Genomic DNA, 57,671 nt, shown 5'->3' on the forward strand with positions numbered 1-57,671 from the left:
CGGCCATCAGGCGGGCGGCGGACGCGGGGGCCGTCTCGGGCGGGACGACGAGAAGGTCCCAGCGGCCGACGGTGTAGGAGAGCAGGATCAGCTTGTCGGGGTCCTGCTCCGTGAACCAGCCCACGTGGAGGATGCGCCCGTTCACGGCCACCGTGCGCGGAATCACGGGCCAGCGCACGGGGTTCACCGTGACACGGGTGACGCGGCCCCAGGGCTCCCCCAGGGCGACGACGAGCGCCGGGAGTTCGGCTTCGAGATCGCGGGAGCGGGGCCACCAGGCCCCGTCCAATTGACCGGTGAGGCCGGTCATCGGGGTGAGCGACAGGCGTACGGGGGACGCTGTGGCGAGGCCGCCGGGCGCGGTCCGGTCGATGGTGGTCATGATGCGGACCTGCCCCCGGGCTGCCGTCGGCGACCCGGTTTTTAGGCGCTCACCGGAGACGGCATCTGCACGAAAGCCGATGCGCGAAGTGCCTCCGGTACTTCCACTGTACGCCTGCCAGACCGGTAGGGGCCGGTGCGACCAGGTATTTTCCGGTGGCGGCGGCGCGGAGAGCGGGGGTGCGGGCGACGGGAGTACCGTGGAGCGACAGCAAGCTCGCGCGCGACACGGTCGGCTGGGTGCGGACGTGCCGCGCGGCCCGCACTCTGCCGACGGGCGGATCGACATGGCTGACTCCGACACTCCCCACCGGCCGCCACGGCTCCTGCCGGACGCGATCCACCAGGAGACGGTCGGACCCGGCACGGCGCTGTTGCGACTGGAGACCACCCGGTCCCGGGAGGGGCGCCTGGACGGCGCGTGGTGGCCGCGTACACGTGACATCGAGACCGAGCTGCCGACGCTGATCAGCGTGTTGACCAGGCACCTCGGGCCGATCACCCGGGTGGGCGTGGACGCGTCCGCCTGGAACGGCCTCCCGACCCGCCTGGTCGTCGACGGCCGGGTCGTACACCTCGACTCCGACCCGGTCGGGGACGACACCGTGCTCGTCACCCGCGGCGACAACGACCACTTCGCCCTGCTGGTGGTGCCCCCGGATACCACCGAGGACGCCGCCCGGCAGGCGATGGCCCGCGCCGTCAGCGCCGACAACATCACCGAGGCCGCCCAGATCCTCGTCGCCACCACACCCGAGCCGGAAGCGGACCGGGACGGTTGACCCGGCACACGGAACGGACCGGCCGCACAAGGCAGACGGCTGACCGGGGGCACAAGGCGGACAGCGGGTAGAAGCGACGGGCGCGGTCAGCCCATCACCGTCACCACATACCCCTCCTCCCGCAGCGCCGCCGCCACCTGCTCGCAGTGCTCCGGGCCCTTCGTCTCCAGCTGCAGCTCCACCTCCACCTCCGAGAGGCCGAGCCGCGGATCCGTCCGGACATGGCTGACGTCGAGCACATTCGCGTCCAGTACCGACAGCGCCCCGAGCAGCGCCGCCAGCGCCCCCGGCCGGTCGGTCAGCCGGAGCCGGAGCGACAGATAGCGGCCGCCCGCCGCCATCCCGTGCCGCAGGATCCGCTGGAGCAGCAGCGGGTCCACATTCCCGCCGGACAGCACCGCCACCACCGGTCCGGCCGCGAAGGCCGCCGGGTCCGACAGCAGCGCCGCCACCGGGCTCGCCCCGGCCGGCTCCACCACCAGCTTCGCCCGCTCCAGACAGAGCAGCAGCGCCGTGGACAGCTCGTCCTCGGAGACCGTACGGACCTCGTCCACCAGCTCCTCGACCAGCCCGAACGTCAGATCCCCGGGCCGCCCCACCTTGATCCCGTCGGCCATCGTCACCGGGGTACGGACCGCGACCGGCCGACCCGCCGCCAGCGACGGCGGAAACGCCGCCGCGCCCTCCGCCTGCACCCCGACGATCCGCACATCGGGCCGGACCGCCTTCACCGCGACCGCGATCCCCGCCGCCAGACCGCCGCCGCCGATCCCGACCAGGATCGTCCGCACCTCCGGACACTGCTCCAGGATCTCCAGACCCACCGTGCCCTGGCCCGCGATGACATCCGGATGGTCGAAGGGGTGGATGAAGACCGCCCCGGTGTCACGGGCGTACGCCTCCGCCGCCTCCAGCGTCTCCTCGATCACCTGACCGTGGAGTCGGACATCCGCTCCGTAGTCACGCGTGGCGGCGACCTTCGGCAGCGGCGCGCCCTGCGGCATGAAGACCGTCGAGCGGACCCCCAGCAGGGACGAGGCCAGCGCCACCCCCTGGGCGTGGTTCCCGGCCGACGCCGCCACGACACCCGCCGCGCGCTCCTCGGGCCGCAGCCCGGAGATCCGGACGTACGCCCCCCGGAGCTTGAAGGACCCCGTGCGCTGGAGGTTCTCGCACTTGAACTGGACCGGCGCCCCCACCAGCCGGGACAGATGGCGGCTGCCCTCCATCGCGGTCATCCGGGCCACACCGGAGAGCATCTTCCTGGCCCCCCGGACGTCGTCGAGGATGACCGGCGGAAAGGTGTGACGCGGACGGAAGCTCATGACTCCCAGTCTCGCAGCTCACGGGGGCGCGCTCCCGCGCCGCGGCGGCGGCGGACAACGGCGAGGACACCCCCGTCGCCGCCTCGGCGTGCCCCCGGCGGACATCCGTATACCGCTTCTCCGCCGGTTTTCTCAGGCCCCGTACGGAGTGCCCCGGGGCCGCGTACTCTGTCCCCCACCAATCGACCGCTCCCGCACGAGAGAGCCCTTTGCCATGCCCACTTCTCAGGACATGACGACCCGTCTAGATCCCGGCCTCCTCGATGCCCTCCAACACCAAGTCGCCCTGTTCGCAAGGCGGGCGGAGCAAACCCGGCTCGCGGGGATGGGGCAGGTCCGCAACTCGATGGACCGTGCCGCGTATCTGCTGCTCAACCGGCTGGACCGGGAAGGTCCGATGGGCGTCAAGGCGCTCGCGGCCGGGATGGGCATCGACTCGTCCACGGTCACCCGCCAGGTCGCTCCCCTCGTGGACACCGGTCTGGTCAAGCGGACCTCGCACCCCGAGGACGGCCGGGCCGTCGTACTGCAGCTCTCCCCGCGCGGGCAGGCCCGCCTGGAGGAGGTCCGCTCGTCGCGACGGGCGCTGATGGCCCAGGTGACGGACGGCTGGTCGGATTCCGAGAGGGAGTCCTTCACGTCCTTGCTGACCCGCTTCAACCGGGCGCTGTCGGCCCGCCAGACGGGAACGGAGGTGCCGCCCCCGGCCACCGGCTGACCCGCTGCCCCGAACTCCGCGGGCCCGTGGGTCCGTTCGGCCTCCCTCGGCCGTACACGTCCCCCGTCCGCAGCCGCGGTCCGCCGCGATCCGGTCGTTCTCACGGGCATCACCCCCACTATCCGCACCATCCGCACGACGCGTTCCGCGCGTCCCACGCGTACGGTCCGCGGCAGCCGCGCGGCCGAGCCCGCAGCACCGGCGATTCGACCCTGGTACGCCGACCACCTGGGTCCGCCGGACATCCGGCCCGGCCGCGCGTCCTCCTTCCCCGCCGCCGTTCACGGCCGCTCGGAGCCGTTCGGAACCGGCCTTGGCTCACGGTTCCTTTTCGGACCTTCTCGGCGCTTCCCGGTTCTCCCCCCGCGCCCCCCTCCCGGCATATGCGACGCCGCCGCCGGGCCGGTGTTGGGTCCTTCGTCGCCCCGGCCGGCCGTACGGATGCCGGACGATGCCCGACGACGTATTGACCCCGCCGGGTGACCTGTCCCTAGATGAGGACATGACCGAGCGGCGGCTCTCCGTGAGAAGCCACCGTGCCCGGGAGTTCGAGGGGTTCACCACGGGCGCGGGCGGCCGGCTGCTGCACGCCGCGACCCTGCTCACCGCCGAGCCCCCGGACCGCAATCCGGAGGCCCGCCGACTGCTGACGACCGCCCTGGCCAGGACGTACGCCGACTGGGACCGGGTCCGCGACGAGGATCCGTACGACCGGGTCCGGCGGGAACTCGTCGCCCGGTTCGCCCAGCGGTCCTGGCGGTTCCACCGGAGCAGGGGCGGACTCCTGGGCCCGCTCACCCCGCGCGAACGGCTGGTACTGGTACTCCGGCTCTGCGAAGGGGTGCCCGAGGAGCAGACCGGCGCCCTGCTCGGGCTCTCCGCCGAGCGGGTCGAATCGGTCTGCCGCCGCGCGGTCAGGGCCCTGCACCGGCCGGACGCGGCGGATCCGGCGGCGGAGGCGGGATGATCCGGCAGCCCCGCAGGCAGGAGGACGTCCGGCGGATGCTGGGCGGTGCCCCGGTCGCGCTGCCGCCGGAGCTGACGGGGCGCGCCGTCGAACTCGGCGAGCGGATCGCCCGGCGGCGGCGCACGGTCAGATTCGCGGGGTGGATGCTGCTCTTCGCGCTGGCCGCCGCGTTCTCCGTCTGGGCGGCGGCCGTCGAACCCTGGCAGGCGCCGCCCGAGGAGCCGACGACCCTCGTCGAGGGATACTGACGTCCGTCGGCGAATCGTCACGCGCCTCGGGAAGGGCATCGAGCACCGAGGGATTTGAACAGAAAATTCCCTTTTGCCCGGTCTGAAGTGCCTATCCTGGAACAAGCGGTAGACAGACGTACCGAGGAGGTCGTCATGGCCAGGAAAGTCGCCGATTGCCGCAAGTACCCCAGTGAGTCGGGCTGCACGCTGACCATCGCCGGCGAGGAGGACGAGGTCGTCCGGGCGGCGACGGAGCACGCGGTCTCCGTCCACGGCCACGAGGACTCCGCCGAACTGCGGGAGCAGGTCCGGGGTCTGCTGGAGGACGAGAAGGTCCCCGCCTGAGATTCCGGGATCATCGCCCGGGCCCGCCCGGTGGCGGCGTACTCGGCCACCGGGCCGTGCGGTCCGGTCGTACGAGTCGGCTGTACGAGTCGGTTGTACGGGCCGACGCCCGGGGGCGAGCCCTCCGGCGCGTCGGCTCATGACCGGCTCCGGCCGGAAGCGGCCGGGCTCCGGCTCGGGGCCGGACGGGGCCGACCCCGGTCCTCGGCCGGGCCCGGTCACCCGGCCCCACCTCGACAGAACTTCAGCCCAGGGCCTGCTGAAGGTCGGCGAGCAGATCGTCAACGGCCTCGATACCGACGGAGAGCCGGACCAGGTCCGCGGGCACCTCCAGCGCCGACCCGGCCACCGAGGCATGGGTCATCCGGCCGGGGTGCTCGATCAGTGACTCGACGCCGCCCAGGGACTCACCGAGGGTGAAGAGCCGGGCCCGGTCGCAGACCTCGACCGCCGCCGCCTCGCCGCCCGCCACGCGGAACGAGATCATCCCGCCGAACGCCTTCATCTGCTTGGCGGCGATCTCGTGCCCCGGGTGGTCCGGCAGGCCGGGGTAGAGCACCGACGTCACCTTGGGGTGGCGGAGCAGCATCTCGGCGATCCGGCCCGCGTTCTCACTGTGGCGGTCCATCCGGACCGGCAGCGTCTTGATGCCGCGCAGTACCAGCCAGGAGTCGAACGGACCGGCGACCGCGCCCATCGCGTTCTGGTGGTACGCCAGCTCGTCGCCGACGGTCTCGTCGGCGGCGACCAGAGCGCCGCCGACCACGTCCGAATGACCGCCCATGTACTTGGTGAGGGAGTGGACGACGACATCGGCGCCGAGCGCGATGGGCTGCTGGAGATAGGGGCTGGCGAAGGTGTTGTCCACCACGAGGCGGGCCCCTGCGGCGTGCGCGATCCCGGCGACCGCGGCGATGTCGGTGATCCCGAGCAGCGGGTTGGACGGGGTCTCCACCCAGATCAGCTTGGTCTTCGGGGTGATCGCGGCCCGGACGGCGGCCGGGTCGGAGGTGTCGGCCACGGACCACTCCACGCCCCAGCGGGCGACGACCTTGGCGAAGAGGCGGAAGGTGCCGCCGTACGCGTCGTTCGGGATCACCACATGGTCGCCGGGGACGAGCAGGGCGCGCAGCAGGCAGTCCTCGGCGGCCAGGCCGGAGGCGAAGGCCAGCCCGCGGCGGCCGCCCTCCAGCGCGGCCAGGTTCTCCTCCAGTGCCGTACGCGTGGGGTTGGCGCTGCGGCTGTACTCGTAACCGCCGCGGAGTCCGCCGACGCCGTCCTGCTTGTACGTCGACACCTGATAGATCGGCGGGACGACCGCGCCGGTCAGCGGGTCGGCCGTGTTCCCCGCGTGGATGGCGAGGGTTTCGAGGTGCTGGTAGCTGTGCTGGTCGCTCATGAGGCCCGAGAGTAGCCCCGCCGGGGCCGGGCGGCCCCCGCCTGTGGACAACCCCCGGAATGTGGACAACTCCGTCCCACGATGCGGAGAACCCGGCGGTGGGGAGGATTCGCTTCGCGCGGCGTCCGGGACAATGGGTGCATGGAGATTCTGTGGTTCCTGCTCGCGATCGGTCTGCTGGTCGCCGTCGTCGCGCCGTTCGTGCGCCGCCGGCGCGGCGGCGCGGGCCTTCAGCTCGTCGATCCCCGCTCCCCGGACGCCGCCAATCCGGAGGATTACGGCTTTCTGCGCCAGGAGGAGCAGGACATCCGGCTCCCGGGGCCGGACCAGGATCTCCTCGATGTGCTCGACGTGGTGCAGCAGACGCAGAGCTGGCGGGCGGCGGCCCAGCTGCTGTCCGGCACCCCGGCGGCGGGCGAGGTCCGCTGGCAGCGGGTGCAGGCGTTCGCGGGCGCGGCGGCGCTGGAGCTGCGGCAGAAGCCCGGCGTCGGCGGATCGTGGCTGCGGGCCTGGCGCTCCGAGGCGCCGAAGGACGTGGGTGCCGCGCAGGTGCACGCGGAGTTCCTGGTCCAGCAGGCGTGGCGGTCGTCGGCCGTCGGCGAGGACGACTTCCGGATGATCCTGGAGGAGGCGCGTACGGTCTGCGAGGAGGCCGCGTCGCTGGACCCGGACGACCCGGTGCCGTACATCACCGAGCTGGCGGTCGCCCGTGGCCTCGGCTACGGGCACGACCAGTTCGACCAGGTGTGGGCGAAGGTCATCGACCGGGCGCCGAACCATATGGGCGCGCATCTGGCGGCCCTGCACTATCTGTGCGAGAAGTGGCACGGCTCCCGTGTGGAGGCGGACCACTTCGCGACCACGGCGGCGGCGCGCGCCCCTCAGGGTTCCCTGCTGGCGGCGCTGCCGCTGTTCGCGGTCTACGAGCACATCCCCGATCTGGTGATCATGCAGAACTTCCACCAGTCCGCGGTGGTGTCCAAGGCCGTCGACGGCGCGCTGTACGCGGTGCATTCGGCCCGGCCCGACGACCCGATGCTGGCGCACGTCCGTCATCTGCTGGCCCTGTTCCTGATCCGCTCGGAGCGCTGGGCGGAGGCGATGGCCCAGCTGGTCCGGATCGACGGCCATGTCGGTGCCCTGCCGTGGACGATGAGCGAAGACCCCGCAGCCGAGTACACGCTCTACCGCAATCTGGCGGTCGCGGGCTTCGAGGCGAACGGCGGCACCCCGGCGATGCTGCACGGCTGACGGCGCCGGCCCGGCCCGGGCCGCGCCGCTCCGGCTCCAGCCCCGGGCTCCGGCCCCGGCTCCGGCTCCGGTTCCGGTCCGCCGTATCCGTGAGGTCCGTCCGTCCCCGGGGGTGGCGCGGTGCGGTCGGCCGGGCACACGATGTTTCCGGAATGTCCGCCGCGTCCGCGGTGTTCTTCCGGATACCGACCTCCCGAGGAGGAATCCGCATGTTCCTGTCCCGCCGCGTCCCCGTTCTGCCCACCCCGGAGGAGGCGCTGCCCGGCCGCCCCGCCCCGGAGTTCCCGGTCCCGGAGCGCCATACGGTCCTGGGCAATCCGCTGCTGGGCCCGTATCCGGAGGGTCTGGAGACCGCGGACTTCGGTCTGGGCTGTTTCTGGGGCGCCGAGCGGAAGTTCTGGCAGACCCCCGGGGTCTGGACGACCCTCGTCGGCTACCAGGGCGGCCATACGCCCAACCCCTCCTACGAGGAGACCTGCTCGGGCGGCACCGGCCACACCGAGGCGGTCCGGGTCGTCTTCGACCCCGCCGTCGTCTCCTACGACCAGCTCCTGAAGCTCTTCTGGGAGTCCCACGACCCGACCCAGGGCTTCCGCCAGGGCAATGACGTGGGTACGCAGTACCGCTCGGCGATCTACACCCACTCCCCCGCCCAGGCCGAGGCCGCCGAGGCGTCCCGGGCCGCGTACCAGCGGGTCCTCACCGCCTCCGGCTACGGGACGATCACCACGGAGATCCTTCCGGCGGACGGCCGCCCGCTGTATCCGGCCGAGGGATATCACCAGCAGTACCTGGACAAGAATCCGGCCGGTTACTGCGGGATCGGCGGCACCGGCGTCAGCTGTCCGGTGGGCGTCGCCCCGGCCGAGGGCTGAGCCACCGGGCAGGACCCGGACCGCCGAGGTGAGCCGCCGAGGTGAGCCGCCGCCCCGCGCGGCGGCTCCCGCCCCCGCCCCGGGCCGGGCCGGGCCGGGCCGGGCCGTTGACCTCAAGTCCGGTTGAGCCCGTAGCTTCGCCGCATTCGACACGAACCGTGATGAGAGGCGGCGGCGGATGAACACGCTCGGCTCGGGGCCCGTCGGGGTCACCCTGGACGTCCGGCCCGACGGAGGGCATCTCGACGACGCCGTCCTGCTGGAGAGCCTCGGCTTCTCGACGATCTGGATCACCGGCGGCCAGTTGAAGGACGGGCTGGATCCGCTGCGGGACGTCGTCCGGGCCACCGAGACGGTCTCCGTGGGCAGTGCGATCATCCCCGCCTGGGGGTACTCACCGGACGAGGTGATCGCGCTCTGCCAGGACATCGAGTCCACGCATCCGGGTCGGCTGATCACCGGTCTCGGCGGGGTGCAGGGGGCCCGTCCGCTGAAGACCATGAACGCGTATCTGGACCGGCTGGACGAAGCCCGGCCGCCCGTACCCGCGAGTGCGCGGATACTCTCGGCGCTGGGCCCGAAGATGCTGGAGCTGGCCCGTGACCGCGCCGCCGGAGCGCTGCCGTTGATGGTCACACCGGAGTACACGGGACAGGCCCGGAGGACCCTCGGGGACGCGGCGACGCTGGCCGTGATGGAGTTCGTCGTCCTCGAAGAGGATCCGCGGGCGGCCAGGGACGCGGCCCGGGAGCCCGTCGCCTTCCTGTCCGAGGTCGGCGGCTATCCGCAGAACCTGCGCCGGATGGGCTTCACCGACGAGGACATCGCCGGGCAGAGCGACCGGATGATCGACGCGCTGGTCGCCTGGGGTGACGCCGACGCCGTCGGCGCCCGGGTGGGGCGCCATCTGCACGCGGGCGCCGACCAGGTGGTGCTGGTCGTCCAGCCCACCACCCCGGACACGGTCCCCCGCCGGGAGTGGCGCGAGCTGGCCGAAGTTCTCCTCCACTGAACCCGCCCGCCCCCGGCTCTCCACGCCCCCTGGCTCCGCACGAACCTCCGACTGCTCACCAACTCCCTTACCCACGGCCGGACATATCGCGAGCACGGCAGGAAGATCGCCAAACTGTCCGAATCATAGGCAACCCTTTTCACTCCATTGAGTGACCGCAACACCCCTGGTGATACTGCCCGGACCCGTAAGGCAAGGGCATTTCGAACCATCTCAGGGGAGAGCATGCGCATGCGCTTCAGAAGATCGTTACTCATATCGGTCGCCGTCGTGACGGGCGCGGCGCTCACCGTCGGGGCGGGCGCACCGCCGGGCGGTGGGTCGCCGGGCGGCCGGGGCGGGGACGGGACCGGGAAAGCCCGGGGGCCGGGGGCGGTGGCGCAGATCGTCACCCTGGTCACCGGCGACCGGGTCCATGTCGGGGCCAAGGGCGAGGTCATCGCCGTACGCCGGGCCGAGGGGCGGGAGGGGATGCCCTTCCGGACCCATCGCGCCGGGGGGCGTACCTATGTCGTACCGCATGACGCCCAGCGGCTGATCGCGGCCGGGAAGGTCGACCGGCAGCTGTTCGACATCACCGGGCTGACCGGTGCGGACGCCCGGCGGGCCTACCGGGACGGGGTGAAGCTGATCGTCAGCTACGGCGGGGCGTCCGCCGGGGCGGCGAAGGCGGGGGTACGGGCGTCGGCCGGGGTCAAGGAGCGGCGCGGGCTGCCCGCGGTGAACGCGGAGGCCCTGACCGTCGAGCCGAGGAACGCCACCGCCGTGTGGGACGCGCTGACCAGCGGCCCCCGGAGCGACGCCAAGTCCACCACGGCCGGGGTGACGAAGATCTGGCTGGACGCCGTGGTCAAGGCGAGCCTCGACAAGACGACGACGCAGATCGGGGCCCCGGCCGCGTGGGCGGGGTCGTACGACGGCACCGGTGTGAAGATCGCGGTCCTGGATACCGGGATCGACGGCACGCATCCCGATCTCGCGGGCCGGGTCACGGCCGAGCAGAACTTCTCCGACTCCGCCGACGCGAAGGACCGCCAGGGTCACGGCACCCATGTCGCGTCGACGGCCGCCGGACGGGGCGTCAAGGACAGTCGTTTCAAGGGTGTGGCGCCCGGCGCGACCCTCCTCAACGGCAAGGTCCTGGACGACTTCGGCGGCGGCAGCTGGTCCGGGATCATGGCCGGGATCGACTGGGCCGTCGCCCAAGGCGCCGATGTGGTGAATATGAGCCTCGGCGGCTACGACAGCTACGGCGTCGACCCGGTCGAGGCCCTGGTCAACAAGTACACGGCCGAAAAGGGTGTGCTCTTCGCGATCGCCGCGGGCAATTCCGGCCCCTACGGCTCCAGCGTCGGCACCCCGGGGACCGCCGCGGGCGCGCTGACCGTGGGCGCCGTGGACGACAACGACGAGCTGGCGTTCTTCTCCAGCCGCGGCCCCCGGGCCGACGACGGCGGAATCAAGCCGGATGTCACCGCCCCCGGGGTGGATGTCACCGCCGCCGCGGCGGCCGGGACCGGCGGTCAGAGCCCGCCCGGATATACCGGTATGAGCGGTACGTCGATGGCGTCGCCGCATGTCGCGGGCGCGGCGGCGATCCTCAAGCAGAAGAACCCGACCTGGACCGGTGACCGGATCAAGGCCGCCCTCGCCGGGTCGGCGAAGCCGGGCCCGTACAGCGTCTGGGAGCAGGGCACCGGCCGGATCGCGGTGGACCGGGCGGTCGCACAGCGGGTGGTCGCCGAGCCGACTTCGCTGACCGTGGGCACCCACCAGTGGCCGCACGACGACGCGGCGCCCGCCACCGAGCGGCTGACGTACCGCAACGAGGGCCCGACGGACATCGACCTCGATCTGGCCGTCACCGGTGCGAAGGGCCCCGACGGGCAGGCGGCGCCCGCCGGTCTGTTCAAGCTGGGGACGCAGCGCATCACGGTCCCCGCGGGCGGTACCGCGACCGCCGACGTGACCTCGGACATCGCGGTTCCCGGCGCGGCCGACGGCCGCTATCAGGCGGTGGTCACGGCGACCGGCGACGGCGGCCGTACGGCGCTGCGCACGGCGGTCGCCACGGAGCGGGAGCCGGAGTCGTACTCCGTCACCGTCAAAATGATCGGCCGGGACGGCGCGCCCGACCCCAGCGCGACCGCGTTCCTCGGCCGGCTCTCGCAGAACGGCGAGGGCGGCTTCATCCCGGTCGACGTCAGCTCCGGTGAGCGGACCGTACGGCTGCCCAAGGGCGAGTACGTCCTCTCCGGCGACACGTACCGGGCGTCCGGCCCGCACGCCGGGTACGACATCCTGGTCCAGCCCGGGCTCGTGGTGGACCGCGATGTCACGGCCGTCCTGGACACCAGGACCACCAAGCCGGTCGCCCTGAGCGTGCCGGACGGCACGGTGGCCGGAATCAACAGCGGCCTGGTCTACGAGGTGAGGCGGGGTCAGGCCCGGCACACGGGCACGGCCATAGGGCCGAGCGGCTCCACCCGGACCGCGCACGCCGGTCCGGCGCTGCCCGCCGGTTCGATGACCAACTGGGCCTACGGCAACTGGCAGAAGCCCGGTACCGACTACAACACCGCGACCCGGCTGACGGACAGCACCCGCTTCCCCACCGGTGTCACCAAGCGGTACAAGAAGTCCGACTTCGCCAAGGCGGATGTCGGTCTGGGTGCCTCGGTCCCCGGCAAGTGGAGCGACTACAGCGCCTACGCCATGTTCCCCGGCGTCGGGGGCCTGGGCGGAATCACCGTCGACCCGGCACAGGGCCGCCGGACGAGCTGGCTGGCCGGCGATGAAGGCATCACCTGGGATCTGTCGTACTTGCAGCTGAAGTCCCAGGACCCGTTCCAGTTCCCGGACTCCGCGCATGCCTTCCCCCAGGCACGGACCCTGAAGGCGGGCAAGACGTACCGGTTCGACTTCAATACCGGGGCCCACGGTCCGGCCCTGGCCACCGCCGGTGGCTGGGGCGTGTTCCGGACCGGTGACACGCTCCAGGGCTATGTGCCGTTCTTCTCGGACGGCCGGGGCAATCTGGACATCCTCTCGGACTTCGCCACGGCCAGGACGACACTCCACCGGGGTTCGACCGAGATCGGCGCGATCGACGTCCCGCCGTCCTTCGGCGACCTGTTCACCCTGCCCGCCGACCCGGCGACGTACACCCTGGCGACCTCGGTGACCAGGTCGGCGGAGATCGCCAGGGTCGGTACGCGGGTGGACGCCTCCTGGACGTTCCGTTCGCAGCGGACCGACACGGGGACGGAACAGCCGTTCTCCGTGGTCCGGTTCACCCCGAACGTGGCGCTGGACTCCACGGCCCCGGCCGGGAAGACCCAGACCTTCCCGGTCACCGTGCAGGGCTCGGCCGCCGGGAAGAACCTGAAGTCGCTGGCCGTCCAGGTCTCCTACGACGGTGGGAAGAAGTGGCAGAAGGTCACCGTGAAGAAGGGGCAGATCACGGTGAAGAACCCGGCCAAGGGCAAGGGCATCGTCCTGCGGGCCCAGGTCGCCGACAAGTCGGGCAACAAGGCTTCGGTGACCATCCACAACGCCTATCTCGGCCGGTGACCACCGGACGCGGGTAGCGCACCAGGCCGCCCGCCGGGACCCCGATCCGTCCGGGGTCCCGGCGGGCTTCTTCGTTTTCCCGCCGCCCGACAGCCCGCCATCACTCGGTGATTACGTAATCCCTCGCTATTACGGCCGTCGTTCTGTTGGTCTCGCCCCTCGGCCCGGACATGCTTCCCGGGTCGGGGGAGGGACCTCCTCCCCCGGTATCCCGATGTCGTACCCCTGGGGAGAGCCATGCGAAGAATCCGTGGAACCCACACCGGGAAATACCGTGGGAAAGCGCTGGGCTCCGGTGTCGCGATCGCGTTGGGGCTGGCCCTGACAGCCGGTCTGACCAGCACGGCGACCGCCGAGACGGCGAAGCCGGGCGGCGCCGCCGGAACAGCCGGTGGATTACTCGACGGCGCGTCGAAGAGCACCGGACACACCCTGACCCTGATCACCGGCGACCGGGTCACCGTCGACACGAAGGGCCGGACGACGGCTGTCGTACCCGCCCGGGGCCGTGAGGGCATAGCCGTCCGCTCGTTCACCGAGCGCGGCCGTAACTACGCGATTCCGTACGACGCCGAGCGGCTGATCGCCGCCGGGAAGGTCGACCGGCGGCTCTTCGACCTGACCGCCCTCGCCCGCCCCGAGGCCCGCCGGATCCACCGGGACGGCCTCAGGGTCATCGTGGCGTACGAGGGTTCATCGGCCCGGTCCGCGAAGGCGGGCGTCCGGGCGGCGGACGGCGGCACCGTACGGCGGAGCCTGCCGACCCTGAACGCGGACGCCGTCACCATGGCACCCGGCGCCGGCGCGGCGCTCTGGAACGCGCTGACCGACAGCGGTACCGGTACCGCGCGCGGCGGGACCGCCGCGAAGGCCGCCGCCGGGGTGGAGAAGATCTGGCTGGACGCCGCCGTCGGACCCGTCCTGGACCGGACCACGACCCAGATCGGGGCCCCGGCCGCCTGGTCGCGCTCGTACGACGGCACCGGGGTGAGGATCGCCGTCCTGGACACCGGGATCGACGGCACCCACCCCGATCTCGCGGGCCGGGTCGTCGCCGAGCGGGACTTCTCCGGTTCCGCCGACGCGAAGGACCGCAACGGCCACGGCACCCATGTCGCGTCCACGGCCGCCGGGCGTGGAGTGAAGGACGCCCGGTTCAAGGGTGTGGCGCCGGGCGCGACCCTGATCAACGGCAAGGTCCTCGGCGACAGCGGCGGCGGCGCGTACTCGGATGTCGTCGCGGGCATCGAGTGGGCCGTCGCCCAGGGCGCCGATGTGGTGAATATGAGCCTCGGCGGGGAGGACACCCCCGGTATCGACCCGCTGGAGGAGGCGGTGAACCGGCTGTCGGCGCAGCGGGGCGTGCTGTTCGCCGTCGCGGCGGGCAACTGGGGCCCCGGGGCGGGCTGGGTCAGCACCCCCGGCAGCGCCGACGCCGCCCTCACCGTGGGCGCCGTGGACGACAACGACGTACTCGCCGAGTTCTCCTCCCGGGGACCGGCGGCCTGGGGCGGTCCGGTGAAGCCCGATGTCACCGCGCCGGGTGTCGCCGTCACCGCCGCCGCCGCGACCGGCACGGCCCCGCAGGACCCGCCGGGCTACGCCACGCACAGCGGTACGTCGATGGCGACACCCCATGTCGCGGGCGCGGCGGCCGTCCTGCGGCAGCAGAACCCCACCTGGACCGGCGACCGGATCAAGGCCCTGCTGACGGGTACGGCGAAGCCGGGCGCGTACACCCCGCACGAGCAGGGCGCGGGCCGGATCGCCCTCGACCGGGCGATCGGCCAGCCCGTCGTCGCCGAGCCCTCCTCGCTCTCCCTCGGCACCCAACTGTGGCCGCATCAGGACGACGCGCCGGTCAGCCGGACGATCACCTACCGCAACACCGGTACGGCTCCGGTCACCCTCGACCTCTCCGTCGACGCCCGGAACCCGGCGGGCGGCCCGGCACCCGCCGGGTTCCTCACCCTCGACACCGGCCGGGTGACCGTCCCCGCGGGCGGTACCGCGTCCGTCGGGGTCACCGCGGACACCCGGATCGAAGGCGGCGGCGACGGCCACTACACGGCCGCGGTCACCGCCACCGGGGGCGACGGCGCCGTTCGTGTGCCTGTCGTCCTCGAACGCGAGGTGGAGTCGTACGACCTCACACTGAACGCCGTCGGCCGGGACGGGGCGACCGCCACCGGCTTCACCTCCACCGTCTTCGCCTTCACCGGCCGGGACGCGGGGCAGTCCCGTGAACCCGACCTCGCCTCCGGAACGGCGAAGGTCCGGCTACCGAAGGGGCGCTACGCCCTCGCGGGCGCTTCGCACGCGGCACAGGGCCCGCACGCCGGTCACGACCAGATGATCCGGCCCGAGCTGGTGATGGACCGGGATGTCGTGGTCACCCTGGACGCCCGCGAGACCCGGCCGGTCCGGATCTCCGTACCCGACCCCGCGGCAACCCCGCACTGGCGCGATGTCATCTCGACCCTGGAACGCGACGGACAGCGGTTCTACCGTGGGCTCTTCGTCAACCGTGACCTGGACGTCAGGACCGCGCATCTGGGTCCGGACGTCAGCGGCGGCACCCTCCGGCAGTCCTTCAACGGCTCCTGGGTGAACGGCACGAACGAGTACCACACCGCGCATCTCGTATCCGGGTCCCGGTTCTCCACCGGAACGGCACGGACGTTCACGGCGGCCGAGTTCGCCACGGTCGAGGTGGGTCTGGGCCAGTCAGTCGGCAACCGGCTGGCCGCGCTGAACGTCGGCGGGCATCTGGCCGATGGCGGCCACTTCTCCAAATACTCCCGCGCGCGGACGGGACCCGAACAGCTGACCGTACGGCTCTCCACCGCGCACGGGATCGTCTGGCGGCTGGGGATGTCCCAGCACATCCCGAACGTCTTCGGCGGGATCGAGTCCGTCTACGACCGGGAGCCGCAGGCCTACACGGCGGGCGAGACGTACCGGATCGACTTCAACACCGCCGCCCACGGCCCGCTCACCGACGAGACCTCGGGCGTCTTCCGGGACGGCAACACGATCCGGGCCTCGATGCAGACACTCGCCGACGGCCACGGCCACTCCGGCGGCAATCTGATCAGCGGCGCCCGGACGACCCTGCACCGGGGTACGGCCCTCGTCGCCGACCTCCCCCGCAGCCTGTTCTGGCGGGAGTCGGTCACCGTCCCCGCCGCCGACGGCCTCTACACCCTGAAGACGTACGTCACCCGCTCCCCGGAGGTCTCCCGGATCGCGAGCAAGGTCGAGGGCGTCTGGACGTTCCGGTCCGCGCAGACGGCCCAGCGGACGAAACTGCCGCTGTCGGTGGTCAGGTTCGCGCCCGCGACGGCGCTCGACGGTACGGCGCCCGCGGGCCGGCTCCAGACCTTCCCGGTCACCGTGCAGGGCCCGGCCGCCGGGGCGAACCTGAAGGCGCTCGCCGTCTTCGCCTCGACCGCCGGGGCGGGCTGGCAGCGGATCCCGGTGATCGACGGCAAGGTGACGATCGAGAACCCGGAGGCGGGCAAGTCCCTCTCGCTCCGGGCCGTCGTCGCCGACCGGCAGGGCAACACGGGAACGGTCACGATCCACGACGCCTACTTCGGCAAGTAACCCCGGTGATAAGGGTGTTGGGGCGATATCACGCACGTCATAACCGGTAGTCCGGCCGTTCGCACGGCAGGCTCCGGGGAGGGGGCGCCGACGACCGGGTCGGCGCCCCCTCCGACCCGGGGAGCGCCGTGCCCGAAGAACCAGCACACACCGCGACGACAAGACGGACAGCACCGATACGACGAACGCGACGGACACGACGGAGGTACGGAACGGCGGTCGCCACGGCCCTCGTCGTGGCCCTCACGGCCGGACTGACCGGTCCCGCCGCGCCGACCGGCCCCGTAGAAAGGGCGGGAAAGGCCGGGGCCGGGGCCGGGGCCGTCGCGAAGACCGGGCCCGGCGGAAAGAGCGCCACCGAGCGGCACACCGTCAGCCTGATCACCGGCGACCGGATCACCGTCGACGCCCGGGGCAGGCTGACCGGCGTCCGCCCGGCGCCCGGCCGGGAGCGGATCCCCGTCCGCTCCTTCACCGACAAGGGCCGGACCTACGCCGTCCCGCACGACGCGGAGCGGCTGCTCGCGGCCGGAAAGCTCGACCCGCGGTTCTTCGACACGGCCGCCCTGATCCGCCCCTCGGCGCGGAAGGCGTACGCGAAGGGCGTCCGGGCCGTCGTCCGGTACACCGCCGCGCGCGGCGGGGTCCGCGCCGTGGCCGGAGTGGCCGTACGACGCGGTCTGCCGTCCCTGAACGCCGAGGCCGTCACCACCGCGCCGGGCTCGGGCGCGGCCCTCTGGCGGGCCCTGACCAGGACGAACGCACGCGGGGCCGTCACCACCGCCCCCGGTGTCGACCGGATCTGGCTCGATGCCGTCACCGAACCCACCCTCGACCGGACCACGGCGCAGATCGGGGCCCCGGCCGCCTGGGCGGGCTCGTACGACGGCACGGGGGTGAAGATCGCCGTCCTGGACTCCGGGATCGACGCGGACCACCCGGACTTCGCGGGCCGGATCACCGAAGCCGCCGATCTCAGCGGCGGAAACGATCCGATGGACCGCACCGGACACGGCACGCATGTCGCGTCCATCGCACTGGGGTCAGGTGCGAAATCGGGCGGGAAGTACCGGGGCGTCGCCCCCGGCGCGACCCTGCTCAGCGCCAAGTTCCCCGCGGACAACGGGTTCGAGTCGGATCTGATGGCGGGGATCGACTGGGCCGTCGCACGGGGCGCGGACATCGTCAACATCAGCTATGGCACCTTTGACTCGCCCGGGGTCGATCCCCTCGAAGCGCTGATCAACCGCTACTCGGCGGAGCGGGGAACCCTCTTCGTCGTCGCGGCGGGCAACTACGGCCCCGGCACCGGGACGCTCACCTCCCCGGGCAGCGCCGAGGCCGCCCTGACCGTCGGCTCCGTCGACAGGAGCGACACGCTCGCCGACTCTTCCGGCCGGGGCCCCCGGGTCGGCGACGGCGGTATCAAACCGGATGTCACGGCCCCCGGTGTGGGCGTACTGGCCGCCGCCGCCGCGAACTCGGGCCCGGAGGACGCCCCCGGCTACCGCGCCGATTCGGGTACGTCGATGGCCGCGCCGCACGTCGCGGGCGCGGCGGCCCTGCTCAAGCAGAAGCACCCCGACTGGACCGGTCAGCGGATCAAGGCGGCCCTGATGGCGTCCGCGGAGCCGGGCCCGTACACCGTCCACCAGCAGGGCGCGGGCCGGATCGCCGTCGACCGGGCGCTGGCGCTGCCGCCGGTCACCGCCGAACCAGCCGTCCTCGACCTGGGCACGCCGCACTGGCCGCACCACGACGACACCCCGGTCAGCCGGACCGTCACCTATCACAACCACGGCCCGACGGCCCTCGCGTTCGATCTGACGGTCGCCGGTACGGGCCCCGGCGGCGCGCCCCTGCCCGCCGGTTTCCTGACCACGGGCGCGAGCCGGATCACCGTCCCGGCGGGCGGGACGACGACCGTGGACGTGATCGCCGACACCCGGATCGACGGCGGCGGCGACGGCCGCTACTCGGCGGCGGTCCTGGCGAGCCCCGTCACCACCGGACCCGGCGCGGCGACCCCGGTCCGTACCCTCGTCACCGTGGACCGGGAAGTGGAGTCGTACGACGTCACCCTGCGGGCCATCGGCCGGGACGGCGCGCCCGCCACCACATTCACCGCCGGGGTCACCGCCCTCACCGGGCTGGGCACCGGACACCGGTTCACCCCCGATCTGGCCACCGGGAGCGGCACCGTACGGCTCCCGCGCGGCGAGTACGTACTCGACGCGTTCTCCGACAACTCCGCCACCGGCGCGCCGGGCGATCTGCTGCTCCGGCCCCGGCTCACCGTCGACCGGGACACCGCCGTCGACCTCGACGCCCGCGACGCCCGGCCGGTGGACATCACCGTGCCCGACTCCGGCGTCCAGGAGTCGGGTGCCCTCGGCGGCTACGCCGTGACCCGGGACGGCCGGACCGTCGAAGGGGAGGTGCTCATCCATGGCTCCGGCTGGCTGCGGACCGCGCATCTGGGGCCCGACGACCCGGACGGCGGGCTACGCCAGTACTGGCGCGGCATCTGGACCGGACCCGGCACCGACTACCACACCCTCGCCGACCTGCCGGGGCTGCGGAGGTTCGCCACCGGCTATACCCGGCACTACCGGCCGGGCGAGCTGGCCACCGTCCGGGTCGGCCTCGGCGCCGCCGGTACCGGGGGCGAGAGCGCGCTCTCCGGTATCGCCGTACGGGGCGACGGCCGGGAGTTCCACTGGTCGCAGAGCAGCCCCGCCGGGACGCGCCGGACCGTCCGGGTCTCCGCCGAACCCGGGATCCGCTGGCAGCTGGAGAGCGCTCCGTACCGGAGCCAGGGCGAGGTCATGTCGCACCGGCTCGCCGAGGCGAGGTCCTTCGCGCCGGGCCGGACGTACCGGATCGACTTCAATACCGGGGTCCACTCCCCCTCGGCGGGTACGGGCCACGGGCGGTTCGCCCGGGACCGGAACTCGATCTACGCCTGGCTGCCGTCCTTCACCGACGGCCGGGGCAACCCCGGGCACAGCCTCACTTCCACCGCCACGACCACCCTGAGCCGGAACGGGGAGCTGATCGCCACCCTCGCCGACGACCTGGACTGGGGCGGGGCGGTGACCGTACCGGCGGCGGCCGGGGCGTACACCCTCGCCACCACGATCACCCGTGACCAGGCGATCGCCGATGTCGCCACCCGGATCGAGGGCCGCTGGACGTTCGAATCGGCGGAGACCGCGACCTGGACGGAGCTGCCGTTCTCCACGGTCCGCTTCCGGCCCGCCGTGGATCTCGCGTCGCGCGCCCCGGCCGGGCGGCTCCAGACCTTCCCGGTCACCGTCGAGGGCTCGGCCGCCGGGCCGAACCTGAAGGCGCTCGCGGTCTCCGTCTCGTACGACGGCGGTACGACCTGGCGGCCGGTGACCGTCACCGGGGGCCGGATCACCGTCCGCAACCCGGCGGCGGGCCGGGGCCTCGCCCTGCGCGCCGAGATCGCCGACCGGCAGGGCAATACGGCGGCCGTCACCGTCCACGACGCCTATCGCGGCAGGTAGCGGTCCTTTCAGCCCCGTGCCGGGGCCGGGGGCCGGGAAAACCGTTCGGCGGTGTTCCCGGCCCCCGGGTACGGTGGAGCCATGGGGCAACACCTGCACTACTTCTTCCTCTGATCGGACCGACGGCCGCGACCGTGTCGAGCGACGACTGACCGCTCCGCGCGTGTGCCGTTCCGGCCTGCCCTTCTCCGGCCTCGCCGCGCCGAACTCCGTCCCGGGCCCGCCCCCACCGGCCCGCCCGGGCCGTCTCCCGCGCCGCCGGACCCCTCCGTCATCAGGGAAGACCCATGCGCGACCGCGCCTCTTCGACCATGTCCGCGTCGACCACCACCACCCCGATCACCCCGTCCGCGTCCCCGTCACCGTCCGGCGGCGGCCGGGCCCAGCTCACCGTCCGGGACGTCTCCAAGGCGTACGGCCTGCGGCCCGTACTCGACCGGGTCTCCCTCACCATCCGCCCCGGTGAGCGGGCCGCCGTCATCGGCGAGAACGGCTCAGGGAAGTCCACCCTGCTCCGGCTGCTCGCGGGCGACGAGACCCCCGACGACGGGGAGATCACCGTCGTCGCCCCCGGCGGTACCGGACATCTCGCCCAGACCCTCGACCGGGGCTTCGGCCTCGGCCCCGGCCACACCGTTCAAGACGCCGTCGACGCCGCCCTCGCCGACCTCCGGGAGATCGAGCGGCGGCTGCGGGCCGCCGAGGCGGAGCTGGGCGCCGATCCGGACGAGGAGCGGCTGACCGCGTACGGCGAACTGCTCACCGCCTTCGAGGAGCGCGGCGGCTACGAGGCCGACGCCCGGGTCGACGCCGCCCTGCACGGCCTCGGAATCGGCGGCATCGGCCGGGACCGGGCCCTCGGCAGCCTCTCCGGCGGCGAACGGTCCCGGCTCGCCCTCGCCTGCGTCCTCGCCGCCGACCCCGAGCTGCTGCTGCTCGACGAGCCGACGAACCACCTGGACCGGCGGGCCGTGGAGTGGCTGGAGAACCGGCTGCGGGCCCACCGCGGCACGGTCGTCGCCGTCACCCACGACCGGGCGTTCCTCGAAGGGGTCGCCACCACCGTGCTGGAGGTCGACCGGGACACCCGGGACGTCCGGCGGTACGGCGACGGCTGGACCGGCTACCGGACGGCGAAGGCCGCGGCCCGCCGCCGCTGGGAGCAGGACCACCAGGAGTATCTGGCCGAGCTGGCCAGGACGGAGGAGGAGGTCGAGGCGGCCGGACGGCGCCTGGCGACCAGCGGAAAGGACCCCGGCCAGGGGTTCGGCAAGCACCGCCGGTCACACGAGGCCAAGCTCTCCGGCCGGATCAGGGCCGCCCGGCAGCGGCTGGACCGGCTGCGCCGCGACCCGGTGGCGGCCCCGCCGGAGCCCCTCCGCTTCCGGGCCGCCCCGGTCACGTCGTCGGCGCTCGCGGCACCCGAAGCGGCACCTGAAACGGCGCCCGAAGCGGCCTCCGACGCGGCCTCCGACGCGACCGCCGGAGCAGTCCCCCGGGCGACCGCGGGTCCGGACGCACCGGCGGGGCCCGTCCCCGGCGCGGCTGCTCCCGGAGCCGGTACGGCCACCGGTCCCGTGGTCGCACTGGCCGATGTCGCCGTCGCCGACCGGCTGCGGCTGGACCGGCTCTCCGTGGCACCCGGCGACCGGCTGCTGGTGACCGGCCCGAACGGAGCCGGGAAGACGACCCTGCTCCGGGTGCTCGCCGGTGAGCTGCGCCCGGACCGGGGGACCGTCCACCGCGCCGCCCGGGTCCGGGTCGGCTATCTCCCGCAGGAACTGCCGCCGGTGCCGTCGCCCCGGTCGCTGCTCGCGGCGTACGCGGCGGGCCGCCCCGGCCATCCCGACGAGTACGAGTCCGAACTCCTCGGGCTCGGTCTGTTCCGCGCCGACGATCTGACCGTGCCGGTCGGCGCGCTCTCCGTCGGCCAGCAGCGGCGGCTGGCGCTGGCCCGCCTCGTCGTCGCCCCGGCGGATCTCCTCGTCCTCGACGAGCCCACCAACCATGTGGCGTTGAGCCTGGTGGAGGAGTTGGAGGAGGCCCTGGGCCGGTACGAGGGCGCGATCGTCGCGGTCTCCCACGACCGGCGCTTCCGCGCGGGCTTCGGCGGGGACCGGCTGGAGCTGCGGGACGGCCGCCGGGCGGGCTGACCCGGGAACGCGGTTAGGGTCGTGTCCGTGGGGAAGAGCGAACAGCGGACCACGGCCGACCCGACCACGGCCGACAGCGGTAACAACGACAGTACGGATCCGGAGGCGGCGATACCCGCCGGGACGACGGCGGACGGCGCGGCGACACCGGACGGCGGAACGACGGCGGACGCGGACACCGAAACCGGCGCGGGCACGGGCACGGGCGCGGCTTCCGTCGCGGACCGGCGGCGCGGGCTGCTCGTACCGCTGATCGCGACCGGTCTCGTCGTCCCGCTGTACGTCCTGTGGGCGGGCTGGCTGGCCACCGGCGGCGGTGATCTCGCGGCCCAGCTCCACTGGACCGGCTTCGCCGAGGCGCACCCCTCGTCCGCGTACAACCTGTCCTGGTACGGGGGCACCCACACCGCGAACTACAGCCTGCTCGCCCCGCCGCTGATGGCCCTCTTCGGGGTCCGGGCCGTCTCGGTGGCCGCCGGGCTCGTCGGCACCTGGGCGATGGCGATGATCTTCGTCCGCAGCGGGGTGCGGTATCCGGTCTGGCCCGCGATCGCGGGCGCGCTGGCGCTCTGGGCGAATATCGCCTCCGGCCGGACGACGTTCGCCCTGGGCACCGCGATCGGTCTGGTCGCCCTGGTGTTCCTGCAAAGGAAGCTGCTCGCGGTCGCGGCCGTCGGCGCGGCGCTGGCCACGGCGGCGAGCCCGGTGGCCGGGCTGTTCCTGGTCGTCGTGGGAGCGGCGTATCTGCTGGAGCGGCGGTGGCGCCCGGCCGTCGCGCTGCTGGTACCGCCCGCCCTGGTGGTGGGGGTGACGACGGTCCTCTTCCCCTTCGACGGGGAGATGCCGATGCAGACCAACAAGCTGTGGATGCCGCTGTGGGTGTCGGCCGTACTGGTCCTGGCGGCCCCGCGCGGCCGGGAGTGGCGGCTGGTGCGGTGGGGCGCCGCGGTCTACGCCCTCGGGGTGGTCCTGACGTACTTCACGCCCTCGCCCATCGGCCGCAATGTGGAGCGGCTCGCGGGTCTCGCCGGGCCGCCGGTGCTGGTCGCGGCGGTGATCGCGGCGGTCTGCGCGCTGGGCGGCCCGGCGGCGGTCCGGGAGGCGGTCCGGCGTACCGGACGGGCGGCGCTGGTACCCGTGGTGTCGGTGGTGGCGCTGACGGCGATGCTGGCGGTCAACGCGCACTGGCTGGGCGACAAGACCGAGGACGATCTCGTCGTCTCCAACAAGGTGCCGGTCTGGGCGAAGGAGACCGACGCCCTGGTCCGGGAGCTGGAGCGGCTGGGCGCCGACCGGACCCGGGTCGAGGTGGTGCCCGCGCGCAACCACCGCGAGGCGACCGTACTCGCCCCGCACGTCAATATGGCCCGCGGCTGGAACCGGCAGCTCGACGTCGAGCGGGGGCGCCTCTTCTACGACGGGTCGCTGAACGAGACGACGTACCGGGAGTGGCTCGACCGCTGGGCCGTCGGCTTCGTGGTGCTCCACCACGGGCGGCCGGACGGGCCCGCCGAGGCGGAAGCCGCCCTGGTCCGCAGCGGCCCCGGCTATCTGAAGCGGGTGTGGCGGGACGACAACTGGTCGGTCTACCGGGTCCGGGACGCGGTACCACTGGTCTCGGCGCCCGCCGAGGTCGCCGACCAGAACCGGGCCGAGATGGTCGTACGGATGCCCGCCGCCGGGTCCGTGACGGTACGGGTCGCCCACTCGCCGTGGCTGCGGGCGGAGGGCGCCTGCCTGGAGCCCGACGGGGAGTACACCCGGCTGACCGTGAAGGAGGCGGGCGAGTACCGGCTGCACTCGGCGTACCGGCTGCCGTGGACGGCGGACCCCGGCTGCTGAGACGGCCCCGGACCACGGCGACGGAAGAGTACGAGAAAGGCGGCACCCTCCCGGGGTGCCGCCTTCGTCGTCGTACGCGCCGGTACGGAGTCGGGTCGGATCAGAGCGCGGAGCCCTGCTTCCAGGCCGCCCAGTCCATGTTCCAGCCGTTCAGGCCGTTGTCCGGCTTGATGGTCTCGTCCTTGGAGTTCTTGACGATCACGACATCACCGATCAGGGAGTTGTCGTAGAACCAGGCACCGGGCTGGTTGGGGTCGTTGGCGCCCTTCTTGTCGTTCAGACCGACACAGCCGTGGCTGGTGTTCTGACCGCCGAAGACCGAGTCGGAGCCCCAGTAGTTGCCGTGGATGAAGGTGCCGGAGGTGGAGAGCCGCATGGCGTGCGGAACATCCGGGATGTCGTACTCGCCGCCGAAGCCGACGGTCGCGCCGTTCATCCGGGTCTCCTTGAACTTCTCGGAGATCACCATCTGACCGTTGTACGTCGGGGTGGCCGCGGCGCCCGCGGAGATCGGGATGGTCCGGATCGTCTTGCCGTTCCGCTGAATCACCATCTGCTTCGACTTGGCGTCGACGGTGGAGACCTGGTTACGGCCGACCTTGAAAGTCACGGTCTTCTGCTGGACGCCGGTGACACCCGGCGCGCCCTCGACCCCGTCCAGGGCGAGCTTCAGCGTGACCGTGGAGCCTTCCTTCCAGTACTGCTCGGGCCGGAAGTCGAGCCGCTGCGAGTTGAACCAGTGGCCGACGATCTCCTGACCGCCGGTCGAGGTCACGGTGATCCCGGACTGGACGGCCTTGCGGTCCTTGATCGGCTTGTTGAAGTTGATCGACACCGGCATCCCGACGCCGACGGTCGACCCGTCCTCCGGGGTGAAGGTGCCGATGAAGCTGTTGCCGGGCGAGACGGTCGTGAACGAGCCGTTCTCGTGGACGGTCAGGCCCTTGTCGTCCTTCGCGGTCGCGGTCACCTTGTACGAGGTCGACCGCTTCAGCGGCTTCGCGGGGGTCCAGCTCTTCCCGTCGGCGGCGATCTTGCCCTCGACGGGCTTCCCCTCCGAGGTGACCATCTTGACCTCGGTGAGGGTGCCGTCCACGACGGAGACCTTGGAGTTGTTGATACTGCCGTTCTTCGAGCCGTTCTTGGGCTCGATAGCTATTCGAGCCTTCGAGACCTCCTTGGCCGCGGCCTGGTCGACCTGGTCCTGAGCGCTCTTGCCGCCGTCGCCCTTACCGCTGTCGCCGTCGCCGCTACAACCGGCGAGCACCATCACACCACCGAGCACAGCGGACGCGACCATCAGCCCCCGGCGCCGCTTGCTGTCCGTCATCACACGCTTCTCCATTGTCGCCTGTCCCCCAGTCCCCTGACCGAACAGTGGGGAACACATCCGTTACCAGGCGTTCGGTTCCACATTCTCTTCGTGATGTGGTGAACACCACTCGTGATTTTTCGGCCGCTCCCCCGGATTCCCCGGACGCGCCGCCTCCAGCCACGGTACGTGACCGGTACCGAGGCACCTTGGCGGATTCCCCGCCGCCGGGCCGACCCCGATTTCCTCCGGAGGCCGCGGGTTCACTAGCATCGGCGCACCGCGACCGGCCGCGCCGGGTCCGCGTCTCCCGTCCCCCATGTCGCCCCGCGCGCCCGGGACTTCCCGGCATCCCTTCCGTACGCCCCGGTCAACCGACCGGCCCGTTCGGCCATCCTTCCGGTCGAACGGGTCCGTCCCGGCCGACCCGTTCGACCCGCTCGGCCCGCCCCACCCAAGGCCCCGTCAAGGCCGCTTCAAAGCTTCGCCAAAACTCGTCCCGCCGTCCCGGGGCTCACCCCCGAGGCCCGCCCAGGGCCCGTCCCGGGCTTCCCCAGGCTTGCCCCCAAGGAGGATCACGTCCGTGTCGATCGCCCGTCGACCACTGCTGACCGCCGTCGCCGCCGGAGCCCTGCTCTGCGCGCTCTGGTTCGTCCCGTCCGCGAACGCGAACGCGGCACCGGCGCCCGAGCGGCCCCGCACCGGCTGGACGCACGGCATCACCGGGCCCGGCGGCGGCGAACAGTCACCACCGCGCCTGGCGGACACCGGCAGCTTCGACTCGACGCCGTACATCATCGGCGGTACGGGCTTTCTGGCGGTGGGCATCGCGTTCGTCACCTACGCGGTACGACGCGGCCACGCACCGGCGCCCGTCGCCCCCGGCGCCGAGCAGGGGACGCCGCCGCAGCACTGACGCCGGGCGGCGGGCCCGGGCGCGAGCGTCGCAATCGTCGCGATCGCAATGGGCCCCGCTCGTCGTGGTGTGCCTTGTGCGCCGGGGCGGTTGTGTGCCAGATACGCCGGGGCGGCGGACCGGTGGGCCCAGGGGGCGTGCCGGCGTGGCGGGCCGCCTGGCCCGGGGGGCCGTGACAGGACCGCGGACCGGCTCAGCCCAGGGGCCGTGCCGGGGCGGCGGGCCGCTCAGCCCAGAGGGCCCGTGACGGGCTCCACCGCCGCGATCAGCCGGCCGTCCCGGACGAACTCCTCCGCCGCCGCCAGATCCGGGGCGAGAAAACGGTCCGGCCCCGGCCCGCCGACCCCCGCGTCCCGCAGGGCCGCCACCGCCGCACGGGACGCGGGCGCCGGAACGAGCCCCTCGCGCAACTCGATCGCACGGGCGGCGGCGTACAACTCGATCCCGATGATCCGCCCCAGCGCGTCCACGGCCGTCCGCAGCTTGCGCGCCGCCGACCAGCCCATCGAGACATGGTCCTCCTGCATCGCCGACGACGGGATCGAGTCGACGGAAGCCGGGACGGCCAGCCGCTTCATCTCCGACACCAGCGCCGCCTGGGTGTACTGGGCGATCATCAGACCCGAGTCGACACCCGGATCGTCGGCCAGGAACGGCGGCAGACCATGGCTGCGGTTCTTGTCGAGCAGCCGGTCCGTACGGCGCTCCGCGATGGACCCCAGATCGGCGGCGGCGATCGCCAGGAAATCCAGCACATACGCGACCGGCGCGCCGTGGAAGTTACCGTTGGACTCCACCCGGCCCGCCTCCGGCAGCACCACCGGATTGTCCACGGCGGCGGCGAGTTCACGATCCGCGACCAGCCGGGCATGCTCCAGCGTGTCCCGGCCCGCGCCCGCCACCTGCGGGGCACAGCGCACGGAGTACGCGTCCTGCACGCGCGGCGCCTCGTCCTGCTGGTAGTGGCCGGTGAGCCCCGAACCCCTCAGCACCGCCGCCATATTGGAGGCGGCCACCGCCTGACCCGGATGCGGCCGGATCGCGTGCAGCTCCGGCGCCAGCACCCGCTCCGTCCCCAGCAGCGCCTCCAGGGAGAGCGCGGCGGTGATATCGGCGGACGTATGCAGCCGCCGGAGGTCGTCGAGCGCCAGCAGCAGCATCCCCAGCATGCCGTCCGTACCGTTCAGCAGGGCCAGGCCCTCCTTCTCCCGCAGCACCACCGGCTCGATCCCGTGCTCCGCGAGCAACTCCCCGGCGGGCCGCACCCGCCCGTCGGGACCCTCCGCGTCCCCCTCCCCCATCAGGGCCAGCGCACAGTGCGAAAGCGGCGCGAGATCCCCCGAGCAGCCGAGGGAACCGTACTCGTGGACGACGGGCGTGATTTTTGCGTTGAGCACGGCGGCCATGGTGCGGGCGACCTCCGGCCGTACACCGGTATGCCCCGAACACACCGTCTTCAGCCGCAGGAACATCAGCGCCCGGACGACCTCCCGCTCCACCGCCGGCCCCGAACCCGCGGCATGCGAACGCACGATGTTCCGCTGCAACGCGGCCCGCAGCTCCGGCCCGATATGCCGGGTCGCCAGCGCGCCGAACCCGGTGGACACGCCGTACACCGGCTCGGGCTTGGCCGCGAGCGCGTCCACAACGGCCCGCGCGACCCCGAGCGCGGCCTCGGCCTCGGCCGAAATCACCACCCGGGCGCCGTGCCGGGCGACGGCCACGACATCGGCGGAACTGGTACCGGACGTCCCCACCACGACGGTATGCATATCCATATTCAGCAGCGTACGTTTTGAATGCGCCCATGTCACGGGGTCGCCTCCCGCTGTGGGGCGCCTGGTCCTCAGGCGCCTGGTGCTGAGGTTGCCTGTGCCCAGGCGGGGTGTTCGCGCCTCAGGCGCCGGCGGGGCGGGGGCGCCTCCCGCTGTGGGGTGCCTGGTCCCTCAGGCGCCTGGTGCCGGGGTTGCCTGTGTCCAGGCAGGGTGTTCGCGCCTCAGGCGCCGGCGGGGCTGTTGAAGATGTGACCGTTGCTCCGGCGGTATGCGGGCGGTCTTGTCTTGTGGCGGGAGGGTCGGTGGCCTCCGGGCTCACCTCCTCACGGACGGCGGAAGTGGGGTCGCCTGAGAGGCAGACCCGTTTCTTTTCCGCCGTCCGTTGCGGGGGCGACCCTGCACCCCCCGACCACGCCGACCGAACTTGTCCCCTGGTGCTGGAGCCCGTCCCGGGGAGGGGAGATTGCCACCTGATGTGGTCGGTCCACCCGCGCCTGGGTGGCTGGCTGATCGCGCAGTTCCCCGCGCCCCCAAGAGGGGCCCGTCTCCTCTACAGGTCCGGCGAGAGGGAGAGCATTTAGGGGCGCGGGGAACTGCGCGACAAGCCACGACCGGCCCGCAGTCGAAACACCTCCGGAGGAAGCACTATCCACCCCCGCCGGGAGGGCGTTCCCCTCCCGAAGGCGGCTCGGGGAAAGCAACCAGGGGCGCGGGGAACTGCGCGACCAGCCACAGCCGGGCCGCGGGCGAAACACCTCCGGAGGAAGCACTACCCATCCCGCCCGGAGGGCGCCCCCTCCCCGAGGCGGCTCGGGGAAAGCAACCAGGGGCGCGGGGAACTGCGCGACCAGCCCACGACGGGGTGCGGCCGGAACTCATTCGGAGGAGGCACTATCCACCCCCGCCCGGAGGGCGCTCCCCTCCCGAAGGCGGCCCGGGGGAAGCAACCCAGGTGGCGCTGGGGGTCCCCCCGTCGCCGAAGGCACAGGGGGCGGAACTGCGCGAACAGCCAGCCACGGTCCGCAGGCCGCGAACAACACCAGGCCCCGCGGCGCGGCCCGTGGCGGATCCTCCCCGGAGGGGTGCGAGGTCAGTCCGGGTGGGCGCCCCGGAAGCGGCGGCGGTCTTGAGGGGGGCTGCCCGGCGGCGTGTCCGCGAGCCGGAGGACCGCCCCGTCCCGCCCCGCCACCACCGGCTTCGCCGACCCCGCCGCCTTCGCCCGGTACTGCGCCGCGTCCGCCAGCCGAAACAGCCGTCGCGCGGTGCGGATCTGACCGATCGGATCTCCGGTGGACGCGACCCCGCAGGCGACGCCTTCGCCGAGTTCGAGTTCGGCGGCCCGGACGCAGAGTTCGTCGGCGACCCGGACGACGTCGTCGGCCGAAGGCCCCACGCACACCAGGCAGAATTCGTCTCCGCCGAGGCGGGCGGCGAGTGCGTCGGTCAGTATCGCCCCGCAGAGGGAGAGTACGGATCCGAACCGTTCGAGGAGCCGGTCGCCGACTTCGTGGCCGTGGGTGTCGTTGACCCGTTTCAGTCCGTTGAGGTCGCAGACGACGAGGCTGACGACGGTTCCGTCGACCCGGTGCTGTTCGAGGGCTTCGTCGAGCCGGGTGTCGACCGCGCGCCGGTTGGCGAGTCCGGTGAGGGGGTCGGTGAAGGCGAGCCGTCGTACTTCCTCCAGCCGTTCGGTCTGGGCGATGCCCGCGGCGACGACGGAGGCGAGGACGGTGGCGAAGTGGGCTTCGTCGCGGCCGAAGACGGGCGCGTCGAGGGGGCGGGCCACGTACAGCTCGCCCCAGGCCCGCCCGTGCAGCACGATGGGTGCGACGACGCAGCAGCCGCGCTGTCGGCGGCGGAGGGCGGCGGCCCGGCCGCCGGGCCCGCCGGGTGGGGGCACGGAGGGGTGCCGGTAGCCGCGTACGGGCTCCCCGGCCGCCGGTACGCCGGCCGCGCCCGGCCCGTCGTCGCCGGGGCCGTACTCCGGGACGACGGAGTCCCGCCCGGGGCGGATTCCGGCCGCAATCGTGCTGCCGCCGGGTGTCTCCCCCGGCTGTTCGGGTTCCGCCGTCTCGACCCATGCCTCGGGTTCGCCGCCGCCCGCCCACCGCTCGTGCAGGAACTCGGTGATCTCCGGGAACCGGTTGACGGGGTAGGTCTCGGCGTCCGGGAACTCCTCTTCGTCCGCTGCCCGCGCCCCGGCGTTGACCAGCACTTTCAACCGGCCCAGCTCTCGTTCCCAGACGGAGAGCGCGGCGAAGGAGCCGTCGAGCGCGGCACACGCGCCGAGCGCGGCGGCGCGCCAGAACTCGCGCGGGGTCTGTGCCGCCGCCATCGCCTGGGCCAGTGCCACCACGGCCCGCAATCGCCGATCCTCAGCCATCACCCCAGCCTAAGGACCTCTGTCCGGATTCCGCTGGTTGGACTGGCCCGGGTCGGCTCACCCAGGGTGACGGCCGCCGGTGGGCGGCTCACTCACCGGGCCACACGGGCTTCCGCTTCTCGTTGAACGCGGCCACGCCCTCCGCCCGGTCCCCGGAGAAGGCGACCGTACGCCAGGCCGCGTCCTCCACCTCCAGACCGGCCTTCAGATCGAGCCCCTGCCCGAGCCGCAGGGCGCGTTTGGCGGCCCGCAGCCCGACGGGTGAGTTGCCGGCGATCCGGTCGGCGAGCGCCAGCGCCTCCGTCCTGGCGTCGTCGCCGTCGGCCGCGAGCCGGTCCACCAGGCCCAGTGCCAGCGCCTCGTCGGCGGCGACCCGGCGGGCGGTGAACACCAGCTCGGCGGCGCGGGCGGCGCCGACGCGGCGGGGCAGCAGCTGCGTACCGCCGCCGCCGGGAATGACGCCCACCGACACCTCGGGCAGGGCCACGACGGTCGTCGGATCGGCCACGATCACATCGCAGGCGAGGGCGAGTTCGTAGCCGCCGCCGAGGGCATAGCCGTGTACGGCGGCGACGGCGGGCATCGGCAGCTCCAGTACGCCGGTGTACGCGGCCCGGGCCAGCGGGCGCTGCCGTACCAAGTCGGCGTCGGAGAAGGAGTTGCGTTCCTTCAGATCGGCGCCGACGCAAAAGGCCCGGTCGTGGGAGGAGGTCAGTACGGTCACCCGGACGTCCGGGTCGGCCGCGAGAGCCGTACACGCCTCGGCGATGGAGCGGGCCATCGCGGAGGAGACCGCGTTCATCGCGGCGGGCCGGTCGAGGACGAGTTCGGCGACATGCCCGTGGGTGCGGACGGCGACGTACTCGCCGAACCGCCGCTCGGGCGGCGCCGCGTCCCCGGGCTCCCCGGCAGCGCCCGCCGCGTCCGCGGCGAGGAAGGAAGGCGAGAGCGGGGGCGAGGAACGCGGGGGCAGCGGGGAAGGCGGGTCTTCCGACGGCGGTACGGACATCCGACACCCTTCCGGTTAACGACGGTTCACCGGATCATAGGCCGCCCCTCTCTCCCTTCCGCAAGCCCCCTTTTCCCAGGGGCCGTGCCGGGGAGAGCATCTAGGGGCGCGAGGAACTGCGCGACCAGCCCACGACGGCCCGCGGTCGAAACACCTCCGGACGAAGCACTACCCATCCCGCCCGGAGGGCCCCCTTCCCAAGGCCGATGAGAAGGGCAACCAGGGGCGCGAGGAACTGCGCGACCAGCCCACGACGGCCCGCGGTCGAAACACCTCCGGACGAAGCACTACCCATCCCGCCCGGAGGGCCCCTTCCCAAGGCCGATGAGAAGGGCAACCAGGGGCGCGAGGAACTGCGCGACCAGCCACGACGGTGGTGCAGACCGCGAACAACACCAGGCCGCCGGGCGAGACCCGGGGTGGTGGACCTCACCCGGAGAGCCAAGGCGCTGGGGGTCCCCCCAGCGCCGAAGGCACATTCGCAGGCGGGAATGCAACGCGTCAGACGCGGCGCGAGAGCATCCAGGGTTCCACCACGCCCAGCCCCCGGACCGGGCGCTGCCACATCGGCTGGAGCGCGTAGCGGTACGGCGGCGGGGGCTCGCCCTCCTTTTCGGCCGTCGCGGCTTCCTCCGCCGCCTGTGTCTCGGATTTGGGCGCGTCGCCGTTTCTGATGAGTTCGAGGGCGAAGGCGCCGTCGACCAGGATGGTGTCCTTGGGCGCTATCGAGGTGAGCCTGCTGGCCAGGTTGACGGTGGTGCCGAAGACGTCGCCCATGCGGGTCGTGACGGTGCCGAAGGCGAGTCCGACCCGGAGGGACGGCATGACTTCGTCCTGTTGCATCGCGTCGATCAGCCGGAGCGCGATCTCGGAGGCGGTGCCGGAGTCGTCGGCGGCGTAGAGCACTTCGTCGCCGAGGGTTTTGATGAGCCGGCCGCCGTGGGCGGCGACGAGGTCGGCGGCGGTGGTCTCGAAGATTTCGACGAGTTCGCCGAGTTCTTCCTCTTCGAGTCGCCGGGTGAGCCGGGTGAAGCCGACGAGGTCGGCGAAGCCGATGGCGAGCCGCCGGTCGACCATTTCCTCGTCGTCGGCGGCTTGGACGACGCGTCCGGTGGCGGCGGCGAGCTGGCGCCGCCAGACGTAGACGAGGAATTCCTGGAGTTCGGGCAGGAGCAGTTCGATCAGCGGATACGTGACTTCGGTCCGGGTCATGCCCGGTTCCGGTGGTTCGGTGAGTCCTTCGAGGAAGGAGTCGATCTGCCATTCGGCGAGCCGGGCCGTGGTCTGGCCGGTGGAGCGGGCGACCTGGATGGCCATGGGTTCGCTGAGGAGTCCGGCTTCGACGAGTCCGGCGAGTCGCCGGAGTGCCAGGACGTCGGCTTCGGTGAGGGCTTTGGCCTGGCCGATGTCGGCGAAGCCCATGGCCCGCCAGAAGCGGGAGCCGAGTTCGATGGAGACTCCGGCGGTCCTGGCGGCCTGGAAGGGGGTGTAGCGGCGTTCGGCGCCGAGGATGAGTTGTTCGAGCCGGATGGCGAGGGGGTCGTCGGTGGGTTCGGCGGTGTGGTCGACGGCGTGCAGCGGGGTGGGGTGTACGGCCGCCGGGCCCGAAGCCGGTCCCGAGCCCTGGCCCGGTCCGGACGCGGGGCCCGTACGCGGCGGTCCGCCCGTGCGGCCGGGGTCGGCCGGGGGGCCCGCGTCGTCCGTCGGCGAAGGCGACGAAGCCGCCGCGGACCCGCCGGAACGTCCGGAGTCGTCGGACGCGCCCGCGCCGGAAGTGGTGTCGTCGACGGTCACCAGCCGCCTCCTGCCCTTTCCCCGCGCAATTGCCCTGCCGCTCTGTCGCTCGATCGCCTCAACGATACGGCAGATGTGCCCTGGCTCACGTCCTCCCGGCGGTTCCGGTCCGCCGTGGGCCGGGGGCCGCCGTGAGCCGGGCCTCCGCCGGTTCCCTTCGGTCGCCGAACCGCCGCCGACCAGGCATCACGCCGGGCTCGGCGGGATACCGCGACGGTACCCGCGGGGCCGCCGGACGCCCCGCCGCGCGCCCGCGGCCCGGCGCCACCGGCCGGGTGACGTCATGGGCGAACCTACGGGGCGGCACGGGGTGGGCGGTACGTGCCGTACGCCACGTACCCCGCACCCGTCCCGGGTCAGCCCGTCGCCGCGGGCCGCAGATGGACCACGTCACCCGCGCCGACGGCCCGCCGCTCCCCGCCCGCGAGGGCCAGGACCAGCCGTCCGTCACCGTCGAGGGCGACCGCCTCGCCGGTCAGGGACCGGTCGCCGGGCAGTTCGGCCCGTACCGTACGGCCCAGCGTCGCACAGCCCGCCGCATATGCCGCCTGCACGGTCGAGGCGGCCGGGTCGCCGCTCGCCGCGCGCCAGTCGCCGTACCACCGCTCCAGGGACCGCAGGACGGCCCGCAGCAGCGGATCGCGGTCGGTGGAGACGGCATCCGCCATGGCCAGCGATCCGGCGGTGGGTACCGGCAGTTCACCGGCGCGCAGGGTGACGTTGATCCCGATCCCGACGACGACCGCGCCGTCCTCGGGGCCGCCCGCGCGCTCCATCAGGATCCCGCCGGTCTTGCGCTCCTCGCCGCCGACCCGGACGAGCAGGTCGTTGGGCCATTTGAGGGACATGTCGACCCCGGCGGAGCGGCTGAGTCCGGTGGCGGCGGCGACCCCGGCGAGCAGCGGCAGCCAGCCCCAGCGCTCCACCGGGACGCCGGGTCCCGGGCGCAGCAGTACGGAGAGGAAGAGCCCGGAGCGCGCGGGGGCGGTCCACCGCCGGTCGAGGCGGCCCCGGCCCGCGGTCTGTTCCTCGGCGACCAGGACGGCGCCTTCCGGCAGTCCGGGTTCGCGGCCGACCCGGGCGACGAGGTCCGCGTTGGTGGAGCCGGTGGCGGGGACGACGTCGAGGGACGTCCACAGTCCGCCGGGGCGTACGAGGGCCCGGCGGAGGGCGGGGGCGTTCAGCGGCGGGCGCTCCAGATCGCCCCAGCGGCCGCCTCCGGCGGTCTCGGCCGACCGCTCGTCGGGGCTGGTCCCAGGCGCATTCTCAGACGTCATGCAAGCCAGCGTAGGTGTGGCATACGCCGCACTGCGCGGCCGTATCGCCGCCGATACGCTACGAACCGGTAGCCGAAGGCGACGACCCGCCGGGCGCCCGTCCCCCGTTCTCGTCGCGTTCAGGGAGCCGTATCCCGATGTCAGAGCCGGAGCAGTACGACAGCACCACTCACACCACGGCGGGCCGGATCGAGGATCTGCGGCGCCGGACCGACGAGGCCGTGCACGCGGGTTCGGCGCGGGCGGTGGAGAAGCAGCACGCCAAGGGGAAGCTGACCGCCCGGGAGCGGATCGCCCTGCTGCTGGACGAGGAGTCGTTCGTCGAGTTGGACGGGCTGGCGCGGCACCGGTCGACCAATTTCGGGCTGGACCGGACCCGGCCGTACGGCGACGGGGTGGTCACCGGCTACGGCACGGTCGACGGCCGTCCGGTGGCGGTCTTCTCGCAGGACTTCACGGTCTTCGGCGGCGCGCTGGGCGAGGTCTACGGCCAGAAGATCATCAAGGTGATGGACTTCGCCCTGAAGACGGGCTGTCCGGTGATCGGGATCAACGACTCCGGGGGCGCGCGGATCCAGGAGGGTGTGAGCGCGCTCGGGATGTACGGCGAGATCTTCCGCCGCAACACCCACGCGTCCGGAGTGATTCCGCAGATCTCGCTGGTCGTCGGGCCGTGCGCGGGCGGCGCGGTCTACTCCCCCGCGATCACCGACTTCACGGTGATGGTCGATCAGACGTCCCATATGTTCATCACGGGTCCCGATGTGATCAAGACGGTGACCGGTGAGGACGTCGGTTTCGAGGCGCTGGGCGGAGCCCGTACCCACAACACGACATCGGGTGTGGCGCACCATATGGCGGCGGACGAGAAGGACGCCGTCGAGTACGTCAAGTCGCTGCTCTCCTATCTGCCGTCGAACAATCTCTCCGAGCCTCCGGTCTTCCCGGAGGAGGCCGGTCTGGCGCCGACGGACGAGGATCTGGAGCTGGACGCGCTGATCCCGGACAGCGCCAATCAGCCGTACGACATGCATACGGTGATCGAGCACGTCCTCGACGACGGGGAGTTCCTGGAGACGCAGGCGCTGTTCGCGCCCAATATCGTCACCGGTTTCGGGCGGGTGGAGGGGCGGCCGGTCGGGGTGGTGGCCAATCAGCCGCTGCAGTTCGCGGGCTGTCTGGACATCGACGCGTCCGAGAAGGCGGCACGGTTCGTCCGGACCTGTGACGCCTTCAACGTGCCGGTACTGACCTTCGTCGACGTGCCGGGGTTCCTGCCCGGGGTCGACCAGGAGTACGGGGGCATCATCCGGCGCGGCGCGAAGCTGATCTACGCCTATGCGGAGGCGACGGTCCCGCTGATCACGGTGATCACCCGGAAGGCGTTCGGCGGGGCGTACGACGTGATGGGCTCCAAGCATCTGGGCGCCGATCTCAATCTCGCCTGGCCGACCGCGCAGATCGCGGTGATGGGCGCGCAGGGCGCGGTGAACATCCTGCACCGCAGGGCGATCGCGGAGGCGGACGGCGACGAGGCGCGCGAGGAGACCAGGACGCGGCTGATCGCCGAGTACGAGGACACCCTGCTCAATCCGTATACGGCGGCGGAGCGGGGGTATGTGGACGCGGTGATCGTGCCGTCGGAGACCCGGGCGCAGATCGTCCGGGGGCTGCGGCAGCTGCGGACGAAGCGGGAGAACCTGCCGCCGAAGAAGCACGGCAACATTCCGCTGTGAGAGGGGCCGACACGATGATGATCAAGATCGTTCGGGGCAATCCGACGCCGGAGGAGCTGGCGGCGGCGCTGGCGGTGGTACGGGCGCGGGCGCTCGGCGCCGCCCCCGGTACGGAGGCGCCGGGCCCGGCCGCCTCGGAGTGGGCGGCCCCCGCACGGCTGGTCCGCGCGCCGCTTCCGCCGCCGTCCCCCGGGGCCTGGTCCCACGCGTCCTGGCCCCGCTGACCCGCCCCCGCGCGCCGGGGCGCGCGAGGACGGGCCCCGAGGCTACGTCAGGGGGATGGACTGGGCGTGCCGGAAGAAGTTCGTCGGGTCCCAGGTCTGCTTGGCAGTCTTCAGCCGGGCGAAGTTGCCCTTGTAGTAGAGGCTGCCCCAGGTCTCCTGGGAAGTGTTGAAGGCGGGGTCGCCGAGGTCCTTGTCGGGATAGTTGACGTAGCAGCCGTCGTTGATGAATCCCGGTACGGGGACGCCGCCGGTCTCCGCGTACACGTCCTTGTAGAGGTTGCGGATCCAGGCGAGGCTCGCGGCCTCCTTCGCCGGGTCGGTCCAGTACGCCTGGTACTGGAGCTTGAGTACCGAGTCGCGCTGCGGCACCGCGGTGGCGTCGGACGCGACGGTGTTGACCTTGCAGCCGTAGGAGTCGACCTGGACCAGGGCTTCCAGGCCGTCGGGGGCCAGGGGGCTCAGATGGCTCCAGAGGGCGGCGACCTGGAAGCTGGACATGCCCTTCCGGGCGTAGGCCGACTTGTACTTGCCGTAGAGGGTGGGGTTGCCACCGCTCAGGTAGTCGGTGGCGATGTACCACGGCAGTTTGCGGGTCTTGTCGAACCCGGGCAGCGCCGCGTGCTCGCCCATCGGCACGGTCATCGGCTGCGGGGTGATGTTGACGCCCGCGGTGACCGCCGTCAGATAGTCGTTCAGCAGGGTCCGGGCGTTGGCGTGGGTGGAGGCGTCCATCTGGGTCAGCAGACCGATGGAGCTGTTGGGGCCGGAGTTGGCGTTCAGCTTCAGCAGGCCGAACAGTCCGGCGTACGGCGAGGAGGGCGCGCTGTTCAGCTCGTGCCACCGGCCGAAGTTCTTGACCAGGTTCTGGAAGTCCTGCTGGTCCATCTGCGGCCAGGGGAAGGTGATGGCGTTGAAGAAGACCTCGGACGGCGGCTTGGGCAGCAGCGTCGTCGGGTCGTTGCCGGTGGCGCCGGGGGTCCGCATCCAGTAGCGGGTGATCAGCCCGAAGTTGCCGCCGCCACCGCCGGTGTGGGCCCACCACAGGTCCTTCAGCGCCCCGGTGTCGTCCCGGCTCGCCTTGACGGTCTCGACGGTGCCGTTCGACCGCACCACGACGACCTCCACGGCGTGGAGGTAGTCGACGGTCAGCCCGAGCTGCCGGGACAGCAGCCCGTACCCGCCGCCGGATATATGGCCGCCCGCGCCCACGGAGGCGCAGGAGCCCGCGGGGATGGTGACCCCGTACAGCTTGTAGAGGGTCTCGTAGACCTGGAGGTTGGAGGCGCCCGCCTCGATGGCGAAGGCGTTCATGGCCGGGTCGTAGTAGACCTGGTTCATCGCGGACAGGTCGACGACCACCTGGACCTGGCTGTTGAAGACGAAGTCCTCGTAACAGTGGCCGCCGCTGCGGACGGTGAGCCGTTTCCCGGCGGTCACCGCCTCCCGTACGGCGCTCTCGGCCTGGGTCGGGGTGGTCACCATCCGGACCTTCTCCGGGGTGGCCACCCACCGCTGATTGGTACCGCGCACCAGATCGGGGAAGCGGGGGTCCGCCGGGGCGATGTCGATGATCGCGGGCGTCGCGGCGACATGGGCGGCCCCGACGCGGGTCTTCGTGGCGGCCTGGGCCGTCCCCGCGGGCACGGCCGCCGTCAGGGCGGCGCCGCCGGCCACGGCCGCGGCGCCGGAGAGCAGGGAACGGCGCCCCACGCGCTTCTCGGGCTGCTGGTTGTTCACGATCGGTCCTCCGGAAAGTCGGTGGTCGGAAGTCGTGGATCAGTAGTTCGGTGATCGGCGATCGGTACTCGGTTTCCGAAGACGGCAATGCGGTGCCGTCACCCCGGAACGGAGAATTCTTTCCGGGGCGTGCGGATGGTGCCGACGGCGCTTATGGCGCCGGAAAAGCGGCTCGATATGTCGGGTTATTCATTCTGTGCAACGACCGGAATCCAGGATTTCGGGCGGCGCCCGCAGGGGACGGGCTCCAGGCGTCACTCCTGCCGCCCCACCTGCCCCGGTGACGTCGAGGCGGTGGGATCGGTCTCCACGCACATCTCCATGAGGGTTCTCCTCGATGCCCCCGGAGGCCGCATCCGCCGGGAAACGAGATTCGAATCAATTCGACATCCGGATAGATGCGTCGGGCACCGGAAAGGGTTGCCCGTGTAAGGGGAATGCAAGTTAAATGCACCCCCGCGAACAGAAATCCCCACCCGTCACCGTCACCGTCACCCGCGCGCCGTCGGTGGCTGGTCGCGCAGTTCCGCCCCCTATGCCTTCGGCAATGGGGGGACCCCCAGTGCCTCGGCCCTCCAGGTGTGAGGCCCACGCCCCCCGCCCAGCCGGGCAAGCCAGTCGGGCGACCGCGCGCCGTCGTGGGCCGTTCGCGCAGTTCCCCGCGCCCCTAAACGCTCTCCCGCTCCCCGACCCTGAGAAGGGGGCCCGCCTCTCGGCAGCGGCGACGAGGAGGGCAACCCAGGGGCGCGGGGAACTGCGCGACCAGCCACGGCCGGGCCGCGGTCGAGACTCCTCCGGAGGAGGCACTATCCCCTGCCCAGAGGGCGTCTCCTCCCGAGGGCGGTCCAGGGGAAGGGGCTAGGGGCGCGGGGAACTGCGCGACCAGCCAGCCACGGTCCGCAGGCCGCGAACAACATCAGGCTGCCGGGCGAGACCCGGGTCTGTGGGCCTCACACCTGGAGGGCCGAGGCGCTGGGGTCCCCCCATCGCCGAAGGCATAGGGGCGCGGGGAACTGCGCGACCAGCCGCAGACGGGCCGCGGCGAGGCACGGCGCACCCGACCGCGGCGCACCCCCAGCGGGAGGCGTTTAGGTACGCGTACTCAGGCGTAACCCCCCTCCCACCCGGCAGCATCGAAGGCATGCTGTGGTCCGATCCGAAGAACGAGCCCCCCGAGGAGCTGCGCGAGACGCAGGACATGCTCCGCCGGGCCGGGCTGCTGCTGGCGGTGGCCATGGTGCTCGGGATGATCGTGGTGGGCCTGAGATAACCGCCCGGGGCGGCCCGGTTCGCGGACCCCGGTACGAACCCCCGACCGGGAGGCCCGCCGAAGCCCGGCAGGACGCCCGGCGCCGACCCGGTACCGACCCCGGCGCGGCGGTCCGGACGCGGCCCCGGGCCCGGTGAGGGGTACCCGGAGGCCCTCCGAAGGGGGTAACCCCGCGCCGAACCGCGCCTACGATGGCCGCATGACCGCCCATGCCACCCCCCGCCCCGCCGTGCCGCGCCCCCGTCTCGTACTCGCCTCCGCGTCGCCCGCCCGGCTGCGGCTGCTCCGCGAGGCGGGTCTCGATCCGGAGGTGATCGTCAGCGGCGTCGACGAGGACGCGCTGTCCGCCCCGACCCCGGCCGAACTGGCCTTGGTGCTCGCGGAGGCGAAGGCGGCGGTCGTCGCGGCCCGCCCCGAGGTCGCGGGCGCGCTGGTGATCGGCTGCGACTCGGTCCTGGATCTGGACGGCGAGGCGCTCGGGAAGCCGGTGGACTCCGAGGAGGCGACGGCCCGCTGGAAGGCGATGCGGGGCCGGTCCGGGGTGCTGCGGACGGGCCACTGCGTGACCGATACGACGACCGGCCGGATCGCCTCGGCGACCGCGTCGACCACGGTCAGGTTCGGTGAGCCGTCGGACGCGGAGATCGCCGCGTACGTCGCGACCGGCGAACCGCTGCACGTGGCGGGCGCGTTCACGCTCAGCGGCTACTCGGCGCCGTTCATCGACGGGGTCGACGGCGATCACGGCAATGTCATCGGGATCTCCCTGCCGCTGCTGCGGACCCTGCTGGCGGAGCTGGGCCACTCGGTGACCGACCTCTGGATCCCCAGGGGCTGACGGACGTCGCGGCACCCGCCGCGCCCCTCGCCCTCCCCGTCCCGCCGGGCCTCACCCCCCGGCCGGGCGGAGGGGCGTACCGGCACCGCGACCGTACGGAAGCCGACGGCCGTCACCGGGATCGAAGCAGGCCGGGGACACCGGCCGGGCCGTAGGAGGCCGTACCCCGGACCCCTCGCGCGGCCCGCCCCGGGCCCCGGCCCGTACTCCCGGTAGCGGGTCGCACACCCCGCGCACGGCACGGCGGCCGGGCTCCCCCCGCGCTCCGGCGGTCCACCGCGGATGCTCCCGCCGCGCCCCGGTGGCGCCCCTGGAGGCACAGTGGAGGCACACCCCCTGTCCCACCCCTCACCCTCGACGGCCCCGGGCGACACGGTCCACCCGACCTCGGAGAATGGGAAGAATCGTTCGGCCATTCGTAGGGATTCCACAAAGAAAGGGGTGGGTCGGCTGGCCCCATGGACAGAGACCCGCGCCACACACCGGGGCTACTGTCTGGGATAAGCAACCCGTCGTACCGTGGTGCGACAAGGGATTTCGCGACTCGAGCGAGCCTCGAATCACGCTCCGTGTGGGCAAGCTCACCCTAGGGGACGGGTCGAACGGCCGTGTCGGCAGTCCCTAAACTCGGCTTGTTTCAAGGAGGGAGCCATCGTGCGCAAGGTGCTCATCGCCAATCGAGGCGAAATCGCTGTCCGCGTCGCCCGGGCGTGCCGGGACGCCGGAATCGGGAGCGTAGCCGTCTACGCCGATCCGGACCGGGACGCTCTGCACGTCCGCGCGGCCGACGAGGCGTTCGCCCTGGGCGGTGACACCCCGGCGGCCAGCTATCTCGACATGGCCAAGGTGTTGCAGGCCGCCAAGGACTCGGGGGCCGACGCGATCCACCCCGGATACGGCTTCCTCTCCGAGAACGCCGAGTTCGCCCAGGCCGTCATCGACGCCGGGCTGACCTGGATCGGGCCCCCGCCGTCCGCGATCCGCGACCTGGGTGACAAGGTCGCCGCCCGGCATATCGCCCAGCGGGCGGGCGCCCCCCTGGTCGCCGGTACGCCCGACCCGGTGTCCGGCGCCGACGAGGTCGTCGCCTTCGCCCGGGAGAACGGGCTGCCGATCGCGATCAAGGCCGCGTTCGGCGGCGGCGGGCGCGGGCTGAAGGTCGCCCGCACCCTCGAAGAGGTGCCCGAGCTGTACGACTCCGCCGTCCGCGAGGCCGTCGCGGCCTTCGGCCGGGGCGAGTGCTTCGTGGAGCGGTACCTGGACAAGCCGCGGCACGTGGAGACCCAGTGCCTCGCCGACCAGCACGGCAATGTCGTCGTCGTGTCGACCCGGGACTGCTCCCTCCAGCGCCGCCACCAGAAGCTGGTCGAGGAGGCCCCGGCGCCGTTCCTCAGCGACGAGCAGAACGCCGAGCTGTACCGGGCGTCCAAGGCCATCCTCAAGGAGGCCGGATACGTCGGCGCGGGCACGGTCGAGTTCCTGGTCGGCCTCGACGGCACGATCTCCTTCCTGGAGGTCAACACCCGGCTCCAGGTCGAACACCCGGTCACCGAGGAGGTCACCGGCCTCGACCTGGTCCGCGAGATGTTCCGGATCGCCGACGGCGAGGAACTGGGCTACGACGACCCGCCGGTCCGCGGCCACTCCTTCGAGTTCCGGATCAACGGCGAGGACCCGGGCCGCAACTTCCTCCCCGCGCCCGGCACGGTCACCGTCTTCGAGCCGCCCGCCGGACCCGGTGTCCGGCTCGACGCGGGCGTCGAGTCCGGCAGCGTCATCGGCCCCGCGTGGGACTCCCTGCTCGCCAAGCTGATCGTCACCGGCGCCAGCCGGGAGCAGGCCCTCCAGCGGGCCGCCCGCGCCCTGGCCGAGTTCCGGGTCGAGGGCATGGCCACCGCGATCCCGTTCCACCGGGCGGCCGTGGTCGACCCCGACTTCACCAGCGACCCGTTCCGGGTCCACACCCGGTGGATCGAGACCGAGTTCGTCAACGAGATCCCCGCCTTCACGGCCTCCGCCGACACCGACGGCGACGAGGAACTCGACCGCGAGACGGTCGTCGTCGAGGTCGGCGGCAAGCGGCTGGAGGTCTCCCTCCCGGCGCACCTCGGGATGACCCTGGCCCGGACCGGCCTGGCCGCCGGGGCCAAGCCCAAGCGCCGCGCCGCCAAGCGCTCCTCGGCCGCCGCGTCCGGCGACACCCTCGCCTCCCCGATGCAGGGCACGATCGTCAAGGTCGCCGTCGAGGAGGGCCAGCAGGTGTCCGAGGGCGATCTGGTCGTCGTCCTGGAGGCCATGAAGATGGAACAGCCCCTGAACGCGCACCGCTCGGGCACCATCAAGGGCCTCAGCCTGGAAGTCGGCGCCTCCATCTCCTCCGGCGCCCTGATCTGCGAGATCAAGGACTGACCGGACGTCACCCGCCGTACGGAGGGCCCGCCGGTCGCGATGACCGGCGGGCCCTCCGCCGTACCGCCGTACGACGCGCGGTGCCGCGTCACCGGTCCGGCCGTACGTCACCCGGATGGCATCCTGGTGCGACGGGGTGGACCGAGAGGACGGACGTGATGGGGACGACGACGGCACCGGACACGGCGACGGCCGCGACCGGGGCGGGGCGGGCCACCGACGGCGTACGGGAACCCGGACCGGCGGGCCGCCCCAAACGGGCCGACGCCCGCCGCAACTACGAACGGCTCCTCGCCGAGGCCCGTACCGTCTTCGCCGAACACGGCACGGACGCGTCCCTGGAGGAGATCGCCCGCCGCTCCGGCGTCGGCATCGGCACCCTCTACCGGCACTTCCCCAACCGGCACGCCATGATGAGCGCCGTCTTCCAGGACGCCGTCGGAGTCCTCCTCGACCGCTCCCGAACCCTCGCCGACGCGCCCGACGCCCGGGAGGCGCTGGCCGAATGGCTCCGTACCCTGATCACCCATTCCGGTGAGTACCGGGGCCTCGCCGGGGCCCTGATGTCGGCCTCCCACGACACCGACTCGGCGCTCTCCGCGTCCTGCTCGCTCCTCACCGACGCGGGGGCGCGGCTGCTGGAGCGGGCGGTGGAGGCGGGGCAGGTCCGCGAGGACGCGTCGATCGGCGACCTGATGCAGCTCACCAACGCGATCTCCCTCGCGGCGGACCAGTCCCCCGCGGACCCCGCCCTCCCGGACCGCCTCCTCCTCCTGACACTCCGCGGCCTGACGCGCTAGGGGATCCCGTCTTTGCCCTCCGGCGATGGGGGACCCCCAGCGCTTTGGCCCTCCAGGTGTGAGGCCAACAACGCCGGGTTTCGCCCGGCGGCCTGATGTTGTCGGCGGGCTGCGGCCCGGCCGTGGCCGTTCGCGCAGTTCCCCGCGCCCCTAAATGCTCTCCCCCGCACGGCCCCGAGAAGGGCTCCGCCCCTCCTGGGAGCGGGCTCCCTCTACGAGAGCGGTCAGGAAGGCAACCAGGGGCGCGGGGAACTGCGCGACAAGCCACCCACCGGCGCGCGGTCGGCAAAGACGGCTGGGACCACCCACAGGCTCCGGGGCAAAGCGGTCAGCCGGAGGGCCAAGGCGCTGGGGGTCCCCCCATTGCCGAGGCATAGGTTGGGGGTCCCCCCATCGCCGAAGGCATAGGGGGAGGAACTGCGCGACAAGCCACCGACGGCGCGCGGGCGCCCGAAAAGCTCGCCCGGCTGGGCATACGGCGCACGGGGTACGGGCTGCGGGACGGGGCCCACGCCGCGCCCCGGTGGAGTCGTGGCGGGTCCGAGCCGGAGGCTAGCGGCGGCGGAGGTCCGCGACCCGCGACCCCCGCTCCATACCGCCACCGGCCCCACCGGTACCGGCACCGCCGCCGCCGAGTGTGTCCCGGTCCAGGCCCGGCGCCGTGGTGAAGCGCGCGGGGCCCGTGGCGCCCCGGGTGCGGCGGGGGCCCGGGAGGGGAACCTCGCGGCGGTGACCACGGCCCGCGGGCGCGCCGTCGGGCCCGGTGCCCGGTGACGTACCGCCCGCGACCGCGATCTGTACTCCCTGGTCGGCCAGCGCCTGGAGTTCCGTGGCCGCGCGGTCGTCGTGCGCGGGGGGTTCGTCGGTGACGAGCCGGGTGATCACATCGGTGGGCACGGTCTGGAACATGGTGTCGGCGCCGAGTTTGCTGTGGTCGGCGAGGACGACGACCTCCGCCGCGGCCTGGACCAGGGCCCGGTCGACGCTGGCGGAGAGCATGTTGGAGGTGGAGAGTCCGCGTTCGGCGGTGAGTCCGCTGCCGGAGAGGAACGCGCGGGAGACCCGCAGCCCCTGGAGGGACTGTTCGGCGCCGCTGCCGACGAGGGCGTAGTTGCTGCCCCGGAGGGTGCCGCCGGTCATCACCACTTCGACCCGGTTGGCGTGGGCCAGCGCCTGGGCGACGAGCAGGGAGTTGGTGACCACGGTCAGTCCGGGTACCCGGGCCAGCCGGCGGGCCAGTTCCTGCGTGGTCGTCCCGGCGCCGACGACGATCGCCTCGCCCTCGCCGACGAGCCCGGCGGCGAGGTCGGCGATGGCGGTCTTCTCGGCGGTGGCGGAGAGGGACTTCTGGGGGAACCCGGATTCGCGGGTGAATCCGCCCGGCAGGACCGCGCCGCCGTGCCTGCGGTCGAGGAGCCCTTCGGCCTCCAGCGCGCGGACGTCCCGGCGGACGGTGACTTCGGATGTCTGGACGACCCGGGCGAGTTCCCGGAGCGATACGGCTCCGTTGGCACGCACCATTTCGAGGATCAGTTGGCGACGTTCAGCAGCGAACACAAAACTGACAGTAACCTGCCGCGCCGACGCTTTTCAGCTCTATGCACCGATTGCCAAGTAATGCGCGCGGACCGCACCGACAAGTGGTATAGGGCGGTCCGCAGTTGACCGTCCGCCGACCGGAAGATGATCGGCGGCGGGCCGAAAGCGGCCGGGCCCGTACCGGACCCGGCCCGGTCCGGCTCAGCTCTCGCCGGTCACCTTACGGGTGTGGAGCTGGCGCGCGACCTCGGCGATCGAGCCCGACAGCGACGGGTAGACGGTGAACGCGTTGGCGATCTGCTCCACGGTCAGATTGTTGTCGACCGCGATCGAGATCGGATGGATCAGTTCACTCGCCCGGGGTGCCACGACACAGCCGCCGACGACGATGCCCGTCCCGGGACGGCAGAAGATCTTGACGAAGCCGTCGCGGATGCCCTGCATCTTGGCACGCGCGTTCCGCAGCAGCGGCAGCTTCACCACCCGGGCGTCGATCAGCCCGGCGTCGACATCGGCCTGGGTGAAGCCGACGGTCGCGATCTCGGGGTCGGTGAAGACGTTCGACGACACGGTCTTCAGGTTGAGGGGCTGCACCGCGTCGCCGAGGAAGTGGTACATCGCGATCCGGCCCTGCATGGCCGCCACCGACGCGAGGGCGAAGACGCCCGTGACGTCGCCGGCCGCGTAGACGCCGGGCGCGGAGGTACGGGAGACCTTGTCGGTCAGGATGTGGCCGGAGTCCTTGAGCCGTACGCCCGCCTCCTCCAGGCCCATGCCCGCGGTGTTGGGGATCGCGCCGACCGCCATCAGACAGTGCGTACCGGAGATGACCCGGCCGTCGGAGAGCGTGACCTCGACCCGGTCGCCGACCCGCTTGGCGGACTCGGCGCGGGAGCGGGCCATCACATTCATCCCCCGGCGGCGGAAGACGTCCTCCAGGACGGCCGCGGCGTCCGGGTCCTCACCGGGGAGCACCCGGTCCCGGGAGGAAACCAGGGTGACCCGGGAGCCCAGCGCCTGGTAGGCCCCGGCGAACTCGGCGCCGGTGACACCGGAACCGACGACGATCAGTTCCTCGGGCAGCTCGTCGAGGTCGTAGACCTGGGTCCAGTTCAGGATCCGCTCGCCGTCGGGGAGCGCGTCGGGGATCTCCCGGGGGTGGCCGCCGGTGGCGATCAGCACGGCGTCGGCGGTGAGCCGCTCCTCGGAGCCGTCGGCGGCGGTGACGACGACCGTACGGGACCCGTCCGCGGCCTGCTGGCCCTCCAGCCGGCCCCGGCCGCGCAGCACCCGGGCGCCCGCTCGGGTCACGGAGGCGGTGATGTCGTGGGACTGGGCCAGCGCCAGCCGCTTCACCCGCCGGTTGACCTTGCCGAGGTCGACACCAGTGACCCTGGCGGACTGCTCCAGAGGCGGGGTGTCGTCGGCGATGATGATGCCGAGTTCCTCGTACGACGAGTCGAAGGTGGTCATCACCTCGGCGGTCGCGATGAGGGTCTTCGAGGGCACGCAGTCGGTCAGGACGGACGCGCCGCCGAGGCCGTCGCAGTCGACGACGGTCACCTCCGCGCCGAGTTGGGCGCCCGCCAGGGCCGCCTCGTATCCGCCGGGTCCGCCGCCGATGATCACGATCCGGGTCACTGGGGTTACGCCTCGCGCTCTCGTTGCTGCCGGGTACGGGTGGGTGGGCCGGTGCCCGCCGGGCGGGCCCCGTGGTGCGTCCCGCCGGACTGGAGTACGTACCCCATTGTCCCGCACGCATCAACCTGCTCCGTCCCCGGGCCGCCGTACGCCTCGCGCGGCGGGCCCCGGCGCCGGTCCCCGGCACCGTCACAGGGTCCCGGCCACCGCGCGCGAGCAGCGAAAACACGCTCCGGGCAGGGGTGGGCGGGCACCGACCCCGCCCGGGGACGGCCCGGTGCGGGACCCCCGCGTCCCGGCGGCACCTTCCAAAAAGGCGGCCACCCGCGCCCCTCCCGTACCCTCGATCCCATGTCGCTCTACGCCGCGTACGCCGGCAACCTCGACGCGCGGCTGATGAGCCGCCGCGCTCCGCACTCGCCGCTGCGCGGCACGGGCTGGCTGACCGGCTGGCGGCTCACCTTCGGCGGCGAGCAGATGGGCTGGGAAGGCGCGCTGGCCACGATCGTGGAGGCACCCCGCTCCCAGGTCTTCGTCGCGCTCTACGACGTAGCGCCGATGGACGAGGACTCCATGGACCGCTGGGAAGGCGTCGGCCTCGACATCTACCGGCGCATGCGGATCCGGGTCCACACCCTGGACGGCGAGGAACCCGCCTGGGTGTACGTCCTCAACGGCTACGAAGGCGGGCTGCCGTCGGCGCGCTACCTGGGGGAGATCGCGGACGCGGCGGAATCGGCGGGAGCGCCGCACGACTACGTCATGGAACTCCGCAAACGCCCCTGCTGAGGAGCCCCTCACCTCCTCCCGCTCCCGCCGGCCCGTCGCGCCCGGTGCCCCTTCCTCTCCGGGCCGCGCCCGACGCCCTGTTGTTCGCGGCCCGCCTGTGCCTTCGGGGGCGGGACCCCCAGCGCCGTGGCCCTCCGGGTGAGGCCCACACCCCGGGCCGCGCCCGGCGACCTGATGCTGTTCGCGGTCCGCCCCACCGTCGCGGCTGGTCGCGCAGTTCCGCCCCCTATGCCTTCGGCAATGGGGGGACCCCCAGCGCCTTGGCCCTCCAGGTGAGGCCCACAACCCGGGCCGCGCCCGGCGACCCGATGTTGTCGGCGGTCTGCGGACCGCCTGTGGCTGTTCGCGCAGTTCCCCGCGCCCCTAAAAGCTCTCCCCCCGCACCAGACCTGAAATGGGTCCCGGCCCCGGGAGAAGGAGCCGGGGACCCTTGCCTATGGGTCCCGGCCCCCGGGATGAGGGGCGGGGCCCTTTCGGAGGGCGGCGAAGGGGGCGACCAGGGGCGCGGGGAACTGCGCGACAAGCCAGCCACCGGGCAGCAGGTGGACCACAAACACCAGGTCGCACCCTTCCCCTCCCCGGGACGGGCTCCAGCCCCGAGTGGCATGTCCAGTGCGCGTGGTCGGGGGGTGCAGGGTCGCCCCCTGGGGGTCCCCCCAAAGGCAGCTTTGGGGGAGGACGGCGGAAAAGAAACGGGTCTCCCGGACAAGACCCCCACTTCCGCCGTCCGTGAGGAGGTGAGCCCGGAGGCCACCGACCCTCCCGACGCCGAACAAGACCGCCCGCATACCGCCGGAGCAACGGTCACATCTTCAACAGCCCCGCCGGCGCCTGAGGCGCGAACCGCCCCGCACCAGGCGGGAAACCCCACACCAGGCGCGCACCCCACAGCGGGAGGCGCCCCCGCCCCGCCGGCGCCTGAGGCGCGAACCGCCCCGCCTGGACACAGGCAACCCCGGCACCAGGCGCCCGAGGGCGCGGAGCCGCAAGCAACCCGCCTGGGCACAGGCAACCCCACACCGGGGCCCCGGGACCAGGAACCCCACAGCGGGAGGCGTTCGTCGGAAACGACAAGGCAACGATCCTCGTGTCCGTAGCTCCGTCATCTACGCGCGTAGGGAATCAGCGGATACCCTCATTCGCGTGAACGCACATGTGAATCCGGGCCTCGACGCCCCCGCCACCCCCCACGACCTCGCGGACGCCGCCGCCGCGCGGCTGCGCGAGCTGACCGGGGCCGACGCCCATGACGTCGCCCTGGTGATGGGCTCCGGCTGGGCCCCGGCCGCCGAGGCGCTCGGCGCGCCCGAGGCCGAGTTCCCGGTCACCGAGCTGCCCGGTTTCCCGCCGCCCGCGGTGGAGGGGCACGGCGGCACGATCCGCTCGTACCGGATCGGCGAGAAGCGCGCCCTCGTCTTCCTGGGCCGTACGCACTACTACGAGGGCCGCGGTGTCGCCGCCGTCGCGCACGGGGTGCGGACCGCCGTCGCCGCGGGCTGCAAGACCGTCGTCCTGACGAACGGCTGCGGCGGTCTCCGCCAGGGCATGCGTCCCGGCCAGCCGGTCCTGATCAGCGACCACATCAATCTGACCGCGACCTCCCCCATCGTGGGCGCGCGGTTCGTCGATCTGACGGACCTCTACTCGCCTCGGCTCCGTGCCCTCTGCAAGGAGATCGACGAGTCTCTGGAGGAAGGGGTGTACGTGCAGGTCACCGGGCCGCACTACGAGACCCCGGCCGAGATCAACATGGTCCGGACGATCGGTGGCGACCTGGTCGGCATGTCCACGGTCCTGGAGGCCATCGCGGCCCGTGAGGCGGGCGCCGAGGTGCTGGGCATCTCCCTCGTCACCAATCTGGCGGCGGGTATGTCGGGCGAGCCCCTCAACCACGAGGAAGTCCTGCAGGCGGGCCGTGACTCGGCCGCGCGGATGGGTGAGCTGCTGACCCGGGTCCTGTCCCGGATCTGAGCCCGCTCCACCCGCACCGACTGTCCGTAGACGAGAGGCGATTCCGACCGTGCAGCACCAGCACGCCCAGGGCACCCAGGGCACCCAGGAGTTCGGCCACCTCATCGAGCGCGCCGAGCGCTGGCTCGCCGAGGACCCCGATCCCGACACCCGCGAGGAGCTGGCCGAGCTGATCGCCGCGGCACGGGAGGACGCGGCGCGGGAGGACGGCGCCCACGGAAAGCCCACCGCCGAGCTGGCGGCGCGCTTCTCCGGCACGCTCCAGTTCGGCACCGCCGGGCTCCGGGGCGAGCTGGGCGCCGGGCCGATGCGGATGAACCGCGCGGTCGTCATCCGGGCCGCCGCCGGGCTCGCCGCCTACCTCAAGGCGGAGGGCGCGGCCGACGGGCTGGTCGTGATCGGCTACGACGCGCGCCACAAGTCCGCCGACTTCGCCCGGGACACGGCCGCCGTGATGGTCGGCGCCGGGCTGCGGGCCGCCGTACTGCCCGAGCCGCTGCCGACCCCCGTCCTCGCCTTCGCCATACGGCATCTGGGCGCCGTCGCCGGGGTGGAGGTCACGGCCTCCCACAATCCGCCGCGCGACAACGGCTACAAGGTCTACCTCGGCGACGGCTCGCAGATCGTGCCGCCCGCCGACACCGGGATCGCGGCGGAGATCGACGCGATCGTCAGCCTGGCGGACGTACCGCTCGCGGACTCCGGCTGGCAGACCCTCGGCGACGAGGTCGTGACCGCGTACCTGGAGCGTACGGACACGGTCCTCTCGCCCGGTACGCCACGCACGGCGACGACCGTGTACACGGCGATGCACGGGGTGGGCCGCCCGGTCCTGGAAGCGGCCTTCGCCCGGGCGGGCTTCCCCGCGCCGGTCCTCGTCGCCGAGCAGGCGGACCCCGACCCCGAGTTCCCGACAGTCGCCTTCCCCAACCCGGAAGAGCCGGGCGCGATGGACCTCGCCTTCGCGACGGCCGCCCGGGTCCGGCCCGATCTGGTGATCGCCAACGACCCCGACGCCGACCGCTGCGCCGTCGCCGTCCCGGCCGCGCCCCGCCCGACCGACGCACCCGCCGCCACCCCCGACCCGGAGCGCTGCGCCATCGCCACGCCCGCCGGGAGCGACTGGCGGATGCTCCGCGGCGACGAAGTCGGCGCACTGCTCGCCGCGCACCTGGTGCGCTCCGGCGCGCGGGGCGTCTTCGCCGAATCGATCGTCTCCTCGTCCCTGCTCGGCCGGATCGCCGAGGCGGCGGGGCTGCCGTACGCCGAGACCCTGACCGGCTTCAAGTGGATCGCCCGCGTCGACGGCCTGCGGTACGGCTACGAAGAGGCGCTCGGCTACTGCGTCGACCCGGAAGGCGTCCGCGACAAGGACGGCATCACGGCGGCGCTGCTGATCACCGAGCTGGCGTCCGTCCTCAAGGAAGAGGGCCGTACGCTCACGGACCTGCTGGACGACCTGGCCGTCGAGCACGGCCTGCACGCCACCGACCAGCTTTCCGTCCGGGTCCAGGACCTCGGCGTCATCGCGGACGCGATGGCCCGGCTGCGGGCGGCACCGCCGAAGGAACTGGCGGGGCTGACGGTCACCGGCGCGGAGGACCTCACCACCGGATCCGCTTCGCTGCCGCCGACGGACGGCCTCCGCTACCACCTCGACGGCGCGTACCGTGCCCGGGTCATCGTCCGCCCGAGCGGTACGGAGCCCAAGCTGAAGTGCTACCTGGAGGTCGTCGTCCCGGTCGGCGACCGGCCGGAACTGGGCTCGGCGCGGGCGCGGGCGGAGGAACTCCTGGAGTCCCTCAAGCAGGACGTCGCCTTGGCGGCGGGCATCTGACGGGGTTCTTGGTGTGAGGTCCCCCGCGGCGCGCGGGGCCTTCGCGCCCTGGGCGCCTGGTGTGGGGTTTCCCGCCTGGTGCGGGGTGTTCGCGCCTCAGGCGCCGGCGGGGCGGGGGCGCCTCCCGCTGTGGGGTGCCTGGTCCTCAGGTGCCTGGTGCCGGGGTTGCCTGTGGCCAGGCGGGGTGTTCGCGCCTCAGGCGCCGGCGGGGCTGTTGAAGATGTGACCGTCACTCCAGCGGTATGCGGGCGCACTTGTGCAGCGTCGGGAGGGCCGGTGGCCTCCGGGCTCACCTCCTCACGGACGGCGGACGTGGGGTCGCCTGAGAGGCAGACCCGGTCTTTTCCGCCATCCGTTGCGGGGGCGACCCTGCACCCCCCGACCACGCCGACTGGACTTGTCCCCTGGGGCTGGAGCCCGTCCCGGGGGGAGGGATGGTGCCACCTGATGCGGTCGGTCCACCCGCGCCCCGGTGGTGGGCTGGTCGCGCAGTTCCCCGCGCCCCTGGTCACCCCCTCCGCCGCCCTCCGAGAGCGCCCAGCCCCTTCCCCCAAGGCCGGGACCCATTTCAAGGCCGGGGCCGGGGAGAGCATTTAGGGGCGCGGGGAACTGCGCGACCACCCACAGCCGGGCCGCGGATGAAACACCTCCGGAGGAAGCACTACCCATCCCGCCCGGAGGGCGCTCCCCTCCCGAGAACGGTCGGGAAAGCAACCCAGGTGGCGCTGGGGGTCCCCCCATTGCCGAAGGCATAGGGGGCGGAACTGCGCGAACAGCCAGCCACGGTCCGCAGACCGCGAACAACAGCAGGCCGCCGGGCGCAGCCCGGATCCTTCAGGCGGCGCGGCCCGGGGCGCGGGAGCACTCCCGCAGACGGGAACAGATTTCGTACAGGCGTCACCGCGGCTGCCCCGCACGGGTGATTCCCGCGGCGCCCCCGCCTCAGAGCGCCCCCACCCCGGCGCCGTCCGGGCAATGGTGGCCCGGTAGCGCCTCCGCAGGCGCGCGCCGAGTTGTCAGGAGCTGCCGTCGTTGTCCCCCGCCGCGTCTCCCGCCCGTGCCGTGTACGTTCCCGCTTCCCGTCGGCCCCGGCGGCCGTCCGTGCCGCGCGGGAATCCGTCGTCGGGGGTGCGCCGCCGGGCGCACCGGATCTCGCGGTCGTTGCGTTCGGCGGCGCCCGCGCTGGTGGCGTATCTGCTGGTGCGGCTGGTGGGGCTGGTGTTTCTGGCTCGGCTGGCGCATGCCAAGGGGCACGGGGTGTGGCCGACGCTGGCGACGTCGTGGGATTCGGGCTGGTATCTGGGGATCGCGGAGCACGGGTACGCGGGTGAGCTGGGGACCCGGGTCAATGCCAACAATCTCGCCTTCTTTCCGCTGTATCCGCTGCTGGTGAGGGCGGTCGCGGCGGCGTCGCCGGGTTCGGTTTCGCGGGCTTCGGCGGGGTTGTTGATCGCGGTCGGGTGTTCGTTCGTCGCGGCGTGGGGGATCCACGCGGTCGGAGAGCGGTTGCACGGCCGCCGGGTGGGCACGTTGCTGACGGTGTTGTGGGGGGTGCTGCCGGTCGCCGTCGTGCAGTGGATGGGCTATACGGAGTCCCTGTTCACGGCGTTGTGCGCCTGGTCGCTGTATGCGGCGTTGACGGGCCGCTGGCTGTCGGCGGGCGTACTGGCGTGTCTCGCGGGTCTGACGCGCCCCACGGGTATCGCTCTGGCCGTGGCGATCGCCCTGGGTGCCTTGCTGGCGGCTCGGCGGGTCCGGGGCGGGGCCCGTACGCGCGCGGTCGCGGGCGCGGTTCTGGCGCCGCTGGGGTGGCTGGGGTTCGTGGGCTGGGTGGGGGCCCGGGTGGGGCGGGTGGACGGCTATTTCGCGGTGCAGCGGCTCTGGAAGAACGAGTGGGACGGCGGCCGGGCGACGCTGCTGGAGCTGCGGCAGCAGTTGGTCTACGAGACCCGGCCGCAGTTGTTCAGTCTGGCGGTCTCGGCGTGTCTGGTGCTGGCGGTGGTGTTGTACGTCCTCACGCTGACGGACCGGCAGCCGCTGGTGCTGTTGGTCTTCACCGGAAGTCTGCTGGTGGTGGTGCTGGGCAGTGCGGGGGTCTATTTCCCCCGGGCCCGTTTTCTGCTGCCCGCGTTCCCGCTGCTGCTGCCGCTCGCGGTGTCCCTCGCCCGGGCCCGCCGCGCGCCGCTGGTGGTGGTGCTGGTGTCGGCGGTCCTGTTGTCGACCTGGCTCAGCGCCTACATGCTTCTGGTCTGGCCGGGCCCGCCGTGACGGCCTTACGGTGCCGCGCTGTCGGGTAATTCCCGGGCGCCCGGCGCGTACGGCTCCGCACAATGACGGTCATGACGACCTTTCTCCACGCCAATCCCGTTTTCGCCCGGCTCGAAGGGGCCGAGCGGATCCTCGTGGCGGGTGCGGGCGGCGGCTTCGATGTGTACTCCGGGCTGCCGCTGGCTCTCTCGCTGCTCCATCAGGGCAAGGACGTCCGGCTGGCGAATCTGTCGTTCAGTGCCCTCGCCGGGCTGCCGCGGGACGACTGGGCGGCCCCCGATCTGGCCGTCGTCACCCCGGATTCGGCGCCTCACCAGGCGTATTTCCCGGAGCGGACCCTCGCCCGGTGGCTGCGGATCCACAACTATCCGTCCACGGTGTACGCCTTCCCGCTCACCGGGGTCCAGCCGCTGCGCGCGGCCTACCGGGCGCTGGTGGAGCGCCATGAGATCGACGCGGTGGTCCTGGTCGACGGCGGTACGGACATCCTGATGCGCGGCGACGAGGCCGGGCTCGGCACCCCGGAGGAGGATCTGACCAGCGTCGCGGCGCTGGCGGCGATGGACGAGGTGGCGACCCGGCTGGTGGTCTCGGTGGGCTTCGGGGTGGACGCGTACCACGGGGTGAACCATGTCCAGGTGCTGGAGAACATCGCCGCTCTGGAGCGCGACGGCGCTTATCTGGGCGCGTTCTCCATATCGCGCGCCACCCTTGAGGGGGCGCTCTATCTCGACGCGGTGGCCCATGCCCAGGATCACACCCCGGACCGGCCCAGTATCGTCAACGGTTCGATCGCGGCGGCGGTCCGGGGCTCGTTCGGCGATGTCCGCTTCACCGACCGCACCCGGGGCAGTGAGCTGTTCGTCAATCCGCTGATGTCCCTGTATTTCGCCTTCGACCTGCCGGGGCTGGCCGCCCGCTGTCTCTATCTGGACCGGATCGAGGACACGCAGCTGATGCGGCAGGTCCAGTCCCGGATCGCGGAGTACCGCGACACCCTGGTGACCCGTCCCCCGCGCCGGTTCCCTCACTGACCGCCGGACGCCGTTCGGCTACGCGATGGCGAAGAGGATCACCAGCATCACCGCGCCGACCGCGAGCGGGATGAAGAGTTCGTACGCCCAGACCGCTTTGACCTCGCCCTGGGAACCGGAGGCCGCGCCGCGGGCGGTGACGAATTCTCGGAGTTCGCCGACGGTGCGGTCGGCCTGGGCCATGGGGGTGGGGAGGTTGCGGTCCACTTGGCGGCCGGCCCGCTCGTCGCGGTCGCGCTTCTGCTGCTGACGGTTGGCGCGCTTGCGCTGGCGGAGGGAGACGGGGACGGCCCACATGGGGTACTTGGTGCCGTCCTTGGTGATGATCTCCGTGGAGTAGGAGGAGCGGACCTCCTCGACCCGGCCCCAGGGGGCGGTGACGGTCCGGAACGGGTTCCGGATCCGGATCCGGTCGTCGTTGACGAAGACCGCGGGCCGCAGGGTGAACGCCACTACCAGCGGCACGACGACCAGCATCGTCGCGATCGCGAAGAGCGGGGTGTTTCCCGCGCCCCGGACGACGGCGTCCACGCCCAGCCAGACCGTGAGGGCCAGCAGCAGCACACCACCGGCCATCCCCGCCGGGGAGCGGAAGACCCGCTCGGCGTAGGCGGGCTCGGCGGGCGTGGGCGTCTCGGGCTTGCTCATACGTCCGATTCTGCCGTACGCGGTCCGAGTGCGGCGCCCGTGGGCGGCCCGGCGGGGCATACGGCGCCAGCCGCGCCGTCAGCGCCACCGGACGCTCCGGGGGTCCCGGCGGCCGGGGTCCGCTTCGTAGCGGCGGGGACCGGGCGGCGGTGGCGGCCCGCCGCCGCGGCGGCGACCCGGCCGAGGGCCTCGTCCCGGCCGCAGGGGTACGCCCCGAGGTCCGTCTGGCGGCTGACGATGCCCTGCTCGGCCCGCATCAGCCGCCAGCCCCGCCGCAGCAGGAACGGTACGGATTTACGGCCTTCCCGCAGGTCCCGCAGCAGCCTGCGGCGGAATGTGGTGCCCGGACGGCCCCGGAGACAGATCGCGTCGGCGAGTACGCCCAGCTCCTGGCAGCGGGCGACGACGTCCGCCGCGAAGATGCCCTCGGCGACGAAGAGGGGCGTACGGCCGACGGAGAAGGCGTCGAGGCCGGTACGGGAGCTGGTGGCGATGTCGTACACGGGTACGGACGTACGGCCCGTCCGGCACAGCTCGTCGATGGCCGCGACCGCCGCGTCCGCGTCCCACGATCGGGGGGAGTCCCAGTCGATGTCGGTACTGCCCGGCACCAGGGGGAGGGTGGGGTCGTCGCCCTCTTTGTAGAAGTCGTCGAGGCGGAGTACGGGAAGCCCGGTACGGGCCGCGAGGAACGACTTTCCGGAGCCCGAGGGGCCCGCGAGGAGCAGGACCCGGGTGGCGGCCGGAGCGGGTTGGGCGGGGATGGCGGTCACGGAACACCAGTGTGAGGCATTGCCCCGTGAAGGGGATCCACCGGGGATGCCGGTAGATCCGGAATCCCGACCTCAAATACCCTGTGCACTCGCACGACCACAGAAAGCGACCATGTCGCATATCGGCGAACACAGGCAGGCAACCATGACATCCCACACCACGTCTCCCAGCACCTCGCGGCGGTTCGCCGTGGGCGCCGGTCTCGCCGTCGCGGCGGTCGCGGCGACCCTCTCCGCGGGAAGTGCCGCACAGGCGGCCCCGGTGGCCGTCCCGGTCGGCGGCGAGGCCCTGGGCAGCGCCCTGTCCGGCCCCGGCGCCGGGCTGACCGGCGCGCTCACCAACTCCGTGACGGGGCTGGCGTACCTGAAGGAGCACCAGCTCAACCCGCTGGCGCAGACCGGGGTGGACCCGCTGGCGAACGGCGTCGGCACGCAGATCGCCGACTTCAAGCCGATCGGTACGGACCTGGTGACCGGCCCCCTCTCCGACGGCGCGGCCCTCCAGGACCTCCCCGTGGTCGGCGGCCTGGTGGGCACCCTCCCCCTCTGACCCGGGGCCGGGCGACCTGAGCTTGTCTCGCGGTTCCCCGAGCCCCGACGTGCTCTTCCCGGCATCGCCGCATCGCCGCACTACCCGGGCCGGGCCCGGCGCCCGCGGCTTGTTCGCGGTCCGCACCGCCGTCGTGGCTGTTCTCGCAGTTCCCCGAGCCCCTCAACGCTCTCCCGAGCGCCGCCCCGCGAAAGGCCCGCCTCTTTACGAGGGCGGTCAGGAGGGCGACCCAGGGGCTCGGGGAACTGCGAGACAGGCCGCAGACCGCGAACAGGATCAGGCTGCCGGGCGCTCCGGAGAGCCGAGTCCCCCGGCGCCGAAAGGACCGGGGCGCGGGCCCGGGAAACGGGCCCGCGCCCCGCGTGAGGCCCGTCAGTACGAGGAGCCCGCGGCTCCCAGCGCGCCCGTGGGGTGCCAGACCGTCTTCGTTTCGAGGAAGGCCGTCAGCCGGGACGTGCCGGGGTCCGCGGTGAAGTCCGGGGACTCCGCCGACGGGCGCAGGACGCGCTTCACATTGTCCGCCGCCGCGATCTCCAGCTCCTTCGCCAGGGCCGCGTCCGCGCCGGTGAGGTCGATCGCGTTGACGTCCTGGTGCGCGGCGAGCGGGGCCGACAGTTCCGCCGTACGGCCCGAGAGGATGTTCACCACGCCGCCCGGCAGGTCGGAGGTGGCGAGTACCTCGCCGAGGGAGAGCGCGGGCAGGGGGGCCCGCTCGCTCGCCACCACGACCGCCGTGTTGCCGGTGGCGATCACCGGGGCGATCACGGACACCAGACCGAGGAACGACGACTTCTGCGGCGCGACGACCGCGACGACCCCGGTCGGCTCGGGCGTGGAGAGGTTGAAATAGGGACCGGCGACGGGGTTCGCCCCGCCCACGACCTGGGCGATCTTGTCGGTCCAGCCCGCGTACCAGACCCAGCGGTCGATCGCCGCGTCCACCACGGCCGCCGCCTTGGACTTGGAGAGGCCCTCCGCGTCCGCGACCTCGCGGGCGTACTGCTCGCGGCGGCCCTCCAGCATCTCGGCGACGCGGTAGAGGATCTGGCCCCGGTTGTACGCGGTCGCGCCGGACCAGCCGCCGAATGCCTTGCGGGCCGCGACGACGGCGTCCCTGGCGTCCTTGCGGGACGAGAGCGGCGCGTT

Annotated in this window: 40 protein-coding genes and 1 pseudogene (2 of these 41 only partly in view); 26 read left to right on the forward strand and 15 right to left on the reverse strand. The window is 72.7% G+C overall.

Annotated elements, in window-relative coordinates; genetic code table 11:
* Nucleotides 1-382 carry the 5' portion of a DUF5994 family protein gene (locus AB0G74_RS13430; protein WP_361144633.1) on the reverse strand. The gene continues 140 nt to the left of window position 1, outside the view, so the window shows 382 of its 522 coding nt (coding positions 1-382); its start codon is at nt 380-382; its stop codon lies off the left edge, out of view.
* 286 nt (nt 383-668) lie between these two features.
* On the opposite strand from AB0G74_RS13430, the gene AB0G74_RS13435 reads away from it, so the two are divergent.
* On the forward strand, nt 669-1,163 hold the full coding sequence (locus AB0G74_RS13435) for a DUF5994 family protein (protein WP_361144636.1): 495 nt from the start codon (nt 669-671) through the stop codon (nt 1,161-1,163).
* A gap of 86 nt (nt 1,164-1,249) precedes the next feature.
* Here the strand turns inward: AB0G74_RS13435 and ilvA are convergent, their stop codons facing one another.
* On the reverse strand, nt 1,250-2,488 hold the full coding sequence (ilvA, locus tag AB0G74_RS13440; protein WP_361144639.1) for a threonine ammonia-lyase: 1,239 nt from the start codon (nt 2,486-2,488) through the stop codon (nt 1,250-1,252).
* Nucleotides 2,489-2,702: 214 nt separating this feature from the next.
* On the opposite strand from ilvA, the gene AB0G74_RS13445 reads away from it, so the two are divergent.
* The 4 genes from AB0G74_RS13445 (at nt 2,703) to AB0G74_RS13460 (ending at nt 4,748) form a co-directional block, all read left to right on the forward strand.
* Nucleotides 2,703-3,206: a MarR family transcriptional regulator gene (locus AB0G74_RS13445; RefSeq protein ID WP_358827089.1), complete on the forward strand. Its 504-nt coding sequence runs from the start codon at nt 2,703-2,705 to the stop codon at nt 3,204-3,206.
* Between the two features lie 502 nt (nt 3,207-3,708).
* Complete coding sequence (locus AB0G74_RS13450; protein WP_361144746.1) at nt 3,709-4,173, forward strand: sigma factor-like helix-turn-helix DNA-binding protein; 465 nt, start codon at nt 3,709-3,711, stop codon at nt 4,171-4,173.
* A complete protein-coding gene (locus tag AB0G74_RS13455; RefSeq protein ID WP_361144643.1) occupies nt 4,170-4,421 on the forward strand; it encodes a hypothetical protein in 252 nt (83 codons plus the stop codon). The genes AB0G74_RS13450 and AB0G74_RS13455 overlap by 4 nt, the downstream gene beginning before the upstream one ends.
* Nucleotides 4,422-4,556: 135 nt before the next feature.
* On the forward strand, nt 4,557-4,748 hold the full coding sequence (locus AB0G74_RS13460) for a DUF1059 domain-containing protein (protein ID WP_358827086.1): 192 nt from the start codon (nt 4,557-4,559) through the stop codon (nt 4,746-4,748).
* Nucleotides 4,749-4,992: 244 nt separating this feature from the next.
* Here the strand turns inward: AB0G74_RS13460 and AB0G74_RS13465 are convergent, their stop codons facing one another.
* Complete coding sequence (locus AB0G74_RS13465; protein ID WP_361144647.1) at nt 4,993-6,147, reverse strand: cystathionine gamma-synthase; 1,155 nt, start codon at nt 6,145-6,147, stop codon at nt 4,993-4,995.
* Nucleotides 6,148-6,288: 141 nt separating this feature from the next.
* On the opposite strand from AB0G74_RS13465, the gene AB0G74_RS13470 reads away from it, so the two are divergent.
* The 8 genes from AB0G74_RS13470 (at nt 6,289) to AB0G74_RS13505 (ending at nt 23,995) form a co-directional block, all read left to right on the forward strand.
* Nucleotides 6,289-7,398 carry a hypothetical protein gene (locus AB0G74_RS13470; RefSeq protein ID WP_361144650.1) on the forward strand — a complete coding sequence of 370 codons (1,110 nt, stop codon included), beginning with the start codon at nt 6,289-6,291 and terminating at the stop codon, nt 7,396-7,398.
* A 209-nt stretch (nt 7,399-7,607) separates the two neighbouring features.
* Nucleotides 7,608-8,273 carry a peptide-methionine (S)-S-oxide reductase MsrA gene (gene msrA / locus AB0G74_RS13475; protein ID WP_361144653.1) on the forward strand — a complete coding sequence of 222 codons (666 nt, stop codon included), beginning with the start codon at nt 7,608-7,610 and terminating at the stop codon, nt 8,271-8,273.
* A gap of 178 nt (nt 8,274-8,451) precedes the next feature.
* Nucleotides 8,452-9,285: a TIGR03620 family F420-dependent LLM class oxidoreductase gene (locus AB0G74_RS13480; protein WP_361144656.1), complete on the forward strand. Its 834-nt coding sequence runs from the start codon at nt 8,452-8,454 to the stop codon at nt 9,283-9,285.
* A gap of 231 nt (nt 9,286-9,516) precedes the next feature.
* Nucleotides 9,517-12,858, forward strand: coding sequence for a S8 family serine peptidase (locus AB0G74_RS13485; protein ID WP_361144659.1), 3,342 nt, complete (start codon nt 9,517-9,519; stop codon nt 12,856-12,858).
* Nucleotides 12,859-13,095: 237 nt separating this feature from the next.
* Nucleotides 13,096-16,467, forward strand: a complete 3,372-nt coding sequence (locus AB0G74_RS13490) for a S8 family serine peptidase (protein WP_361144662.1) — start codon at nt 13,096-13,098, stop codon at nt 16,465-16,467.
* 236 nt (nt 16,468-16,703) lie between these two features.
* Nucleotides 16,704-20,000 (forward strand): S8 family serine peptidase, encoded by a 3,297-nt coding sequence (locus AB0G74_RS13495; RefSeq protein ID WP_361144665.1) that lies wholly within the window; start codon nt 16,704-16,706, stop codon nt 19,998-20,000.
* Between the two features lie 287 nt (nt 20,001-20,287).
* Nucleotides 20,288-22,153: an ABC-F family ATP-binding cassette domain-containing protein gene (locus AB0G74_RS13500; RefSeq protein ID WP_361144668.1), complete on the forward strand. Its 1,866-nt coding sequence runs from the start codon at nt 20,288-20,290 to the stop codon at nt 22,151-22,153.
* Nucleotides 22,154-22,390: 237 nt separating this feature from the next.
* The gene (locus AB0G74_RS13505; protein ID WP_361144748.1) at nt 22,391-23,995 is read left to right on the forward strand and encodes a hypothetical protein; all 1,605 of its coding nucleotides are present in this window, start codon (nt 22,391-22,393) and stop codon (nt 23,993-23,995) included.
* Between the two features lie 100 nt (nt 23,996-24,095).
* On the opposite strand, the gene AB0G74_RS13510 is transcribed toward AB0G74_RS13505, so the two are convergent.
* Nucleotides 24,096-25,340 carry an Ig-like domain-containing protein gene (locus AB0G74_RS13510; RefSeq protein ID WP_361144671.1) on the reverse strand — a complete coding sequence of 415 codons (1,245 nt, stop codon included), beginning with the start codon at nt 25,338-25,340 and terminating at the stop codon, nt 24,096-24,098.
* 550 nt (nt 25,341-25,890) lie between these two features.
* Between AB0G74_RS13510 and AB0G74_RS13515 the strand changes: the two genes are divergently transcribed.
* Entirely contained in the window at nt 25,891-26,223 is a 333-nt protein-coding gene (locus AB0G74_RS13515; RefSeq protein WP_361144674.1) for a hypothetical protein, read from the forward strand.
* 227 nt (nt 26,224-26,450) lie between these two features.
* On the opposite strand, the gene hutH is transcribed toward AB0G74_RS13515, so the two are convergent.
* The 5 genes from hutH to AB0G74_RS13540 form a co-directional block, all read right to left on the reverse strand.
* Nucleotides 26,451-27,995 carry a histidine ammonia-lyase gene (gene hutH, locus AB0G74_RS13520; RefSeq protein ID WP_361144751.1) on the reverse strand — a complete coding sequence of 515 codons (1,545 nt, stop codon included), beginning with the start codon at nt 27,993-27,995 and terminating at the stop codon, nt 26,451-26,453.
* 1,093 nt (nt 27,996-29,088) lie between these two features.
* On the reverse strand, nt 29,089-30,384 hold the full coding sequence (locus AB0G74_RS13525) for a diguanylate cyclase (protein WP_361144677.1): 1,296 nt from the start codon (nt 30,382-30,384) through the stop codon (nt 29,089-29,091).
* A gap of 85 nt (nt 30,385-30,469) precedes the next feature.
* The gene (locus AB0G74_RS13530) at nt 30,470-31,390 is read right to left on the reverse strand and encodes an enoyl-CoA hydratase-related protein (RefSeq protein WP_361144680.1); all 921 of its coding nucleotides are present in this window, start codon (nt 31,388-31,390) and stop codon (nt 30,470-30,472) included.
* A gap of 501 nt (nt 31,391-31,891) precedes the next feature.
* Nucleotides 31,892-32,968, reverse strand: a complete 1,077-nt coding sequence (locus AB0G74_RS13535) for an adenylate/guanylate cyclase domain-containing protein (protein WP_361144754.1) — start codon at nt 32,966-32,968, stop codon at nt 31,892-31,894.
* A gap of 572 nt (nt 32,969-33,540) precedes the next feature.
* Nucleotides 33,541-34,461 carry a biotin--[acetyl-CoA-carboxylase] ligase gene (locus AB0G74_RS13540; protein ID WP_361144683.1) on the reverse strand — a complete coding sequence of 307 codons (921 nt, stop codon included), beginning with the start codon at nt 34,459-34,461 and terminating at the stop codon, nt 33,541-33,543.
* Between the two features lie 137 nt (nt 34,462-34,598).
* On the opposite strand from AB0G74_RS13540, the gene AB0G74_RS13545 reads away from it, so the two are divergent.
* Together AB0G74_RS13545 and AB0G74_RS13550 are read left to right on the forward strand one after the other, a co-directional pair.
* Entirely contained in the window at nt 34,599-36,197 is a 1,599-nt protein-coding gene (locus tag AB0G74_RS13545; RefSeq protein ID WP_361144685.1) for an acyl-CoA carboxylase subunit beta, read from the forward strand.
* 14 nt (nt 36,198-36,211) lie between these two features.
* On the forward strand, nt 36,212-36,421 hold the full coding sequence (locus AB0G74_RS13550) for an acyl-CoA carboxylase epsilon subunit (RefSeq protein ID WP_361144757.1): 210 nt from the start codon (nt 36,212-36,214) through the stop codon (nt 36,419-36,421).
* Nucleotides 36,422-36,463: 42 nt separating this feature from the next.
* Here AB0G74_RS13550 and AB0G74_RS13555 read toward each other — a convergent pair whose 3' ends face one another.
* Entirely contained in the window at nt 36,464-38,158 is a 1,695-nt protein-coding gene (locus AB0G74_RS13555) for a BBE domain-containing protein (protein ID WP_361144687.1), read from the reverse strand.
* A gap of 1,141 nt (nt 38,159-39,299) precedes the next feature.
* Between AB0G74_RS13555 and AB0G74_RS13560 the strand changes: the two genes are divergently transcribed.
* The 4 genes from AB0G74_RS13560 to AB0G74_RS13575 all read left to right on the forward strand — a co-directional run bounded on the left by AB0G74_RS13560 (nt 39,300) and on the right by AB0G74_RS13575 (nt 43,475).
* On the forward strand, nt 39,300-39,428 hold the full coding sequence (locus AB0G74_RS13560; RefSeq protein WP_358828476.1) for a hypothetical protein: 129 nt from the start codon (nt 39,300-39,302) through the stop codon (nt 39,426-39,428).
* A 199-nt stretch (nt 39,429-39,627) separates the two neighbouring features.
* Nucleotides 39,628-40,266, forward strand: a complete 639-nt coding sequence (locus AB0G74_RS13565) for a nucleoside triphosphate pyrophosphatase (protein ID WP_361144690.1) — start codon at nt 39,628-39,630, stop codon at nt 40,264-40,266.
* Nucleotides 40,267-40,920: 654 nt separating this feature from the next.
* Nucleotides 40,921-42,675, forward strand: coding sequence for a biotin carboxylase N-terminal domain-containing protein (locus tag AB0G74_RS13570; protein ID WP_361144693.1), 1,755 nt, complete (start codon nt 40,921-40,923; stop codon nt 42,673-42,675).
* A 158-nt stretch (nt 42,676-42,833) separates the two neighbouring features.
* Nucleotides 42,834-43,475, forward strand: coding sequence for a helix-turn-helix domain-containing protein (locus AB0G74_RS13575; protein ID WP_361144696.1), 642 nt, complete (start codon nt 42,834-42,836; stop codon nt 43,473-43,475).
* A 552-nt stretch (nt 43,476-44,027) separates the two neighbouring features.
* Here the strand turns inward: AB0G74_RS13575 and AB0G74_RS13580 are convergent.
* Nucleotides 44,028-45,032 carry a DeoR/GlpR family DNA-binding transcription regulator gene (locus AB0G74_RS13580; protein ID WP_361144699.1) on the reverse strand — a complete coding sequence of 335 codons (1,005 nt, stop codon included), beginning with the start codon at nt 45,030-45,032 and terminating at the stop codon, nt 44,028-44,030.
* 183 nt (nt 45,033-45,215) lie between these two features.
* Complete coding sequence (locus AB0G74_RS13585; protein WP_361144701.1) at nt 45,216-46,655, reverse strand: NAD(P)H-quinone dehydrogenase; 1,440 nt, start codon at nt 46,653-46,655, stop codon at nt 45,216-45,218.
* Between the two features lie 351 nt (nt 46,656-47,006).
* On the opposite strand from AB0G74_RS13585, the gene AB0G74_RS13590 reads away from it, so the two are divergent.
* The 5 genes from AB0G74_RS13590 to AB0G74_RS13610 all read left to right on the forward strand — a co-directional run bounded on the left by AB0G74_RS13590 (nt 47,007) and on the right by AB0G74_RS13610 (nt 54,554).
* Complete coding sequence (locus AB0G74_RS13590) at nt 47,007-47,444, forward strand: gamma-glutamylcyclotransferase (protein WP_358828482.1); 438 nt, start codon at nt 47,007-47,009, stop codon at nt 47,442-47,444.
* 1,155 nt (nt 47,445-48,599) lie between these two features.
* Nucleotides 48,600-49,415 (forward strand): purine-nucleoside phosphorylase, encoded by an 816-nt coding sequence (locus AB0G74_RS13595; protein WP_361144760.1) that lies wholly within the window; start codon nt 48,600-48,602, stop codon nt 49,413-49,415.
* A gap of 49 nt (nt 49,416-49,464) precedes the next feature.
* On the forward strand, nt 49,465-51,252 hold the full coding sequence (locus tag AB0G74_RS13600; RefSeq protein ID WP_361144705.1) for a phospho-sugar mutase: 1,788 nt from the start codon (nt 49,465-49,467) through the stop codon (nt 51,250-51,252).
* A 1,101-nt stretch (nt 51,253-52,353) separates the two neighbouring features.
* Nucleotides 52,354-53,520, forward strand: coding sequence for a hypothetical protein (locus AB0G74_RS13605; RefSeq protein WP_361144708.1), 1,167 nt, complete (start codon nt 52,354-52,356; stop codon nt 53,518-53,520).
* Nucleotides 53,521-53,591: 71 nt separating this feature from the next.
* Complete coding sequence (locus tag AB0G74_RS13610; protein WP_361144711.1) at nt 53,592-54,554, forward strand: DUF1152 domain-containing protein; 963 nt, start codon at nt 53,592-53,594, stop codon at nt 54,552-54,554.
* Between the two features lie 18 nt (nt 54,555-54,572).
* Here AB0G74_RS13610 and AB0G74_RS13615 read toward each other — a convergent pair whose 3' ends face one another.
* Both AB0G74_RS13615 and AB0G74_RS13620 read right to left on the reverse strand, forming a co-directional pair.
* Nucleotides 54,573-55,202, reverse strand: a complete 630-nt coding sequence (locus AB0G74_RS13615) for a PH domain-containing protein (protein WP_361144714.1) — start codon at nt 55,200-55,202, stop codon at nt 54,573-54,575.
* Between the two features lie 143 nt (nt 55,203-55,345).
* Nucleotides 55,346-55,975 (reverse strand): annotated as a pseudogene (locus tag AB0G74_RS13620) (uridine kinase); the annotation flags it as partial.
* Between the two features lie 145 nt (nt 55,976-56,120).
* Here AB0G74_RS13620 and AB0G74_RS13625 point away from each other — a divergent pair.
* On the forward strand, nt 56,121-56,525 hold the full coding sequence (locus AB0G74_RS13625; protein WP_361144716.1) for a hypothetical protein: 405 nt from the start codon (nt 56,121-56,123) through the stop codon (nt 56,523-56,525).
* A gap of 372 nt (nt 56,526-56,897) precedes the next feature.
* On the opposite strand, the gene AB0G74_RS13630 is transcribed toward AB0G74_RS13625, so the two are convergent.
* A protein-coding gene (locus tag AB0G74_RS13630; RefSeq protein WP_361144719.1) for an aldehyde dehydrogenase family protein crosses the window boundary here: on the reverse strand, nt 56,898-57,671 show its 3' portion. It continues 129 nt past the right edge of the window; 774 of the gene's 903 nt are visible here — the last part of the coding sequence; its start codon lies beyond the right edge, outside the window; the stop codon is at nt 56,898-56,900.

Origin of the sequence: Streptomyces sp. NPDC020875, assembly GCF_040641415.1 — a bacterium.
Classification (GTDB): domain Bacteria; phylum Actinomycetota; class Actinomycetes; order Streptomycetales; family Streptomycetaceae; genus Streptomyces.

Bases quoted from the DNA above. Each gene is read 5' to 3' on its own strand.
- AB0G74_RS13435 (WP_361144636.1), top strand. From the start codon at position 669: ATGGCTGACTCCGACACTCCCCACCGGCCGCCACGGCTCCTGCCGGAC.
- ilvA (WP_361144639.1), bottom strand. From the start codon at position 2,488: ATGAGCTTCCGTCCGCGTCACACCTTTCCGCCGGTCATCCTCGACGAC.
- AB0G74_RS13445 (WP_358827089.1), top strand. From the start codon at position 2,703: ATGCCCACTTCTCAGGACATGACGACCCGTCTAGATCCCGGCCTCCTC.
- AB0G74_RS13450 (WP_361144746.1), top strand. From the start codon at position 3,709: ATGACCGAGCGGCGGCTCTCCGTGAGAAGCCACCGTGCCCGGGAGTTC.
- AB0G74_RS13455 (WP_361144643.1), top strand. From the start codon at position 4,170: ATGATCCGGCAGCCCCGCAGGCAGGAGGACGTCCGGCGGATGCTGGGC.
- AB0G74_RS13460 (WP_358827086.1), top strand. From the start codon at position 4,557: ATGGCCAGGAAAGTCGCCGATTGCCGCAAGTACCCCAGTGAGTCGGGC.
- AB0G74_RS13465 (WP_361144647.1), bottom strand. From the start codon at position 6,147: ATGAGCGACCAGCACAGCTACCAGCACCTCGAAACCCTCGCCATCCAC.
- AB0G74_RS13470 (WP_361144650.1), top strand. From the start codon at position 6,289: ATGGAGATTCTGTGGTTCCTGCTCGCGATCGGTCTGCTGGTCGCCGTC.
- msrA (WP_361144653.1), top strand. From the start codon at position 7,608: ATGTTCCTGTCCCGCCGCGTCCCCGTTCTGCCCACCCCGGAGGAGGCG.
- AB0G74_RS13480 (WP_361144656.1), top strand. From the start codon at position 8,452: ATGAACACGCTCGGCTCGGGGCCCGTCGGGGTCACCCTGGACGTCCGG.
- AB0G74_RS13485 (WP_361144659.1), top strand. From the start codon at position 9,517: ATGCGCTTCAGAAGATCGTTACTCATATCGGTCGCCGTCGTGACGGGC.
- AB0G74_RS13490 (WP_361144662.1), top strand. From the start codon at position 13,096: ATGCGAAGAATCCGTGGAACCCACACCGGGAAATACCGTGGGAAAGCG.
- AB0G74_RS13500 (WP_361144668.1), top strand. From the start codon at position 20,288: ATGCGCGACCGCGCCTCTTCGACCATGTCCGCGTCGACCACCACCACC.
- AB0G74_RS13510 (WP_361144671.1), bottom strand. From the start codon at position 25,340: ATGGAGAAGCGTGTGATGACGGACAGCAAGCGGCGCCGGGGGCTGATG.
- hutH (WP_361144751.1), bottom strand. From the start codon at position 27,995: ATGCATACCGTCGTGGTGGGGACGTCCGGTACCAGTTCCGCCGATGTC.
- AB0G74_RS13530 (WP_361144680.1), bottom strand. From the start codon at position 31,390: ATGTCCGTACCGCCGTCGGAAGACCCGCCTTCCCCGCTGCCCCCGCGT.
- AB0G74_RS13540 (WP_361144683.1), bottom strand. From the start codon at position 34,461: ATGACGTCTGAGAATGCGCCTGGGACCAGCCCCGACGAGCGGTCGGCC.
- AB0G74_RS13545 (WP_361144685.1), top strand. From the start codon at position 34,599: ATGTCAGAGCCGGAGCAGTACGACAGCACCACTCACACCACGGCGGGC.
- AB0G74_RS13550 (WP_361144757.1), top strand. From the start codon at position 36,212: ATGATGATCAAGATCGTTCGGGGCAATCCGACGCCGGAGGAGCTGGCG.
- AB0G74_RS13560 (WP_358828476.1), top strand. From the start codon at position 39,300: ATGCTGTGGTCCGATCCGAAGAACGAGCCCCCCGAGGAGCTGCGCGAG.
- AB0G74_RS13565 (WP_361144690.1), top strand. From the start codon at position 39,628: ATGACCGCCCATGCCACCCCCCGCCCCGCCGTGCCGCGCCCCCGTCTC.
- AB0G74_RS13575 (WP_361144696.1), top strand. From the start codon at position 42,834: ATGGGGACGACGACGGCACCGGACACGGCGACGGCCGCGACCGGGGCG.
- AB0G74_RS13590 (WP_358828482.1), top strand. From the start codon at position 47,007: ATGTCGCTCTACGCCGCGTACGCCGGCAACCTCGACGCGCGGCTGATG.
- AB0G74_RS13610 (WP_361144711.1), top strand. From the start codon at position 53,592: ATGACGACCTTTCTCCACGCCAATCCCGTTTTCGCCCGGCTCGAAGGG.
- AB0G74_RS13615 (WP_361144714.1), bottom strand. From the start codon at position 55,202: ATGAGCAAGCCCGAGACGCCCACGCCCGCCGAGCCCGCCTACGCCGAG.
- AB0G74_RS13625 (WP_361144716.1), top strand. From the start codon at position 56,121: ATGACATCCCACACCACGTCTCCCAGCACCTCGCGGCGGTTCGCCGTG.